This window comes from Bradyrhizobium sp. Kon58, assembly GCF_055807455.1.
This window is the reverse complement of the sequence record NZ_JBVVOT010000038.1, coordinates 1-56,593: the sequence shown is the minus strand read 5'-3', so window position 1 is coordinate 56,593 and position 56,593 is coordinate 1. Positions and strand designations below refer to the sequence as shown.

Below are 56,593 nucleotides of genomic sequence, written 5' to 3'. Positions count from 1 at the left end.
TAGGCGCGCGCAAGGCGCCGCGCATGCTCGTGGCTGAGGAAGGGATAGCCGCGCTGAAGCTCGGCGATCAGGCCGTCGACATCGGACACGCCCATGTCGCCGCCGGGCAGCGGCCATTTGCCGGTCCAGCCTTCGCGCGCTTTCGCACTGCGAAGATAGGGCGCGAGCCGCTCCAGCGCCTCCTCGGCGAGACGACGGTAGGTCGTAATCTTGCCGCCATAGATCGACAGCAGCGGCACGCCGCCGGGCGTGTCGAGCTCGAACACATAATCGCGCGTCGCGGCCTTGGCTTCGCTGGCGCCGTCGTCGTAGAGCGGACGCACGCCGGAATAGGTCCAGACCACGTCATCGGGCGTGACAGGCTTGGCCAGATATTCGCTTGCCGCCGTGCAGAGATACTGGATCTCCTCGGCCGTCGCCTTCACCTTGGCGGGATCGCCGTCATAGTCGCGGTCGGTGGTGCCGATCAGCGTAAAATCGTCCTGATAGGGAATGACGAAGATGATGCGACCATCGGCATTCTGGAACATGTAGGCGCGGTCGTGGTCGTAGAGCTTCTTGACCACGATGTGCGAGCCTTGCACCAGGCGCACTTTGGCTTTGGCGTTGACGCCAGCGCCGCGGCCGAGCACATCCTCGACCCAGGGACCGCCGGCATTGACCAGCGCACGGGCCTGGATCGACGAACGCGCGCCGGTCAGCGTGTCGATCATGCTGACGGTCCAGATGCCGTCCGACTGCTTGATATCCGTTGCGCGCGTGCGGGTGCGGATCTCGGCGCCCTTGTCGGCGGCATCGCGCGCGTTGAGCACGACGAGACGGGCGTCGTCGACGAAGCAGTCGGAATATTCGAACGCGCGGCCGTAGCGGTTCGGGATCAGCGGGCGGCCGACCTCGTCACGCCCAAGGTCGACCGAGCGCGTCGCCGGCAACAGATGACGGCCGCCGATGTGGTCATAGAGGAAGAGGCCGAGGCGCAGCAGCCAGGCCGGCCGCAGGCCCGCATGGTGCGGCAAAACGAAACGCAGGGGGCGAATGATGTGGGGCGCGATGCCCCAGAGAATCTCGCGCTCGATCAGCGCCTCGCGGACCAGCCGAAACTCGTAATATTCGAGATAGCGCAGGCCGCCATGCACCAGCTTGGTCGACCAGGACGACGTCCCGCTCGCCAGATCGTTCATTTCGCACAGGAAAACCGTGTTGCCACGGCCCACCGCGTCGCGCGCGATGCCGCAGCCGTTAACACCGCCTCCGATAATGGCGAGGTCGAAAATACGCTCCAACAGACGCATCCCCCGGCGACCGCCCGTTCAATCGAGCGGTTACTTTCGCTTTTGATTAGATCACACCAGAAAACGAAAGCAAGATGAAAGAGGGGAGGAAGGAAGTGAAAGCGGAACTTTTAAGTGAGCAGCGCGAACGAAAAAACAGCACCGCCTCGGGCAGAGCCGCGGACGAGCGACGCTCCAAAAGGCTTGAATGTAGTTACGTGCCTACATATGATCCATCAGGGAATGCGGCTGATCGGGAGGCGCAAACAATGGTGACCAGTCTCACCAGCCGAGAGTTCAATCACGATACCAGCGGCGCAAAAAAAGCAGCTTCGCGGGGACCGGTCTTTATTACTGACCGTGGTCGGCCCGCCCATGTCCTGCTGACGATCGAAGACTATTTGCGTCTGACTGGCGGGCACATGAGCCTTGCTGAAGCATTGGGGCAGGCAGAGACGGACTTCGATTTCGATCCGCCCCGCGTTGCCGGCCGAATTTTCAAGCCCGCTGATCTCGACTGATGTTTCTGCTGGACACCAATGTAATTTCCGAACTGAGGCGGCCAGATAAAGCTCATCGCAATGTCGCAGCATGGGCCAATGCAAGTCCGGCGGCGGACTTCTTCATTTCCGCCATCTCGATATTAGAAATCGAACTCGGAGCACGCCTGATCGAGCGCAAAGACGCCGCGCGAGGTGCAGTCCTGCGAGCTTGGATCGACAATCACATTCTGGCTCGCTTTGAAAATCGAATCCTGGCCGTTGATACGGCCGTCGCGCTGCGCTGCGCGCAACTTCACGTTCCCAACCCACGGGCCGAACGCGACGCTCTCATTGCAGCAACCGCCCTTGTTCACGGCTTGACGATCGTTACGCGCAATGTGGGCGACTTCGAACCGACCGGCGTGCCGCTGATAAACCCGTGGGAACAGGCAGCCAGCTAAGAACCCGCCGTTATCGCAGGCGCACGACGGGTGCCGCTTCCTGCGGCGGGTCCGCTGCCGCATCATCCATGTCCGCTCCCTTCGGCATCGCCGCCATCACCTCGATGCCCTTGCCGTGGCAGATGGTGGCGAGGCGCTCGGGCAATTCCTGGTCGGTGACGAAGGTCTGGATCTGGCTGATATGGGCGATGCGCACCGGCGCGCTGCGGCGGAGCTTGGTCGAGTCCGCGACCAGCATGACGCTGCGGGCGTTGGCGATGATGGCCTGCGCCACCTGCACCTCGCGATAGTCGAAGTCGAGCAGCGCGCCCTCCTCGTCGATCGCGGAAGCCCCGATGATGGCGTAGTCGACCTTGAACTGGCCGATCAGCTGCGTCGCGGTCGAGCCGACCACCGCACCGTCGGCGCGTCGTACCGTGCCGCCGGCGACCACCACCTCGATGCGGGGATGGCGGTAGAGCAGCATGGCGACGTTCAGATTGTTGGTGATGACGAGGAGGTCCTCGTGCGAGGTCAGCGCGCTCGCGACCTCCTCGGTCGTGGTGCCGATGTTGATGAAGAGCGAGCAGCCGTTCGGGATCAGGGAGGCGGCCGCAGCTCCAATCGCCTTCTTCTCGTCGGCGGCGACGAAGCGCCGTGCCTCATAGGCGAGGTTTTCGACGCCGGAGGCGATGATGGCGCCGCCATGGATGCGGGTCAGTGAGCGGCGCTCGCAGAGATCGTTGAGATCCTTGCGGATGGTCTGCGCCGAAACCTCGAACCGGCGCGCCAGCTCCTCGACCATGACGCGGCCCGAGGCGCGCGCGATGTTGAGAATTTCGGCTTGGCGATGGGTCAGTCCGGTCACGGCGATGGCCTCAAGTCAGGAAGCTGCATGGTGCGGCGGTTCGCGCGTTCGGTCAATGCGCGCGCCGATCACGGTTAACGGACGAAGGTCCTCACCACGCCATGGCGGCGGCGAGGCGCGCCAGCAGATCGGGATCGTCGAAGGCGCTGGCGGAGGCGATAGCCCCGGCGGCGACGAGATCAGCATGGCTGAGGCTGGTCCGGATGCCGATGGTCGGAATGCCGGCCGCTACGGCCGACTGCACGCCGGTGCGGGAGTCCTCGAACGCGATCGAGGCCATCGCGCTGGCGCCGGCAAAGCGCAACCCTTCCTGATAAGGCAGCGGATGCGGCTTGCCGTGCAACAGCTCGGCGCCGATCACGAGCGCCTTGAAGCGGTCCGTGATGCCGAGGCCGGACAGCAGCAGCTCCGCATTGAGCCGCGGGGCGTTGGTCACGGCAACCATGGGAATACCGGCCGCATCCGCCCTGTCGAGCAGCGCCATCAGGCCCGGCAGCGGCTCGATCTGCCCGGCGACGAGCTCGCGGAAGACCTCCTCCTTCTCATCGAGGATCAAGGCACGCTGCGCCGGCGCCTCGTCGGGTAGAAAGCGCTCGCCGATCGAAACATTCGCGAAGCCTTGCAGCTCCCTGGAGAAGCGCGCGTGATCGAAGACATGGCCGCGAGGGCCAAGCACCTGGTTGAAGGCCTTCAGGTGCAGCGGATCGGTGTTGGCGAGCGTACCGTCGATGTCGAACAGCAACGCCCTTCCCGTCTCTCTGCCGATAGCCTCGATCATGTCCGTACATTCCCGAATAGATGACGCATCAATACGAAAGCCGTATCAATACAGCGCCAATCGCGCAATGACGCACGTGCATGACCACTACGCGACACTCGACAAAGTCGCGCGCGGCTGCAACACTCCGTGCAAGATCAAAAAGGAGGAAACAATGACGATCAACCGACGCGATCTGGCTCTCTCGACTCTTGCCGTCCCAGCTCTTGCCGTCTCCACGCTTGCAGTTTCAGCGCTCACGACACCGGTGCTGGCGGCCTCGGCGGACGAGGAAGCCGTGGCGAAGAAGGTCGAGGCGTTCCGTCTCGCCCAGATCGCGGCCGATCCCAAGGCGCTCGGCGCACTCTGCGCCGACGAGGTGAGCTACAGCCATTCCAGCGGCAAGGTCGAGGACAAGGCGACCTTCGTCGCCAACGCCACCGACGGCAAATCCAAATTCCTGTCGATCGAATACAAGGACCCGACCATCAAGGTCGTCGGCCCCGCTGCGATCGTGCGTTTCCACTGGGTGGCGGAACAGGAGATGGCGGCCGATGGGAAGAAAGTGCCGACCAATCTTCATATCCTGATGAACTGGCAGAAGCAGGGCGACGACTGGAAGCTGCTCTCGCGGGCGGCGACGAAGTTGTGAACAACGGCTCTTCCCTCTCCCCTTGCGGGAGAGGGTAACTGCTCGAAGCGAAGTTAGGTGAGGTTTCTCTCCGAGAACGAATCTCTCGCAGTGGAATTTGCGGAGGCGACCCCTCATCCGGCGCTACGCGCCACCTTCTCCCACAAGGGAAGAAGGGAAGGCAGAGCTGGCGGCAAAAGATTCCCACCTCTCGCGCTACGCGCGGCCAGATGCCCAGGACGACTACGCCGCTTCCTTCACATCACCGTTAACCAGCTTGCGCGCGGCGCGCTCGGCTTCGCGGGCGTTGCGGAAGAGCTGGCCTTCGAGACGGTTGAAGCGGTTGGATGAGGCGAAAAAGCAGTAGCCTCCCTGGGAACGAACGACGATACCTGCGGTCTGCGAATCGACTTCGATGATGTAGCTGTCCGGCATGGTCCGTGGATTCCTCAGTGCGGGCAAATAACGGCAGTTCTGCCCAAAGGTTCCTGGGCATTTTGACGCCGTTTCCACCCCGGATCGACACGCGATGGAGTACGCCGGGACCTCATCCGTTTTATGACTGGTTCTTGGCAAAGCCGCGGCGCCGTGACTCAGTCGCGCCGCGTTTGGCGGCGCCGCACCTGAGATGAGGCGCAACGCCGCGCGCGATTACGTCGCGATCGCGGTGTCGGTCGGGCGAACCGGCTGCGGGCGGCCGTGCTCGTCGATCGACACGTAGGTGAAGTTGCCGTCGGTGACGAGGAACGGCTGCTGCTCGCCGCGGCGCAGCGCCCATGCTTCCAGATGCACGGTGACAGACGTGCGCCCGACGCGAACGAGATTGGCGTGAACCGAAACGAGATCGCCGACATAGACGGCCTTGCGGAAATTCATCGCCTCGATGGCGACGGTCACAGTGCGCGACTTCGCGACCTTTGACGCAAACACGCCGCCCCCGACGTCCATCTGGCTGAGCAGCCAGCCGCCGAAGATGTCGCCGTTTGCGTTGGTGTCGGCAGGCATCGCCAGCGTGCGAATGCAGAGATCGCCGCCCGGCCCGGCATTGGCTTGCTCGTTCATGCCACTCTCACTTGAGGATTGCTCACTTGAAGATTGCTTACTTGAAACTGCTCACTTGAAGTTATCCCAGCCCGGATCCGGCGCAAAGCGCTCGCCGAATCTTCCGGCCAACGCGCGCAAGGTGGATACGACATGATCCACACCACGCGTGCGCGCATAGTTCAACGGGCCGCCGCGGAACGGTGCATAACCGGTGCCGAAGATCATGGCGGCATCGATCATGTCGGCATCGTCGACGATACCCTCGCGAAGCGCCGCGACGCAGACGTTGGACATCGGCAGCACCAGGCGGTCGATCATCTGGTCGGTGACGCGCGGCCCGGTCTCGAGCAACGGGGCCTTTTCGGCCTTGCCGTCGCGCCAGACGTAAAAACCCTTGCCGGTCTTGCGGCCGAGTTCGCCCTTGGCGACCTTCTCGCGCAGCCAGGCCGGCGTCGGCGGCAGCAGATCGCCGAACTTGCTGCGCAGCATGTCGCCGACGTCGAGACAAATGTCGAGCCCGACCTGGTCGGCCAGTTCGATCGGCCCCATCGGCATGCCGAACTGCTCCGCGGCGGCGTCGATCAGGCGCTGATCGATCTTCTCGTCCAGCATCACCATCGCTTCCAGCATGTAAGGCGTCAGCGCGCGGTTGACGAGGAAGCCCGGCGAGCTCTTCACCGGCAACGGCAGCCGATCGATCGCGCCGACGAAAGCGAGGGCCTCCTTCAGCACCTGCGTATCGTTACCGTCGTGGCTGACGACTTCCACCAGTTGCAACCGCGACACCGGATTGAAGAAGTGGAGGCCGACCAACCGCTCCGGCCGCGCCAGCGTGGTGCGCAAATCCTGCAGCGGAATGCTCGACGTGTTGGTCGCGAGAATCGCGCCCGGCTTCATCCGCGGCTCGAGGCCGGCATAGACCTTCTGCTTGAGCTCGAGCTTCTCCGGGACCGCCTCGATGATGAGATCCGCGTTGCGAACACCCTCCCCGTCCATGTCGGGGATCAGGCGATCGAGCGCGTCGCGCACCTCGGTCGGTTTGCGGACGATCTTGCCGTAGAGCTCGGCGGCGCGCTTGACCGCGCCCGCAATCGGCTCTGCCTTCATGTCGGCGAGCGAGACGCGCAGCCCCTGCCCCGCGCACCAGGCCGCGATGTCGCCGCCCATGGCGCCGGCGCCGATCACGTGGACATGCTTGATCGTGTTGCCGGAGCCTGCCGCTTTCTTCATCTGCTCGCGCAGGAAAAACACGCGGATCAAATTCTGCGCGGTCGGCGTCACCATCAGCTTGGCGAACGAGGCCTGCTCTGCCCTGAGCATCGCGGCCTTGCTGCTGCCATGGGTCTCCCAGAGATCGATCAGCGCGTAAGGTGCAGGATAATGTTCGCGGGACGCGGCCTTCGCCGCCTCCGATCGCATCCGCCTGGCCAGCAGCCCGCGCACCGGACCGAAATTCGCCGCACGCGTCAGAAAACTCGGCCGCGCCTGCTTGAGCCGGCCGAACAGCGCATCCTTGACGGCATTGCGAACGTGGCGCTCCTGCGTCACGGTGTCGACGAGGCCGAGCGATTTGGCGCGGCGGGCATCGATGGTGCGGCCGGTCAGCATCAGGGCCATCGACTGGGTCGGATTGACCAGCGCGGTGAAACGCGCGGTGCCGCCGAGACCGGGATGCAGGCCCAGCATCACCTCAGGGAAGCCGAAGCGCGCGCCGTCGATTGCGATGCGCGATTGGCAGGCGAGCGCGACTTCGAGCCCGCCGCCGAGGCAGAAGCCGTGGATCACCGCGACCGTCGGCAGCTTCAGCGCTTCCAGATGATCGACCACCGCATGGGCGGCGCGGATCCGCGTCTCCACCATCCCGGCATCGCTGGCGCCACGGAATTCGTTGACATCGGCGCCCGCGATGAAGCCCGACGGTTTTGCGGAGCGGATCACGAGGCCGGCCGGACGCTCGGTCTCGATCGCCGCCAGAACCGAGTCGAACTCCTCCATCACGTCCGAGGACAGCGTGTTGGCGCTGGCGTCAGTGCGATCGAACAGCAGCCAGGCGACGCCGTCGGCGTCGCGCGTCAGCTTGAAGTGCTTGTAGGGACCATCGGCAGCGGGCTTGGGCCCGAGCTCCAGCACGCGGTCGACGAGCGCGGTCATGATCCTGGAATCCATGATCACACCGCCTCGATCAGCATGGCGCCGCCGAGCCCACCGCCGATGCATTCGGTGGCAACGCCGCGCCGCGTGCCGAGCCGCTTCATCGTGTTGACGAGATGCAGCACGATGCGATTGCCGGAGGTGCCGACGGGATGCCCGAGCGAGATAGCGCCGCCATCGACATTGAGTTTTTCGCGGTCGATCTCGCCGGCAGCGCCATCGAGCCCCAAGATCTCGCGGCAGAATTTGTCGTCATTCCAGGCGGCGAGGCAGCCGAGCACCTGGGTGGCAAAGGCTTCGTTGAGCTCCCAGGTCTGGACGTCCTGGATGGTGAGATCGTTGCGCTTCAGCAGCGGCGTCGCCGACATCACGGGACCGAGACCCATGATGCTTGGGTCAAGTGCGGCCCAGTCGCTGTCGACGATGACGGCCTTCGGCGTCAGCTTGTGCCTGGCGACCGCTTCGTCGGAGGCCAGGATCACCCAGGACGCGCCGTCGGTGATCTGCGAGGAATTGCCGGCCGTGACCTGGCCCCAGGGACGCTCGAACACCGGCCGGAGCTTAGCGAGCGTCTCGGCCGTCGAGTCCGGACGCACGCCATCATCATGGTCGAAGAATTTTCCGTCGCGGGAGAACGCGGTTTCGACTTCGCCCTTGAGAAAACCTTCCGCCTGCGCATGCGCGAGCCGGCGATGGCTCTCGGCGGCATAGGCATCGGACTGCGCGCGGGTGATGCCGAAGAGATGGCCGACGACTTCGGCCGTCTGGCCCATGTTCAAGTCGGTAATGGGATCGGTCAGCCCGCGTTCCAGGCCGATGATCGGTTTGAGATCGCGCGGCCGCAGCTTGAAGGCTGCGGCAAGCTTCGCGGCAACGCCCTTGGCGGTGGCAAGGCCTGCGAACCAGCGCACGCCGGAATTGGGCCAGACCAACGGCGCGTGGCTCAAGGCCTCGGTGCCGCCGGCGAGGATCATGTCAGCATGGCCCTCGCGGATGTAGCGGTAGGCGGTGTCGATCGACTGCATGCCGGAGCCGCAATTGATCTGCACGGTGAAGGCGACCATGTCCTCGCCCATGCCGAGCCGGAGCGCAGCGACGCGGGCCGGGTTCATCTCGTCGGCGATCACGTTGACGCAGCCGAGAATGACCTGGTCGAATGCATCAGGCGCAAACGGCTGGCGCGCCAGCAGCGGCCGACCGCATTGCACGGCGAGATCGACCGGCGTGAACGGACCGGGCCCCGAACGCGCCTTCAAAAACGGCGTCCGGCTGCCGTCGACGATGAAAACCGGTCGTGCCATCAGCTCGCCGCCCTCTGTTCACCGAGTTCCTGGAAGAACTGATGCACGTCGCCGGATTTCTTGTAAATCGGCGACAGCGCCTCCGGCGCAAAATCGTCGACCTCGATTACTTTTGTAACGGCTTCACGGGCCGCGGCCAGCTGCTCGCCCTCGGCTTGGCTGATCACGCCCTTGGCCACCGCATCCTTCCAGTCGCTCATGTGCGCCGCGCGCATGCGCCTGGCGATGGCGTCCGTGCCTGCGACCAGGTTAAAAGCGCGCTCCAGCCGGGCGAAGCCGCCATCGTCATCGACATAAGCCAGATCAGGCGTGAGGCGGTCGCGCGCAGCCGACGGCTCCAGCACGAGGCTTGCGCATTGATGCACGACCCGGTCGGATGGACCCAGCACGCGGGCGCCGAAGGGCTGGACCACGAATTTGAGGATGCCTGCGACGAAGCGGTTCGGCAGATTGGCGAGAATCTCCGCAAGCCGGTTCTCGATGGTTCGAAAGCCTGTCGCCATGCACCATTCGAGCGCGGCAAAGTCTTCCTTCTGCCGGCCTTCGTCCTGCCAGCGCTTGAGCGCGGCCGAGAGCAGATACAGCTCGGACAGGATGTCGCCGAAGCGCGCCGACAGCATCTCCTTGCGCTTGAGCGCGCCGCCGAGCGTGAGCAGCGCCATATCGGCGCAGAGGGCGAACGCCGCGGAGTAGCGCGAGAGCTGACGATAGAATGGCCTGGCGTCACCCGCATCGGGTGCAAGCGCGAAGACACCAAAGCTCCAGCTCCGGCCGAACGCGCGCAAGAGTGTCTCGAAGCTGTGGCCGACATGCTTCCAGAACGTCTTGTCGAAGGCGGTGAGCCCGCGCTCACGATCGGCATCGGCAAGCGCATTCATCTCGTCGAGTAAATACGGATGGGCGCGGATGGCGCCCTGTCCGAACACGATGAGATTGCGGGTGAGGATATTCGCGCCCTCGACAGTGATGCCGACAGGAACGGCACGGTGGAGATTGCCGAGATAGTTTTGCGGACCGTCGATCACGGCCTTGCCGCCATGGATGTCCATGGCGTCGTCGACCGCGGTGCGCATCCGCTCGGTCGCGTGCAGCTTCATGATGCCGGAGATGACGGCGGGATGGATCCCCGCATTGAGCGCCGCGCAGGTCAGCCGTCGCGCCGCGTCGAGCTGATAGGCGGTCGCGACGATGCGCGCGAGCGGCTCCTCGACGCCTTCGAATTTGGAGATGGAGATGCCGAACTGCTCGCGGATGCGGGCATAGGCGCCGGTGGTGCGGGCGGCATAGGCGGCGCCGGCGGCGGAGAGCGACGGCAACGAGATGCCGCGGCCGGCGGCGAGCGCCGTCATCAGCATCTTCCAGCCCTGCCCCAGCCGCGCCTGGCCGCCGATGACGTAGTCGAGCGGAATGAAGACGTCGCGGCCCCAATTCGGACCGTTCTGGAACACCTGCATCGACGGCAGATGGCGTTTGCCGATTTCGACGCCGGGAAGGTTGGTCGGGATCAGCGCCACGCTGATGCCGAGCTCTTCCTGGTCGCCGACGAGATGATCGGGGTCATAGGCCTTGAAGGCGAGGCCAAGCAGCGTCGCGACGGGACCGAGCGTGATGTAGCGCTTGTGCCAGTTGAGCTTCAGACCCAGCACCTCCCGGCCCTCGAAGCTGCCCTTGCAGATGATGCCGGTGTCGACCATCGAGGCGGCATCAGAGCCGGCCTCGGGGCTCGTGAGGCCGAAGCAGGGAATGTCGCGGCCGTCGGCAAGACGCGGCAGCCAGCGCTGCTGCTGCTCCTTGGTGCCGAAGTGCATCAGGAGCTCACCGGGACCCAGCGAGTTCGGCACCATCACCGTCACCGCGGCGGCGATCGAGCGGGTCGAGATCTTGCGCACCACTTCCGAATGCGCATAGGGCGAGAAGCCGAGGCCGCCGAACTCCTTCGGAATGATCATGCCGAAGAATTTTTCGCGCTTGATGAAGTGCCAGACATCGGGCGGCAGGTCGCGCCATTCCCAAAAGATTTTCCACTCGTCGAGCATGGCGCAGAGCTCGTCGACGGGGCCGTTGAGGAAGGCCTGCTCCTCGTCGGTCAGCGTTGCCTGCGGGACCTTCAGCAGCTTCGACCAATCAGGGTTGCCGGTGAAGAGATCGGCGTCCCACCAGACGTCGCCGGCCTCCAGCGCCTCGCGCTCGGTGTCCGACATCGCCGGCAGCACGCCGCGCGCCCAGGAGAAAATCGGCTTTGTCAGGGTGTCGCGGCGGAAGCTCATGGCGGACCTCATGCATCGGCGCGGTGATCGGGCATTTTAGCGGAAAGTGGCCGGCGGCGGTGAACACTTCGCCTGCGAAAAGACGCGAATTGACGCGGCCGGGCAGCCGCACAGAGCCATAACGGCCGAGGCGTGGTGGCAGTTCCGGGGGAGGAGCGCGGTGAAAAGCGGGAGCCGAGAGCGACCAGATCAGTCCGGCCGGACCATCTCGAACATGTTTTCCGGCTTGATCTCGAAATAATCCCCGCTGCGGCCGGCCCGAACGATCGGGCGGGCGGCGGCGGTCTGGTAGACGCCGTCCTTGATCATGGCCTTGTCGATGTGAACGGCAACGACCTCGCCGAGCGTCAACCAGGCATTGGCTTCCTTGCCGTCGGCGCCCTTGAGGCGGACGATATCGGACACCTTGCATTCGAACGCGACGGGACTCTCGCCGACGCGCGGCACGTTGACGAGCCTGCCGGGCACGGCGGTGAGGCCGGCAACCTCGAACTCGTCGACCTCAGGGCCAACGTGCGCCGCGGTCGCGTTCATGTGCCTGGCCAGGTCCATGGTGGCGAGATTCCAGACGAACTCGCCGGTCTGCTGGATGTTCTTCACCGTATCCTTCCAGTTTGTGGAGGAGAAGCCGATGATCGGGGGGACATAGCAGAACGCGTTGAAGAAGCTGTAGGGCGCGAGGTTGACATGGCCTTTGGTGTCGCGCGACGAGATCCAGCCGATCGGCCGCGGCGCGACGATGGCGTTGAAGGGATCGTGCTTGAGGCCGTGGCCCTTGGCGGGTTCGTAGAAGTGCAGGTCTTTGTCGGTCACGCGCTTTTCCTTTTCGTCATTGCGAGCGCAGCGAAGCAATCCAGAATCCCTCCGCAGAGACAGTCTGGATTGCTTCGCTGCGCTCGCAATGACGGAGTGTGTTGATCCGTCCTGGCCCGTCCCGGCCGATAAATCCGAGGGCAGCCTGCTTATAGGAGGAAATTCGCCGCCCCGTCAGTGCCGCGGGGACAATCCCGCGATGACGAAATCGATCATCTGGTCGATGGTCGGGCCCGGCTTGGTGGCACACTGGGCGATCATCTGGGGGTGGAAAAAGCGCATCATCGCGGTGCAGGCGCAGAGCGCGGCCAGTTGCAGGTCCGGCGCCTCGAACTCGCCGGAGGCCGCGCCTTGCGCGATCATCTGGCCGATGACCCCGGCAATGCACTCCATATGGTTGACGCAGACGTCCCAGTCCTCCTGCATCGCGATCTCGACCATCTCGTGCAGCTTATTGTCGCCGACATAGCGCTCGGTGTTCATACGATTGATGGTGGTGAGCAGTTCGCGGAAGCGCGGCAGTACCGGACCGGGCCTCGCCACGATCCGCTGCGCTTCCAGCTCGACCTCGCCCATCAGCGAACGGGCTACCGCCTGATGAATCGCCTTCTTCGATTCGAAGAAGCGATAGACGTTGGCGGGGCTCATCTTGAGCTCCTTGGCGATGTCCCCGACCGTGGTCTTGAGATAACCGATCTGGCGGAACAGCCGCTCGGCCACCTCAAGAATACGATCCCGGGTGTCCCCTTCGATATGTTCCGAAACCAGTGTCATCTGTCAGGACTCGTCAATCAGCAGTTCATCTTCACTTATTCAGCCGCCTCAGCAAGCGGAATTGCGTTCTGGTCATCGCTCCCATGCTGCGGCGCGGCAGGCTGCTCGGGCGTACCTGCCTCATCCAGGCTCTTGCGGAACCAGAGGGCATAGAGGCCCGGCAGGTACAGCAGCGTCAGGAAGGTCGCGACGAACAATCCGCCCATGATGGTGATCGCCATCGGTCCCCAGAACGCCGAGCGCGACAGCGGGATCATGGCGAGGATGGCGGCAAGCGCCGTCAGCACCACCGGACGGGCGCGGCGGACGGTGGCCTCGACGATCGCTTCGCGGCGGGTCAGGCCATGCGAAACGTCGGTCTCGATCTGATCCACGAGGATGACGGCGTTGCGCATGATCATGCCGGCGAGCGCGATCAGGCCGAGCAGCGCCACGAAGCCGAACGGGGCGTTGGCGATGTTGAGCCCGAAGGAGGCGCCGACGATGCCGAGCGGCGCGGTCAGGAACACCAGGATCAGGCGCGAGAAGCTCTGCAGCTGGAACATCAGCAGCGTCAGCATCACCATGACCATCAGCGGGAAGAGAATGAAGATCGAGGCGTTACCCTTGGCCGATTCCTCGAACGCGCCGCCCGCTTCGATGCGGTAGGCCGGCTCGAGATTGTCCTTGATCGCCTTCAGCTTCGGCGCGATCTGGCCGGTGACGTCGGGCGCCTGCACGCCGTCGACGACGTCGGAGCGCACGGTGATTGCCATGTCGCGGTTACGCCGCCACATGATCGGCTCCTCGTGGGCATACTCGATCTTGGCGATCTGCTGCAGCGGCACGGCCACGCCGTTGCGCGAGGTGATGGTGAGATCGCCGACTGCGCCGAGGTCGAGCCGTTCGGACGAGACGGCGCGCGCGACCACGCCGACCTTTTCGATGCCGTCGCGCACGGTCGTCACCTGCGAGCCCGAGATCAGCATCGACAGCGCCTGCGACACGTCCTGCGGGGTCAGGCCCATGGCGCGGGCGCGATCCTGGTCGACGACGAGCTTGAGGTAAGGCGACTGCTCGTTCCAGTCGAGCTGGACGTCCTTGACGCTCTTGTTCTGCCGCATGACGTCGCGGACCTGATAGGCGATCTCGCGCACCTTGTTGGCGTCGGGTCCGATGACGCGAAACTGCACGGGAAAACCAACGGGGGGACCGAAATTGAAGCGGTCGACGCGCACGCGGGCTTCGTTAAGCGCGCCGTCGGCAACGGCGTTTTCAAGCTTGGCCTTGATGCGCTCGCGCGCCTCGACGCCCTTTGCGACGATGACGATTTCGGCAAAAGCCTCGTTCGGAAGCTGCGGATTGAGGCCGAGCCAGAAGCGCGGCGAGCCCTGCCCGACATAGGCCGTGTAAGTCTCGATGTCCTTGTCGTCCTTGAGCATGGTCTCGGCCTTCTTCACCGCCTTTTCCGTGACGTTGAAGGCGGTGCCCTCGGGCAGGCGAAGCTGCAGGAACAGCTCGGGGCGCTCGGACAGCGGGAAGAACTGCTGCTGGACGTGGCCGAAGCCGACGATCGAGGCGATGAAGACGCCGACGGTCGCGGCCACCACCGTGATGCGGTGATTGACGCACCACTGCACGATGGCGCGCAGGCCACGATACATGCGGGTCTCGTAGACTGCGTGAGGATCGTGATTGTGGTGCACCTTGATGTTGGGCAGCAGCATGACGCCGATATAGGGCGTGAAGATCACCGCCACGAACCAGGACGCGACCAGCGCGATCGCCACGATCCAGAAGATGCTGCCGGCATATTCGCCGACCGCGGAATTGGCAAAGCCGATGGGGAGGAAGCCAGCGGCCGTGACCAGCGTTCCCGTGAGCATCGGAAACGCAGTGGATTCCCAGGCAAAGGACGCCGCACGCATGCGGTCCCAGCCCTGCTCCATCTTCACCACCATCATCTCGACAGCGATGATGGCGTCATCCACCAGCAGGCCGAGCGCGATGATCAGCGCACCCAGCGTGATGCGGTGCAGATCGAGCGACATGGTGTTCATGACGACGAAGACGATGCCGAGCACCAGCGGCACCGACAGCGCGACCACGATGCCGGTGCGCCAGCCGAGTGCCAGGAACGACACGAACAGCACGATGACGAGGGCTTCCATGAAGGAGTGCACGAATTCGCTGACGGCGTGCTCGACCACTTTGGGCTGGTCGGCGATCAGCTTGATGTCGACGCCCTGCGGCACCGCCTTCATGAATTCAGCCGTCGCCTTCTCAACCTCCTTGCCGAGATCGAGGATGTTGGCGCCCTTGGCGGTGACGACGCCGATGCCGATCGCGGCCTTGCCTTCCTGGCGCACGATGAAGCTCGGCGGGTCGACGTAGCCATGGGTGACGGTGGCGATGTCGCCGAGGCGGAACACGCGGCCATTGCTCTCGACCGGGGTTTCGGCGACGGCCTTGGCGCCGTCGAGCGCACCGGTGACGCGCAGCGGCACGCGCTGCGACGAGGTCTCGACCGTGCCGGCCGGCGTCACGTTGTTCTGCTTGGCCAGCGAATCGAACAGCGCCTGCGGCGTGATGCCGAGAGTGGCGAGCTTGGCATGGCTGAACTCGACGAAGATGCGCTCATCCTGGTTGCCGTAGACGTCGACCTTGGTCACGCCCGGCACCTTCAGGAGGCGCTGACGAAAACCCTCCGAGACCTTCTTGAGCTGGGCGTAGTCGGCGCCGTCGCCGGTCATCATGTAGAGGATGGAATCGACGTCGGAGAATTCGTCGTTGACGACGGGCCCGAGAATCCCTGCGGGCAGCTGGCCCTGCACGTCGGCCAGCTTCTTGCGCAGCAGATAAAAGAGATACGGCACGTCCTTCGGCGGCGTGGAATCGCGGAAGGTGACCTGGAGCGCAGTGAAGCCGGGCTTGGAATAAGTCTGCACCTTCTCGAAGTAGGGCAGTTCCTGGATCTTCTTCTCGATGGGATCGGCGACCTGGGCCTGCATCTCCTGCGCGGTCGCGCCCGGCCAGAGCACGGAGACGTTGACCACCTTGACCGTGAAGAACGGATCCTCGGCGCGGCCGAGCTTCTGATAGGAGAAGAACCCGGCCACGCCGAGAATGAGCATCAGGAACAGGATCAGCGTCGGATGGCTGACGGCCCAGGCCGAAAGATTGAAGCGCTTCATCGCACTCTCCAAAGATGATCCGGTTGCAAAAAACGACAGCCACCTTGTTCAACGCGTCGTCGCGAGGCAGCGAAGCAATCCAGGGGGCTGGGCAGGTTCTGGATCGCTTCGCCGCTTCAGCCAAAGCATTTGCGCTCGGGCCGAAACTCACCTCACACGACGTAACTCGTAAGCGAGACTTAAAAGGACAGTGACGACACGATCCGCACCCTCTGGGCCGGATCGAGCTTCTGCACACCGAGGGCGACGATCTTGGCGCCCTCTTCGACACCGCCGGTGACGACGACGTCGTTGCTCTCGTAGGACTTCACCGTCACCGGCTTCAGCGTGACCCCGCCGTTGTCGTCAACGACGTAGAAAGACGGTTTGCCGCCTTCGTTGAACAGTGCCGACAGCGGCAGCCGCGCGACGCGCTCGGTCGCAGCGTCGGACAGCGTCAGCGTTGCGGTCATGCCGAGCGAAACCTTGTCGTCGGCCTCGGGCAGCGAAAATTTGGCGAGATAGGTGCGCGTGGCAGGATCCGCAGTGGGCGCGATCTCGCGCAGCTTGGCCGTATATTTCTTGCCCGGCTCAGACCAAAGTGTGACGCTGGCGGCGCCCGATTTGGCACGTCCGACCAGCGTCTCAGGGATCGCGACGACCGCTTCCTTTTCGGCAAAGCGGGCGACACGGATCGAGGTCTGGCCTGCGGCAACCACCTGGCCAGGCTCGATCAGCGTTGCAGTGACGACGCCACGGGCGTCGGCGTTGAGCGTCGCGTAGGAAAGGGAATTGTTGGTCAGCTCGACCGAGCGCTCGGCCCGGTTCAGGCGGGCGCGGGCCTCATCGGCGGCGGCGCGGCTCGAATCCAGCTGCGCGTCGGTAGTCCAGCCCTTGGCCTTCAAATCCTTGGCGCGCTGCTCGGCGGCGGCGGCCTGGGCCAGCACGCCGGTCGCAGCGGTCTGCTCGGCGACGGCTTGCTCGGCCTGGAGCTTCAGATCGACCTCATCGAGGACCGCGAGCGGCTGGCCGATTTCGACGGTCTGGCCGACTTCAACCAGACGCTTGGCGACCTTCCCGGCGACCCGAAAGCCCAGATCGCTCTCGATCCGCGGCCTGATGGTGCCGACGAAGCTGCGCTCGGGCTTTTCGGCATCGTAGTGCGCGGTGGCGACGAGAACCGGCCGCGGCGGCTCGGCCTTTTCAGCGACGGTGTCATTGCACCCCGCGAGGGCGGCAGCCATCAGCGCCAGCGAAACACCAGCCAAGAGCCTCGAATAGCTGGATAAAACGGATCGGACGAACATCGGAGGACACTCCCTCGGCTGCAATGAGAGGAATGTCGACTAATCACTGATGAAAGTCAACATTCGTCAGTCATCAGGAAAGCGTGATCGTTAAGAGGTGGTAACCTCCGCGGCTGCCCTTGGCGGAAGTCTGGGCTGTTAGAAGAAAGCGTCGCGCCGCGGGCCCTCCGGAGGGCCAGGCGGAAATGGGCCCTGGCTTTCGCCAGGGCGATTTTCGAGGCTATCGCCCCTGTTCGGCGAACTCGTGCTTGCTGTCGTGGCCGCCGATGAAGACCAGGATGCCGGCGATCAGCGGCAGCACCGCGAGCACGAACAGTCCGCTCGAGGTCTGGCCGGTGGCTTCCTTGACCCAGCCGATCAGATAGGGCCCGCCGAAGCCGGCGAGATTGCCGATCGAGTTGATCAGGGCGATGGCGCCGGCCGCCGCCGTGCCGGAGAGCCAGGCGGTCGGCAGGGTCCAGAACACGCCGAAGCAGCAGAACACGCCGATCGCGGCGACCGTCAGCACGATCATCGTCAGGGTGGGGTCGGTGAGATAGGAGGAGACGCCGAGCGCGATGGCGGTGAGCAGCAACGGCGCGCCGACATGCATCACGCGCTCGCGCGTGGCATCGGAATGCCGCGCCCACAGGATCATCGCGATGGTGCCGAACAAATAGGGGATCGCGGTGACGAAGCCGGTCTGGGCGTTGGTGAGGCCGAACGCCTTGACGATCTGCGGCAGCCAGAACTGCATGCCATAGAGCGCGCCGACGAAGCCGAAATAGACCAGGGCGAGCATGATCACCTTCGGTGAGGTCAGCGCCTCACTGAGCGACAAATGCTTCACCGCCTGCTTGGCCGCGATCTCGGCATCGAGCTTGGTCTTGAGCCAGGCCTTCTGCTCGGCCGAGAGCCAATCCGCCTTCTCCGGCCTGTCGGTGAGATAAAACCAGGTGACGATGCCGAGCAGCACCGAGGGAATGCCTTCGATGATGAACAGCCACTGCCAGCCCTTCAGGCCCATCGCGCCGTCGAGGCCGAGCAGCAGGCCCGAGACCGGGGCGCCGATCACGGTGGAGACCGGCACGGCGATGGCGAAGGCTGCGAGGAAGCGGGCGCGATATTCGGCCGGATACCAATAAGTGAGATAGAGGATGATGCCGGGGAAGAAGCCGGCTTCGGCGACGCCGAGCAGGAAGCGCAGCACGTAGAAGCTCGTGACGCCGCTCGTGAGCGCCATCAGCGCCGAGATGATGCCCCAGGTCACCATGATGCGGGCGATCCAGCGGCTGGCGCCGAACTTCTCCAGCGCCAGATTGCTCGGAACTTCGAAGATGAAATAGCCGATGAAGAAGATGCCGGCACCCCAGGAGAAGATTAGCGGCGTGAATTTCAGCTCGGCATTCATGGTCAACGCGGCGAAGCCGAGATTGACGCGATCGAGATAGGAGAAGAAGTAGGCCAGCACCAGGAAAGGGATCAGGCGCCAGGAGATGGCGCGGATCGTCGAGGTCTCGATTTCCGACTTGGCTGCGCCGGTCGAACCGGCATAGGTCGTGGTCTGGCTCATAGCTTCCCCCGGGGTTGTTGCTTTTATGGGCTGATCCGGGGTTTTGAGCATCACCGCAAAAGAGTCAATGGAGCAAGCAATGCATCAGGCGCAACCGGTCAAACCCATTGCGCCGTTACGGACATCGCTGATCCGCGCCGGTCTGGCGCTGGTGGTTATTGCCTGCGGACTCTCGCTGCGCTGGTACGGCTTTCCGCTCGGCCTGCCGGCCTTCGTGGTGAAATACGGCGGCTCGCTGCTGTGGGCAACGATGGTGCTTCTGCTGGTCGGGGTCTTGCTGCCGCGGCTGTCACGGACACAGATCGCAGCCATCGCAATGGCGATCGCGGTCGTGGTCGAATTCTCCCGACTGGTGCACATGCCTTGGCTCGACGCGTTCCGGCTGACCACGGCCGGGGCGCTGCTGCTCGGGCGCATCTTCTCGCTGTGGAATTTGCTGGCTTACGCGGTGGGATTGCGTTCGGCGTTTGGATCGATCGGCTCGCCAGGGTGCGTAGGGTGGGTTAGCGCAGCGTAACCCACCACCGTTTGTCTCCGCGGAAGTGAAAGAGGTGGATTACGCTTCGCTAATCCACCCTACAGACCGACGAGGCGCATTTCACTCCGCCAGTTGAAACTTCTCAAAACGATCGAGCTCCTCCTCGATCTTCCCTTTCAGCTCCTTGCGCCCCGCGGTCTTCTTCCCCTCGCCGACCCAGGTCCATTTCTGCATCAGCAGCTTCTTCGCCTGCCGATCGGTCTTCAGATCGAGCGCGGCGACGATCTCGTCGCCGACCAGCACGGGCAGCGCGAAATAGCCGAGCTTGCGTTTGGCCTTCGGCACATAGGCCTCGAACAAATGGTTGTAGCCGAAGATGAGATTGGTGCGCTTGCGCTGGATGATCAGCGGATCGAACGGCGAGAGGATATGGACGAGATCCGGCGGCGCGCGCTCGTCCGGCTTGAGCGCAGAAGGCAGTGCCCAGTGCTCCTGCTTGCCGGCACCGTCGATGGCCACAGGCACGAGCTCGCCACGGCGGACGCGCGAGGCGATCAGGGCAGCCACCGCCGTCTTGCGCGGCGCGTCGAGATGGCAGACCGAATCAAGGCTCACGACACCTTGCGATCGCAGCGCACGATCGAGCAGATAGGCCGTGATGTCCTTTGCCGACGCCGGCTTCGGCAGCTTGTCCCAGCCGAAATGGCGGGTCATCAGCTCATAGGTCTTGAGCATGCCCTGGCGTTCGCTGACGGTCACGGCCCCCGTATAGAAGGCGAGCTGCAATGCCCGCTTCGAGGGCTTTCGGCTTTGCCAGAGATGCTCCTTCTCGGTGAGCACGTCGTCCTCGATGTCGCGGATCGTCAGCGGACCGGCGCGCACCAGCCGCATCACCTTGCGCATGTCGGCAGGCTTCACCGAGGCGAACCATTTGTGCCCCTCACGACGGTGCTCGCGCATCGCCGGCAGGAAGAAGCGGAAGTCGCCGGCCGGCACGTAGGACAGCGCATGCGTCCAATATTCAAAGACGCTCTTGTCGACGCTCTGGGCGTGGCGCAGGTCGGCGCGGCGGTAGGACGGGATCCGGCTGAACAGGATGTGGTGATGGCAGCGCTCGATCACGTTGATGGTGTCGATCTGCACATAGCCGAGATGGGCGACCGCGTCGGAGACGGCTTGCGCGCCGTCACCGAACGGCGCGCGCTCGTCCAGCCGCTGAGCATGAAGCCAGATTTGCCGGGCCTGTGTCGTAGTGAGTGGGATCGGTTTGGGCGCGCGGGACATTGCAGGAGGGAATGTAGCGGAATTCGCGCCGGGAGAAAGAAGCGGACCGGATTCAGCAAAAGAAAAGCCGCGCTGCCATCTGCTGACAGCGCGGCCGCTTGGCTTGGCCGAGGCCCTATTTCATCATCATGGCTTTCTGCGCCTTCATGTAATGCATGCAGCCGCCCTTCATCTTGCCATTGCTCATATCGGTATTGGCCATGGCCATTTCCTTGTTGGCCGCGACCTTGGCCGGGGTATCGGCCGTGCCCATCATCATGGCTGTCGATTTCATCATGTTATCGCCGGTGCACGCCATCATGGCGGCGGATGCCGGTGAAAGGGAAAGCGTGAACGCGACAAAAGCGGCGGCTGTGAGCAAGATTTTCATCGAAAAGTCTCCTCCGTAAAACGAAGCCGGCGTCATACCGGCCTTCGCAATACGTATTCTCCGGCGAAGACGTTTCGGGGAGAAGACAATTTTCTTGCTGCGCTGCGAAGGCGGAGGGCTCAGCGGCCAGCTTTCGGGGCTTTGGACCGGTCGCCAACGCTGCCTGTTGCGACATCGGGTTCGCACGATGCCTTGCCGCGCTCCTCCGCCTGGCAGCGATAGACACTGCCGGTGAGACGATCGACCAGCCACATGTTCTCGTCGGTCGGCGCTTGAAACCCGACATAGCGGGAGGTCAGCCCCGTGATCAGTGTCGACAGCAGGATCGCCACCGCGATCATCGCCGCGCCGATGTATATGGGCATGGAGCTCAGGGACACGGTCCGATCCGGCGGGCCACTGCGATAGAACTGGTAATCACTTGGCCTCGGCACTGGATGGAACTCGGCTCCCTTCGTTGCGCTTGTCGGAGGCTCCGCCCTAGGCGTCCATCTGGCCGAAAAATTGTCCGCAGACAGGCCATCACGCGACGGCTTTGCGACAATCGGTCAGCACAGGTTTCCCTGAGTGAACCGGGCCCCGGCACCCGAGCGGCACCTGGGCGCGCGGTCCTCAGTGATGCGGATCACGACCGGGCTGCGACGGCTCGAACGCTCGGCGGGCAGCATGCGACCACTCTCTTCACGCGTCAGCATTCGTCCTTGGAGCGGACCGTGGGTCGGCCCTCCATGAACCCGAAACCGCTTGAAATTCGCTGCATGGCCCCGGAGGGCCCCGTTTCCACCGTGACCAAGATCACACCAGGGGTTTTGAACCTGCCCTATGCTTGCAGCATCAAATAGCCATCAGGCGTCACAGCGAGGATACGACAATGACCCGTTTCAATAAGTCTTTTGCACTGAAGGCGATGACCCTCTCGGCAATTCTGTCGATGACAGCCGGCTTGGCTATGGCTGGCGACGGCAATGTCTCTACCAACCAGATTCTGGATGCATTGAAGCCGAAGCCGGCGACCCGCGGTCTGTCCGCAGGTCCGCAGGCCGATCCGGCGGTGCAGGCCAAGGAATCGACGTTCCTGAACACCGTGCGCAACCGCTCGACGCGGTCGCTGTCGACGGGCGAGCGCGAGCAGATTGCCGAGCTCGCCGCGACCAAGCCGAAGATCGATCTGGAGATCCAGTTCGACTACAACTCGGCCGACATCGCCAAGACGTCAGTGCCGTCGGTGCAGGCGCTCGGCAAGGCGCTGTCCGACCCCTCGCTGAAGGGCTCGACCTTCGTGGTCGCCGGCCACACCGATGCGGTCGGCACCGAGGGATACAATCAGGGGCTCTCCGAGCGGCGGGCTGACACCATCAAGAAATATTTGGTGCAGAATTACGGCCTCACCGGCACCGATCTCGTCACCGTCGGCTACGGCAAGACCAAGCTGAAGGACACCGCCAACGGCGCCGACCCGATCAACCGCCGCGTTCAGGTCGTGAACATGGACACCAAGACCGCGTCGAAGTAATTCACAGGTCATCGCCCATAAAGGCGCCGCCTGCCGTTCCCCCGGCAGGCGGCGATGTCATATCCAGCTTTGGAAGAGCATCAGCCGGTTGAAGGTCTGCATCGACGTGCCGACGAAGGCCGCCGAGATCGGCAGCATGGCGGCAAAGCCTGCTGCCGCGACCGCGACATAGGCCCACAACAGCCAGCGTGGCAGACCGTCCCGGCGCAGCACGTACACCAGCGCGAGCGACGCCACGGTCGCGGCCGGCAGATAGTAATAGATGAAGGCGAGCGTGCGCGGCAGCAACGCCCAGGCTAGCCAGGATCCGAAATAGAAGACTGCGATCAGGAACGCATCCCGGCGACGCGCGACGACGAAGTCGCGCAGCACGACGGCGAGCGCGAGCAGCGCCGGCCACAGCACCAGGGGATTACCGAGGAAGACGATCGCGGAGACATTGTCGTCCGCGCCCTTGTCGAACAGGAACCACACCGGGCGCGCGAGCAGCGGCCATGACGGCCACGCGCTCATATAGGTGTGGCCGGCGATGGCAGTGGTGGTGTTGTCGGCGAAGATCCGGCGCTGCGCCTCGACCAGATCCGGCAGCGACACGCCGTAGAGCGGGACGAAGGCCGCAAGATATGTCGCCGCGGGCAGGACGATGAAGCAGAGCACGACGTGATGTAGTCTGAAGTCGGGCCAGAGATCGGGCCGGTACCAATCCCCCGGCTTCGCGTCGGCAAACATAGTGTGCCAGCCCTGCATCAGGCGGATCACCGCGACGATGACGATGCAGATTCCGAGCGGAAAGAGGCCGCTCCATTTGCAGGCCGCAGCGCAGCCGAACAGGCTGCCGGCAGCCGCGAACAACGCATGAGGACGATCCTTTCGAAAACCGTGCATGAAGGCGGCAATTGCGAGCAGGCCGAAGCCGAGCGCAAAAATGTCGAGCATCGCGACGCGCGCCTGCACGTACAGCATCTGGTTGCAGCCGGCGATCAGCGCAGCGGCGATCGCAGGCCCTTGCGGGGCGAACAGTGCGAGGCCGCACAGATAGATCGCGACGATCGCGAGGGCGCCAAACAACGCCGCGGGATAGCGCCAGCCCAGCGCGGTGTCGCCGAAGACCGCGATCGATAGCGCGATCAGCTCTTTCGCCAATGGCGGATGCATCGGATTGAGCATCGGCTGCGACATCGATGGTGCCAGCATCTGCCGCGCCGCCGGCACGTAGTGCACCTCGTCGAAGACGAACTTCTCCGGCGTCGAGAGGCCGATCAGCAATGCGAGATGCGCGACCAGGAAAATCGCGACAGCAATCACTGCGCTCCGCGACACCTTCGGAACCGCCGGCAAGTCGAATCGCATTTGTGGGGATGTTTTGCGTGGCAAATTTGCGTCACCGCGGAGAATAATAGACATCGCAGTTTTCATTGAACGCATTCTGCCGCAACTGTCACTAAGCATAACGCAGGTCTCGCGCTGCTTGTGATAATTCCGCCACATCGCAAGCGCGCCTGATCCGGTACGATCAGGGACACATCGATCGGTTGCGAAATGAATTTGCGTTTCTGGCTTTTCTCCACGCTCTTCTCGACCGCCTTTTGCGTGGCCCCTTGCGCGCAGGCGCAGACGCGCGTCGGTGAAGCCGTCGTGATTCAGAATGAAGTCGTTCGCGTCGCCACGACAACGACGCCGATCAGCGTCGGCGACAGCATGCTGCGGGACGAGACCGTGCGCACCGGCGCCGGCAGCGCGGCGCGCTTCGTGATGGCCGACAGCACCAATCTGTCGCTCGGTCCGAGCGCGACGCTCAAACTCGACCGCACCGTCTTCAACGACGAGCACAGCTATCGCGACGTCGCAATCCGCATGACGACCGGCGCATTCCGTTTCGTCACGGGACATTCCGAGAAGACCGCCTACAAGATCACGACCCCGCTCGCGACCATCGGCGTGCGCGGAACCACGCTCGATATCCTGTCCCAGCGCGGCCGCTCGGTCGTCGTGCTGCAGGACGGCGCCGCCAGTGTCTGCACGACGAGCCAACAATGCGTGCAGCTCACCCAGCCCGGCGACACCGCAATCATCACCTCGACCGGCGGCAAGGTCTCTATCAGTAAAACCAATACGCCGCCCTGGACCTTTGCCGCGACCTGTGCCGCGAGCGCGGGACTGTGCGCGGTCAACCAATATGCGGACGCGTCGCCGACCATCACGCCCGCCGTCCATGACGACGGCATGCTGTGCGGACGCTGACGATGGCGGTATTCAACGTCAGGCGCTTCATTGTCGCGAGCGTGCTGACCGCCGCGGCTACGTTTGCGTTTGCCGCGTTCGATGGCCGTGCGGCAGCCGCCGCCACGATTTGCGAGTCCGAGTGCGGAGAGCCGACGCCCTCCCCTTCGCCGACATATTCACCGACGCCGACCTACAGCCCCTCGCCCTCGCCCAGCCCCTACCCGTCATCGTCGCCGAGCCCTTTTCCGTCCTCCTCGCCGAGCCCGACGCCGACGCCAACCGGCGCGGATTCCAGCGGCGGCTCGATCGGCGGCCTTGCCAATCAGCGCTTCAACCAGATGATCACCAACCGGGTGCTCGGCACGGTGCTGCTCGGCGTGAACGAGCAGGTCAATTGCAGCAACTGCGTCAGCGCGTTCGGCTCCGCCGGCTCGTTCTCGGCCGGCATCCACGGCCGCAAGGAGCTGACCAACAATCTGTCGCTGCTCGCCGGCATCGCCTACACGCAATACAGCGAAGGCGGCTACAACATCACCAGCGCGCCGATCGGCGCATTCGCGCTGCGCTATGACTTCACCGACTGGGGCTCGTCGCGTCCGTTCTTCGACGTCGGCACGATCCTGACGCCGTGGGAGAAGGCGCGCTACACCCGCAGCTACAACACCAGCCTCGGCCCGGTGAGCGTCACGAGTTCGACCAACGCCGCGAACTACGCCGTCTACGGCCGCGCCGGCTGGATAAGTCGCGTGTCGCCCCGCGACGAGGTCGCCGCCTCGATCGAGGTCTGGCAGCTCTGGCAGCGCGTCTCAGGCTACACCGACAGCGCAGTGGCGTTCAATCCGTTCGACGCCAGCATCGCGACCGGCAACGACCGCACCAGCCTGGTCAAGATCGGGGGCCAGTGGACGCATCTCTACGGCAGCAATATCGAGGCCAACATCAATGGCGGCTGGGTGCAGTCGTTCGCTGCCCACAGCGGCATCGTTGCCACCGTGACCGGCGACGGCGTGGTAGTGCCGACCATGGGCAACCAGGGCTGGTTCGAATATGGCGGGCGGCTCGGCTTCCGCGTGCAGAAGGGCTGGATCGTGGACCTGTTCGCCAACGGCACGCTCGGCCCGCAGCCGGTCGGCAACACCATCCATGGCGGCGTGGGGCTGCGGATCAATTATTAGCGGCGGAGCCTTCGCCTCAAATTCCGCTGTCGTGCCCCGGCTCGACCGGGGCATCCAGGACGCCGCGGCCTATCGATTGACCAACGACCGTCTCGGCGTACCGGATCGCCCGGTCAAGCCGGGCGATGACAGTGAGTATGCGGCAAGGGCACGCCCTTCACGCCGCCGACTTGCCCTCGAACGCGCGGCGCAAGGTTTCCACGTCCAGCTTGACCATCTTCATCATGGCCTGCATCGCGCGTGCGGCAGCCGCCTTGTCGGGGCTCGAAAGGAATTCGAACATCACCTTCGGCACGACCTGCCAGGCCACGCCCCAGCGATCCCTGAGCCAGCCGCACTGCTCTTCCTTGCCGCCATGGGCTAGGAACGCATTCCAGACGCTGTCGACCTGGGCCTGATCGTCGCAATTGATCATCAGCGAGATCGCGTGGGTGTATTCCATCTTCATGCCGCCGTTGAGCGCGACCAAAGGCTGTCCCGCCACCGAGAATTCGACGACGAGCACGGAGCCTTCCTTGCCGGACGGGCCATCTGAAACGTTGCGCTGAACGTGCGTAATCTCCGAATTCGGAACGAGCGAGACGTAGAATTTCGCGGCTTCCTCGGCATCGCCGTTGAACCACATGCAGGGAACGAGCTTGGACATCGTGAATGCTCCTCTTCGGTTTCTTGCTGTTGTGGGGCTTGGATCAGGCGTTCGCCATCTCGGACTGCGCCGCGAAGGCTGCCATGTCCATCCAGTTCACGCCCCACATGTGGCCGTCCGGATCCTCGAAGCTGCGGCCGTACATGAAACTGTATTCGTCTTTCGGGCTGGGATCGGCGACCCCGCCTGCAGCCTCGGCCCTGCTGACGATATCGTCGACCTCGGTCCGGCTATCGGCAGACAGGCAGAACAGCGCCTGGTTTGAGGTCTTTGCATCCGAGATCGGCTTCGGCGTGAACTGACGGAATTTCTCGTGGGTCGTCAGCATCGCGTAGATGGTCTCGGAAAAGACCATGCAGCTCGCTGTTTCGTCGCTGAATTGCGGGTTCCTGGTCGCACCGACCGCCTCGTAAAAGGCAGTGGCGCGCTTGAGGTCGGTCACGGGCAGATTGAGGAAAATCATCCTGGGCATCGGAGCTCCTTGGGCGGGGTTCTGCCCAAGGACGGACGGCCAGGCGGCGATCCGACACGGCTTCCGGATCTTTTTTTGGACCCTTGCCTGCGAGGTTCTGTCGCACAGAACCCGCCGGCTTTCAGGCGCTTCTCACTTCTTTTCGTTCGGATCGCGGTGAATGGGATCGACCCACAGCACGGTCTCGGGCTTCTCGATCGGCTCGATGTCGAGGTTGACCGCGACCGCCTCGCCGTCGCTGCGCACCAGGACGCATTCCAGCACCTCGTCCGCGCTGGCGTTGATCTCCTGATGCGGCACATAGGGCGGGACGAAAATGAAGTCGCCGGGGCCGGCTTCCGCGGTGAATTGCAGGCTCTCGCCCCAGCGCATCCGCGCCTTGCCCTTCACCACGTAGATGACGCTTTCGAGATGGCCGTGGTGGTGCGCACCGGTCTTGGCGTCGGGCTTGATGCTGACCGTACCCGCCCACAATTTCTGCGCACCGACGCGCGCGAAATTGATCGCGGCCGCGCGGTCCATGCCCGCCGTCGACGGAACGTTGGTATCGAGCTGGTTGCCGGGAATGACGCGCACGCCGTCATGTTTCCAGCGATCGTCGTGATCGTGGTCATGGTGGGAATGCGAATGGTCATGGCCGGTCATGAGACTTGCTTTCTGTTGGTTCCGTGTGCGGCAAACTAACCCAAAGCCGCGACATCGAGCCATAACAAAATCGGAACCCTCATAGCCGTCGAACGTTGTCCTAGCGAGCAAAACGCGAGGAGAGTTTCATGGGTAGCACGACCGACAAGATCAAGGGCACCGCAAACGAGGCAATGGGCAAGGCCAAGCAGGGCGTCGGTGAAGCCACCGGGTCCGAGCGCCTGAAGGGTGAAGGTGCAGTCCAGGAAGTGAAGGGCAAGGGCCAGCAGGCCATGGGCGACGCCAAGGACGCCGCGAAGGATGCGGTCGATCGCGCAGCCGCTGCGGCCAAGCGCGCGACGGAATAAGACGAGATGACACCGTCGCACTGAAAGCGAAAAGACCGGCCGAGAGGCCGGTCTTTTTGTTTGCGGGCTTACTTCACCCCGAGCAATTCCACGTCAAACATCAGCGTCGCGTTTGGCGGGATTACGCCGCCTGCGCCGCGGGCGCCATAGCCGAGCTGCGGCGGAATGATCAGCGTACGCTTGCCGCCGACCTTCATGGAGGCAACACCCTCGTCCCAGCCGGCGATGACGCGCCCCTTGCCGATCGGGAATTCGAACGGCTCGTTGCGGTCAACCGACGAGTCGAATTTCTTGCCCTTCTGGCCATTCTCGTAGAGCCAGCCGGTGTAGTGCATCACGCAGATCTGGCCGGGCTTGGGCGAAGCGCCGGTGCCAGCGACGCTGTCGGTGATCTGCAAACCTGAAGCTGTGGTCATGGTCTTCCCTGCGGTCTGGGCCGAGGCCGTGGTGGAAACGAAATCGGACACGCCGGCGATCACGGTGATCGCGAGTGCCGACATGATGGCGAGGAGCACGCGCTGTAAACGCTGCATAAGAGACCTTCCGTTTGAGGCGCAAGGTGTCTAGCGCAACGCCGACGCCGTTTCCACCCCTCACACCTCGATATTTTCGAGTCGCACGGGCAGCTTGCGAATACGCTGGCCCGTGGCGTGATAGATCGCATTGCAGATCGCCGCATTGGTGCCGACATTGGCGAGCTCGCCGAGGCCCTTCACGCCTGCCGGGTTGATGTGATCGTCCTGCTCGGAAAGCAGCAACACCTCGACACCGGGCACGTCGGCATTCACGGGCACCAGATAGTCGGCAAGATTGTCGTTGACGTAGCGCGCATTGCGCTCGTCGATCTCGGTGGCCTCCAGCAGCGCCGAGGACATGCCCCAGATCAGGCCGCCCATGAGCTGGCTGCGCGCCGTGCGCGGATTCATGATGCGGCCCGCCGCGAACGCACCCACCAGCCGGGGGCAGCGAATTTCATGGGTAAAGCGGTTGACGCGGACCTCGACGAACTCGGCACCGAAGGCATAGGCGACCTTGTCCTTCATCTGATGGCCACCGACGAGCCGCGCGTGCCCGCTGTGCATCGCCGTGAAGGAATCCAGCGGCGCGCCTTCGGGCTTCCACTCGCCATATTCCTCGACGATGCCGACGCCGAGCGCGTCGAAGGCCTTCTCGAGATCGAGTGGACGATCGCTCTGCGCCGCCTGCGTGCTCGGCGCCTGGCTGATACCGACAGTCTCCTTGGCCTTGTCGGCGAGACTGTCGCCCGGCATCACGGCCTTGAACAGCCTTTGACGAATCCGGTCGCACACCATCATCACCGCCGAGCAGGTGCTCGCAGTCGAGTTCGAACCGCCGGCAACAGGCGCCGGCGGCAGATCGCTGTCACCCAGGAAGACCGCGACCTTCTCCAGGGGCACGCCGAGCCGCTCGGCCGCGGTCTGGGCGATGACGGTATAGGCACCGGTGCCGATCTCGTGACCGGCGATCTCGACCCGGGTACGGCCGTCGCGCTGGAGGCGAACGCGTGCGGCAGAGGGCGCCATCTGCGTCGGATAGCAGGTGGCGGCACAGCCATAGCCGACCAGCCAGTCGCCGTCCGACATCGATTTCGGCTGCGGCGAGCGCTGCGACCAGCCGAACGCCTTCGCGGCCTCGTCGAAGCACGCCATCAATGACCGCGACGTGTAGGGCTTGCCGCCGATCGGCTCGACATTGGTGTCGTTGATGCGGCGGAGCTCGACGGGATCCATGTTCAGCTTCACCGCGAGCTCGTCCATCGCGCTCTCCAGCGCGAAGAGATACGGCACCTCCGGCGGGGAGCGCATGAAGCCGGGCGTGTTGCGGTCGGCGCGCACGATCGACACCAGACTTGCGACGTTCGGGCAGGCATAGAGCCGCGTCGTCGTCTTGGTGCCGCCGACACAATAGGCATCCGGACGCGACGAAACCTCCGCGCCGTCATGCCTCAAAGCCACCAGCTTGCCGTCCCGACCCGCACCGAGCCTGATCTCATGGCGCGTCTCGGCGCGATAGGTCGCGATGGTGAAACCCTGGTCACGGGTCGGCACCAGCTTGATCGGCCGGTTCAGGCGTTTGGCAATGCCGGCGATGATGGCGGTGCGGGGCGTCATCGAGCCGCGCGACCCAAAGCCGCCGCCGACATAGGGATTGACGACGCGGACCTTGTCGGCGTCGATGCCGAGCTGCTCGGCGACGCCGTTCTTCAGGCCGTAGACATACTGGCTGCCCTCATAGATGACGAGCTCGTCGCCCATCCAGGCGCAGCTCGTCGTAAACAGCTCCATCGGATTGTGGTGCTGGGTCGGCGTTTCATAGGAGGCGGTGAGCTTGACCTCGGCCGCGTCGAACGCCTTGGCGAAATCGCCGACCTCCGGGTCTTCCTTGAACTGTGCGTTCTGTCCCTTTGCCGCTGCCGTGGTGGTCCCCGGCGACTCGAAGCTCGCACTCGGCGCCACGGCCGTGTAGCTGACCTTGACGCGATTGGCGGCTTCGCGCGCCGCCTCGTAACTCTCGGCGATGACGACGGCGATGATCTGGCCGTCATGGGCGATGTCCGCCGATTTCAGCGGCTGGATCGTGGTGCCGGCATAGCCGCCATTGCTGAACAGTTTTGATTCCTTCAGCTTCGGAGCGTTCTCGTGCGTAACGATGTCGATCACGCCGCGGACCCGCTTGGCATCATCGAGATCGAAACCGTCGATGCGGCCCTTGGCGATGGCGCTGGTGACCAGGACTGCGTAGGCTGGATTGTCGAGCGGCATGTCGGACGCATAAGTCGCCCGGCCCGTGACCTTTGCGGCCGCGTCATAGCGCGGCACGGCACGGCCCATGTTTGCTTTCGGCTCGGGAGCTGCAGCGGTCATGATCAGATCTCCATCGTTACGGCCTGCTGGAGCGCGCGCGCCACCACGCGCTTGCCGAGCGCGATCTTGAAGCCGTTGTGCCGGCGGCCCTTGGCGTCGGCAAAGGCGGCATCGGCCACACGCTGCGCCAGACCGTCGTCGAATGTCTGTCCCTTCAGCAGCGCCTCCGCCTCGCGCGCCCGCCACGGCACGGTGGCGACGCCGCCGAGCGCGACACGCGCGTCCCTGATCGTGCCATCCTGCACGTCGAGCGCGACCGCAGCCGACGACAGCGCGAACTCGTAGGACTGCCGGTCGCGCGCCTTGAGATACACCGAGCGCGGCCAGCGGCCGTGAACGGAGAACGCAGAGATCAGCTCACCGGGCTGAAGCGTGGTCTCGATGTCGGGCGTCCTGCCGGGCGCCTTGTGCAAGTCCGCGAACGGCAGGTTGCGCGTGCCGGACCTGCCGGTGATCTCGACCTTCGCATCGAGCGCGATCAGCGCCTGGGCAAAATCACCGGGATAGGTCGCGATGCACTGATCGGACGTGCCGAGCACCGCATGCATGCGGTTGACGCCATCCATGGCGGCACAGCCCGAGCCAGGATTGCGCTTGTTGCAATTCTCATAGGAGACATCACGGAAATAGCTGCAACGCGTTCGCTGCATCACGTTGCCGCCGAGCGTCGCCATGTTGCGCAGCTGGGCGCTGGCAGCGAGCTTCAAGGAATGCGCGATCACCGGATAGTTGCGTTGGATCTCGGCATGCGCGGCCACGTCGGACATCTTCGCCAGCGCGCCGAGCCGCAAGCCGTCACTGCCGAGCTCGATCGCCGACCAGCTGCGCGCAAGCGGATTGATATCGACGATCGCGGCGGGCCGCATCACGTCGAGCTTCATCAGGTCGATCAGCGTGGTGCCGCCCGCGAGCGGCTGCGCAGTAGCCTTGGTCAGCGGATTGTTCGCGGCCGCGGCAGCGCTGAGCGCCTGCACGGCCATGTCGGGGTCTGTTGCCCTTTGATACGAAAACGGTCGCATGCGCCTAGCCTTTCATGATCTCGGGCGCGGCCTGCTTCACGGCGGCGACGATGTTGGGATAGGCGGCGCAGCGGCAGATGTTGCCGCTCATGTATTCGCGGATGTCGGCCTCGCTGCCCGCATGCCCTTCCTTGACGCAGGCCACGGCGGACATGATCTGGCCCGGCGTACAATAGCCGCATTGAAATGCGTCGTTGTCGACGAAGGCCTGCTGCATCGGATGCAGATGATCGTCGGTGGCAAGGCCTTCGATCGTCGTGATCTCCTGCCCCTCGGCCGCGAGCGCGAGCGTCAGGCACGAGACCACGCGTCGATCGTCGATCAGCACCGTACAGGCACCACATTGGCCGTGGTCGCAGCCCTTTTTGCTGCCGGTGAGCTTGAGATGCTCCCGCAGCGCGTCGAGGACCGTCGTGCGCGCGTCGATGCGCAGGCGCTTGTCCTTGCCATTGACCCGCAGCGTGACGTCGACGGGAAGCGCCGGATCCTGGGCGGCCGACGCGCTCGCATCCTGTGCGACCGCACGCGCCGTCATCGGGACCAGCGCACTGCCGGCAGCGCCCGCCATGAAGGCGCGCCGATCGAATCCGGATGGTCCGGAACCTGGTTTTTCGGACATGGGAGGGCCTCCGCCGCTTCGGGCAAGCAGCGCACGCCTGCACCGCTCATCGGCCCTTAACCTGAAGCAATGAGCTCCGTTCCGAACGAGAAAGGGCGACGCAGCAAATGCCGCGTCGCCCCTTCGTCAACTTTTCCTGATCTTGCGCCGGGAACCGGTGCGCGGTGGTCAGTAGCCGAGCGCGCAACCGTCTTTGCGCGGATCGGAACCGCCGGTGAGCGTGCCCTTGTCCCAGTCGATCCAGATCGCCTGCGCGCCGCCGAGCGGACCGACGACGCTGGCGGTCTTGTGGCCGAGTTTCTTCAGGCCTTCGACGATATCGGCCGGCACGCTGTCCTCGAGCTGGTACTGGCCCTCGTAATGCAGGCCGCGCGGCATATCGATCGCCTCCTGCACGTCGCAGCCATAATCGAGAATGTTGGTCAGGACATGGGTCTGGCCAACCGGCTGATACTGTCCGCCCATCACCGCGAACGGCATCACGGAACGGCCGCCCTTGGTGAGCAGGCTCGGCATGATCGTGTGCAGCGGACGCTTGCCGCCGGCGATGCAATTCGGGTGGCCGGGCTGGATGCGGAAGCCGCCGGCGCGGTTCTGGAGCAGGATGCCGGTCTTGTTCGAGACGATCGCCGAGCCGAAGGAATGCGCGACCGAGTTGATGAACGAGCAGACGTTGCGGTCCTTGTCCACGACGGTGATGTAGATGGTCGAGGGATTCATCGGCGGCGCGACGTTCGGCAGGTCGAGCATGCCGTCCATGCGGATCTTGTCGATGTGCTCGTTGCAGTATTCCTTGGCGAGGATCTTGGCGACCTCGACCTGCATATGCTCGGGATCGGCGACATGCAGCTCGCGGTGCATGTAGGCGATGCGCGCGGCCTCGGCTTCGAGGTGGAAGCGCTCGACGCTGAGAGGCGCGTATTTGGTCAGGTCGAACCGCGACAGGATGTTCAGCATCAGCAGCATGGTGAGGCCGGGTCCGTTCGGCGGGCACTGCCAGACGTCGTAGCCCTTGTACATGGTACCGATCGGCGTCGTCGTTTCGGTGGTATGCGCGGCGAAATCGTCGAGCGTGTGCAGGCCACCGATTCCGCGCAGGGTCTCCACCATGTCTTCCGCGATCGGGCCCTTGTAGAAGGCGTCGCGGCCGTCCTTGGCGATCGCCCGCAGCGTCTTGCCGAGCTCCGCCTGGCGGATGATGTCGCCGGCCACCGGCGGCCTACCGTGCGGCAACAGATAGCGCTCGGTGTTGGTGCCAGCCTTCAGCTTCTCGAACTGGTTCTTCCAGTCGAAGGCGATGCGAGGGGCGACGACGTAGCCTTCCTCGGCGGCCTTGATCGCGGGCTGTAACAGCCGGTCGAAGCCGAACTTGCCGTGATCGCGCAAAACGGTCGCAAAGGCGTCGATCACGCCGGGGATCGAGACTGCATGCGCCGAGGTCAGCGGCACGGAATTGATCTTGCGCTCGAGATACCAATCGGCGTTCGCCGCCTTCGGCGCGCGGCCGGAGCCGTTATAGGCGATGATCTTGCCCTCGCCGCGCGGCTGGATCAGCGCAAAGCAGTCGCCGCCTATGCCGGTCGATTGCGGCTCGATCACCCCGAGAATGGCCGAGCCCGCGACGGCCGCGTCCACCGCCGTGCCGCCCTCGCGCAGCACCTCGATCGCGGCGAGCGACGCCTGCGGATGCGAGGTCGCCACCATCGCGTTGGTGGCGTGGACCGTGGACCTGCCGGGGAAATGGAAGTTTCTCATCGAATTCTTGCTCTCGTTGGCGTCTGGCGCGGATGGCGTGTCGTTTCGGAAAAGTCGGGCCTACATGACACATTCCGGCCGGCCGGGGCAATGCTGGCATGCCAGGGAAATGGCTGCCATCCGTTGGGAATAGAGCTGCTCGTTGCGGGTTTTCCGGGCACGCTGCGCCTGCTAAACGGGCGCCATGATTTACAAGGTCGCCGCCTTCTACCAATTCGCCGCCCTGCCCGATTACCGCGAGCTGCGCGAGCCGCTGCGCGCGTTCTGCGCCGGCCTGGCGGTGAAGGGCAGCGTGCTGCTCGCGCAGGAGGGCATCAACGGCACGGTCGCGGGCCCGGGCGAGGCGATCGACGCCCTCGCCCAAGAGCTCGCGCACGGCGACATGTTCAGCGGCAGGTTGAACAATCTCGAACTGAAGTTCTCGACCGCCGAGACGATGCCGTTCGGCCGGCTCAAGGTTCGGCTGAAGAAGGAGATCGTCACGCTCGGTGACGAAGCCGCCGATCCGACGCGGCAGGTCGGCACCTATGTCGATGCGAGCGAATGGAACGCGCTCATCGCGGCGCCCGATACGCTGGTGCTCGACACCAGGAACGCCTTCGAGGTGGCGATGGGGACGTTCGACGGCGCGCTCGACCCCGGCATCAGGAGTTTTGGCCAGTTCAAGGATTTTGCGGCCGAGCAGCTCGATCCCGCCAAACACCGCAAGATCGCGATGTTCTGCACGGGCGGCATCCGCTGCGAGAAGGCGAGCGCGCACCTGCTCGCGCGCGGCTTTGCCGAGGTCTATCACCTCAAGGGCGGCATTCTCAAATATCTGGAAGAGGTGCCGGAGGCGGAGAGCCGCTGGCGCGGCGAATGCTTCGTGTTCGACGAGCGCGTCGCGCTCGGCCATGGTTTGCAGCAACTTGGCTCGCCCGAACGAAATAAGGACGCGGCACGTGACGAATGAGATCAAGACGCTCGGCGAGCGCATCGACACGCTGGAGACCCGCCTCGCCTATCAGGACGACGCGATCGAGACGCTGAACCAGACCATCACCGCGCAATGGAAGCAGATCGACGCGCTGACGCGGAGGATCGCGGAGCTCGGCGAGCGGCTGCAGGAGGCCGAGGCGAATGCGCCGGGAGCGGCCAATGAGCGTCCGCCGCATTATTGAGCGGGGTTACTGACCGGACGCCTTGAGCAGGAGGTTGCTCACCTCGCCCGACATCATCAGCCGGTTGCGCCCGGCCTCCTTGGCGGCATAGAGCGCCTGGTCGGCGGCCTCGATCAGCGAGACCACGCCGGCCGTGCGCTCCAGCGCCGGCCGGCACGCAGCACCGCCGAGCGAAGCGGTGACGCAGCCAGCCACATGATTGCTGGTGTGGACCAGGCCCGCATCACGGATCGCCCGTCGAATCCGGTCGCCGATCAGGGCGCAGCCCGCTGCGTCGGTGTTCGGCAGCAGCATGGCGAACTCCTCGCCGCCGTAGCGCGCCGCAAGATCGCCGGAACGCTGCGCCTCAGCAGCGATGATCTGGGCCACCTGCCGGAGGCAGGCATCGCCCGCGGGATGGCCGTAGTCGTCGTTGTAAGACTTGAAGTGGTCGACGTCGATCATCAGCAAAGAGAGGCTGGAGCGCTCGCGATAGGCACGCGCCCACTCCTCCTTCAATCGTTCATCGAAGCGGCGGCGATTTGCAAGCCCGGTGAGGCTGTCCTCGATCGCGAGCGTTTCCAGCCGGGTCTCGAGCTTCTTCTGCTCGGTGATGTCGCGCGAGATCGCAACCACGCCGTCGACGCGGCCATTCTCCTTGCGGGTCACCCGCATGGTCGATTCGAGCCAGACTTCAGCATTCTGCCGGTGCGCGTTGCGATAGGTGACGCGCACCTCCTCCTTCTCGCCGCGTTTCATGGCGTCGACGAGAGCCTGCACCTGCGGCCGGTCGTCCGCGTGAACGCCGGCGAGCGCAAGGGTACCGATCAGCTGATTGGCGCGCCAGCCGACGACGCCAATCGACGATGGCGAGACATAGCGCAGCCGCTCGTCGAGCCCGATGCGGGTGACCATGTCACTGGAGCCTTCGGCAAGCAGTCGGAAATGCGCTTCCTTCTCGACCAGCGCGGCCGCCATGCTCTGGCCGCGTTGCAACTGCCGCACCAGCACCGCACCGATGATCGCGATCAGCATGACCAGCGCGAGCACGTAGACCATGCGGGAGATCGCCGCAGCACGCCAGGGCGCCAGCAGTTCGGCCTTATCGACGGTGGCGAGCAGGACCAGCGGATAGCGGCCGGAGCGCTTGAAGAAGCTGACGCGTTCGGCGCCGTCGAGCGGCGACTTGAAATGATAGGCGCCGCCCGGCCGCTGCAGGCCGGCGTCGCGAAACAGCGGCGTATCGGCAACGCTGCGACCGACGAACCTGTCGTTGCTCGGGTTGCGCGCGATGATCAGGCCGTCGCCGTGCGTCAACGCCACCGAGCTGTTGCGGCCGATCTCGAACTGTTCGTAGAAATGCGAGAGATAGTTGGAGCTGATGGTCGCGAGCACCACGCCGCCGAAGCTGCCGTCGGGCTTGTTGAAACGGCGCGACAGGGTGACGACCCATTCGCCGTCGAGCAGGCTCTTCACGGGACGGCCGACATGGGGCTCCCGTTTCGGCGAGAGCTGGTGATAACGGAAGAACGCGTCGTCGTTGAGGGTCGAGCCGATCGTGCCGGGCGAGGTCAACCAGTTGCCGTGTTCGTCGATGATGGCGAGGCTGTGGACACGCTCCATCGCCTTCTTGCGCGCCTCCAGCAGGGTTCTGAGCTTGGCGATCGTGGCCGGCTCGGCGCCGTCCATCTCCAGCCGGCTGACGACGCCGACGACGCCTGAGTCCAGCAGATCGAGGCTGTCCTCGGCATGCTGCGTCAGCGAGCGAGCAACATTCGCCATCTCGGTCTCGGCACCCTTGAGCACAGCGTCCCGCGCCGCCCATTCGCGCCAGCCGCTGACGCCGAGGATGGCCACGCAGGTCAGCGCGACGAACGCAGCCGCCCGCAGGGGCAGGCGGCTCCATCCGGCTCTTTGGCTCACAGCGCTCATGCAGCAGAAATCTCCGATCTCCGGAACTTCTGCTGCTTCTGTTATTGAACTCTGAAACGCCGGGATAAATATGCAGTGATGTTGCCGGTTTCCCGTAGTCGTACGTACGCCGGAATCGGCGCATCGCTAACAAGGCATTAGCAAACCTATCGGAATCCGGCGCACCCCGCCTTAGCTGAAGATGGCCTTAACCTTGTCCCAGAGCGAGGGATTGTCGGCCTCCGCATCGGCCTTCGAGGGCGTCGGCTGGGCAGCACTCACGGGATCGGACGCGGGGAAGGTATCTTTCAGCCCGGCGTCGAGCTTGGCGTGGCGGTCGGCGGCGAGCGCTTCGTGCAGATCGTCGGCGTGCTTGTCATGCGGCGCGGGGTTGAATGTCTCAGCCATGGTCTCGTCCTCCGTTGGCTGGTCAACGCGGTCCAATTGCGCTTGGTTCCCCTGTTCCGCTGAGCGCCGCGGCGGTGTATCAGGAGCCCTAACCATCTTCAGGACCGTTCGTGCCCCAGTCTGCGACAAAACCCTTTATCGACGTCCTCTCCGGCCAGCGGCAGGTCATTCCGCCGGTCTGGATGATGCGGCAGGCCGGCCGTTACCTGCCGGAATATCGCGAGGTGCGCGCCAAGGCCGGCGGCTTCCTCGACCTCTGCTTCAACCCGGAGCTTGCCGCCGAGGTGACGCTGCAACCGATCCGGAGGTTCGGCTTCGACGCGGCGATCATCTTCTCCGACATCCTGGTGATCCCCTATGCGCTCGGACGTTCCGTGCGCTTCGAGGTCGGCGAGGGTCCGCGGCTCGAACCGCTGGATGATCCCGCCAAGGTCGCGACACTGGCGAAGCAAGCCGATTTCGGCAAGCTCGCACCGGTGTTCGAGGCCCTCAAGATCGTGCGCGGGGCGCTCGATCCCAGGATCGCACTGATCGGCTTCTGCGGCGCGCCATGGACGGTGGCAACCTACATGGTCGCCGGCCAGGGCACGCCCGACCAGGCGCCGGCGCGGATGATGGCCTACCGGCATCCGGAGGCGTTCGCAGCTATCATGGACGTGCTGGTCGAGAACTCGATCGAATATCTGCTGGCGCAGCTTGCGGCCGGCGCCAATGCCTTGCAGATCTTCGACACCTGGGCCGGCGTGCTGCCACCCGCCGAGTTCGTGCGCTGGTCGATTGAGCCGACGCGGCGCATCGTCGAAGGCGTGCGCGCCAAGGTGCCGGATGCGAAGATCATCGGCTTTCCGCGCGGTGCCGGTGCGCAACTGCCCGGGTTCGTCGAAGCGACCGGTGTCAACGCGGTCAGCATCGACTGGACCGCGGAGCCGGCCTTCATCCGCGAGCGCGTGCAGAGCAAGGTTGCGGTTCAGGGCAATCTCGATCCGCTGGTGCTGATCACAGGCGGCGCCGCGCTCGACCGCGCGGTCGACAACACGCTGGCGAATTTCGCGCAGGGGCGGTTCATCTTCAATCTCGGCCACGGTATCCAGCCTGAAACGCCGATCGCCCATGTCGAGCAGATGCTGAAGCGGGTGCGGGGCTGATTTATTTTGCGCCTGGGGAGCGGGAAAACAAAAAAGCGCGAAAACAACCCCATGCACAGTAGAGAGGCCACGCCCGATCAATGACTTAGGGCGGACGGAAATCAGATGCGCCGTCATCACATCAGGTCGCGCCAACATTTGATCCGTCGGGCAAAACAGGCGCATGATGCCATCATCGCACCTATGCCCGCCTCGCGGCCGACTTAGCTCGGCCGGCTCCGCTCGATGATCTCGGCGGCGCCCCTGGCCAGCAGATCCAGTCCCACCGCACGGCCGAGTTCGCGGGGGCGATCGGCAGGACCCGAACGCAAGGCTTCAATGATGGTGTTGCCGGAGAGATCGAGCACGGACGCGGTGAGCGACATCTGATCGCCCGCAATGGTCGAAAAGCCCGCCACCGGCGAATTGCAATGGCCGTTCAGCACCCACAGCACTTCGCGCTCGGCATCGGCGCAGGCGTGAGCAGCGGGATCGTCGATCGATGCGAGGATGCGACGCGTCTGCCAGTCCTGTGCCGCGCATTCGACGGCGACGATGCCCTGCCCCGCTGCCGGCAGCATTTCCGCTGCGGAGAATTCGTAGCCGATGCGATGGGAAAGGCCGACGCGGTCGAGGCCGGACCGCGCCATGATGAGCGCATCCGCAGGCCCCACCGCGCCGCCATCCGGCAGGCGTTGCTTCTCGCCATTGTCCAGTTTTCGCACGCGCGTGTCGGCCGCGCCGCGGAAATGGATGATCTCGACGTCGGGAAACAATCGCCGCGCATAGGCGGCGCGGCGGACGGCGTTGGTGCCGATCTTGAAACCCTTGCCACGAGATTGGCGCAATGCCTCCAGCGTCACGCCGTTGCGCAGCACCAGCGCGTCGTTGGGAGGGTCGCGCGAGAGCGTGGCACCGATCACGAGACCGGGCGTGTCTTCGTTGCCGGGCATGTCCTTCAGCGAATGCATCGCCGCCTGGAGCTCGCCCGACAGCACGGCGGCGCGGATCTGCGCCACGAAAGCACCGCCCTTGCCGCCATGGGGCAGCAGCTTGCTGGTCTGGTCGAGATCGCCCGTGGTGTCGAATTTGACGATCTCGACGTCGAGATCGGGCATGGCGGCGGTCAGGCGGCGCGCGATCTCTTCCGTCTGTGCCAGCGCCATCGCGCTCTTGCGTGTGCCGATCTTGAATCGCGTAGCCAAGCCCAAATCCTCTCGAGACGCGAGTTTACCGCGCATCCTCCAATATCATGTCGGAGGCCTTTTCGGCGATCATGATGATCGGCGCATTGGTGTTCCCCGATACGAGATCGGGCATGATCGAGCCGTCGACGATTCGAAGGCCCTCGAGGCCCCTCACCTTCAGCCGCTGATCGACCACCGCGAGCGCATCATTGCCCATACGACAGGTCGAGGTCGGATGGTAGATGGTGCTGCCCCGCTCACGGCAATAATCCAGCAGCTCGGCATCCGTGGACACCTTCGCTCCGGGATCGTATTCGTCGACCACGAACGGCTTCAGCGCCGGTGCATGCAATATCTTGCGCAGGATCTTCAGGCCTTCCACGTTGGTGGTGCGGTCGGTCTCGGTCGACATGTAGTTGATGCGGATCTCCGGCGGCACCGTCGGGTCGGCGCTTTTGATGCGCAAGGACCCGCGGCTTTCGGGACGGAGTTGGCATACCGACGCGGTGAAGCCGGAGAAACCATGAAGTTTCTCGCCCATCTTGTCGGTCGAGAACGGCAGGAAATGGACCTGGATGTCCGGCGAGGCCAGCCGCGGACTGGTCTTGAAGAAGGCGCCCGCCGTGCCTGCCGCGATCGTCAGCCAACCTTTGCGGAACAGCGCATAGCGCGCACCGGCCATGGTGCGGCGGAGCGGATGATTGACGGTGTCGTTCAGCGTGATCTTCTGCGAGCAGCGCATCACGATGCGGACCTGCATGTGGTCCTGGAGATCGTGCCCGACGCCCGGCGCGTCCAGCACGACATCGATGCCGTGCTTGCGCAGGAGGTCGCCGGGTCCGACCCCGGAGAGCTGAAGCAGCTGCGGCGAGTTGTAGGCGCCGCTCGACAGCACGACCTCCTTGCGCGCGCGGGCGCGGCGCAAATTGGCGCCCTGACGGTATTCAACGCCGACCGCGCGGCGGCCCTCGAACAGCACGCGCTGGCCGAGCGCACCAGTTTCGATCTTGAGATTGCCGCGGCCCTTGGCGGGGCCGAGATAGGCCACCGCCGTCGAGGCGCGGCGGCCGTTGCGGGTCGTGGTCTGGAACAGGCCGACGCCTTCCTGGGTGGCGCCGTTGAAATCAGGATTGTAGGGCAGACCGGTCTCGACCGCGGCGTCCATGAAGGCCTTCGACAGCGGATCGGTCACCACCATGTTGGACACCGGCAGCGGGCCGCCGCTGCCGTGGTATCGGTCGGCGCCGCGCGACTGGTTCTCCGCCTTCTTGAAATAGGGCAGCACGTCGTCATAGCCCCAGCCGGCGTTGCCGCGCTGACGCCATCTGTCGTAATCCTCGTGCTGGCCGCGGACATAGAGCAGGCCGTTGATTGAGCTCGATCCGCCCAGCGTCTTGCCGCGCGGCTGAAACACCTGGCGGCCCTTCAGCTCGGGCTCCGGCTCGGTCTGGTACATCCAGTTGACGGTCTTTTCCTTGAACAGCTTGCCGTAGCCGAGGGGCACGTGGATCCAGATGTTGGAATCCTTCGGGCCTGCCTCGAGCAGCAGCACGCGGTGCTTGCCGTTGGCCGACAGCCGGTTGGCGAGCACGCAGCCGGCAGAGCCGGCACCGACGATGATGTAGTCGAACTCGGGATCGGAGGGCGTCAGGGAGGAAGTTGCGTTCATGCGCTACTGTTCTTTTTGTTGGTGTGGGCGTTTCCAATCATCACTTAGCACGATCATGCAGCGACGCGCAGCGCCTCGATCAGCGACCTGAACGCACGGGCATATTCCGCACCCGCCCTTGCGATATCGGCGCGTCCGGCGCAGGCGACGGCGGCCTCCGTCACCGCGCCGAGCAGCAGCCGGGCCAGCGGCTCGACCGGCTGCCGCGCGATCAGGCCGGCCTCCATCGCCGCCGCAATCGCACGCGGCAGCTTGCCCCCGAAATGTTTGGCGTCGATCTCGCGCCAGCGCTCCCAGCCGAGCACGGCCGGGCCGTCGCGCAGGATGATCTGGCCGGTCGGGCCTTTGGCGGTCGCGGCGAAATAATGCTGGGTGCCGGCGACCATCGCGGCAAGCACGTCCTTCTCGGCGCGGGCCGTGCTGTCGATCTCGGCAACGAGGTCGCGCGAGACCTGGTCGAACACCGCTTCGAACACCGCCTCCTTGGTCTTGAAGTGATGATAGACCGCGCCCTTGGCGACGTGCGCGGCTTCGGCGATCTCGTCCATCGTCGTCGCGACAAAGCCTCGCGTTCCGAACAGGCGGCGCGCCGCCGTCAGGATCGCCTCCGATGTCGCAGCCCGCCGCTCCGCCTGTTTCGCCATGGCTCTGCTGTAGTCGAAATGGATGAGGACAGCCAGTTGACTTTTCGACCGTCGGTCGGTATTTACCGACTATCAGTCGGTTTTACTCTTGAGGTGCGCCATGCCGAGCCGTGATGTCGTCGAAGCTTTTGCCAAACGATTGGAGGACGGGGATTTCGTCGGGGCGATCCTCGACTATTACACGCCGGACGCCGCCACCTATGAAAACCAGGCCGAGCCCCTGGTTGGACGCGACAAGCTCGCGGCCAAGGAGCGCGGCGTGCTGGCAGCCTCTAGGGAGGTCAAGGCGGTGCGCATCGGGCCGAGCCTGATCGAAGGCGATCATGTCGCTACGCGCTGGAGATTCAGCTTCACCAATGCCGAAGGCATCATCCGAACGTTGGATGAGATCGCATGGCAGACGTGGCGGCGCGATCAGTTGATCGAAGAACGGTTCTATTACGATCCGAAGCAGTTGGAGCGGTGATGCCTAAAGCACAGCTGTCATCGCCCGCGAAGGCGGGCGATCCAGTATTCCAGAGACGGCAGTGATTCCTCGATAGGCTGCGGCGTACTGGCCTTCGCGGGGCATGACAGCGGAGTTGGTAGTGAGCATGCTCCTGCCGCGACGACGATGACGACCGCGCCTCGCATTTGTATCGATTTGTTATCGATACAATATCGCGAACACGCAGAAGTGGTCATAGCAATCGTCGCAAGCTCAGATAATTCATAGTTCGTCAAAGGTTTGCAGCGAATTCTCCGGACCGGGCCGGACAAGCGGCCCATGCTGCTAGGCTCTGGAATGCGGACTCAAACGACCAGCTATTTCGCGCGGCTGTTCGCCGGCGATCTGTCGGCCTTTGGCGGTCCCGTAACCGACGAAGCCGTCGCCGGCCATATCCGCGCCGAACAGATGTCGCTGGTGCTCGGCTATTCCGTCGGCATCATGCTGGCCAATGCCTGCAACGCCGGGGTACTCGTCGTCGCGCTGTGGCATTCGCCGGACTTGAAGCTGGCCTTGATCTGGGCCGCCATCGTGGCGGGCGCCGCGATCGCGTTCGGCCTGCAATCCCATGCCGCGCGCCGCATCACCAAACCGCAATTCGTCTCGCGCCGGGCCATGCATCGGCTGGTGCGCAATGCTTTCATCCTCGGCGCCGCCTGGGGCACCGTTCCGGTCGCATTCTTCGCCAATGCCTCGACGGGCGGGCAGCTCGTCATCACCTGCCTTTGCTCGGGAATGCTGGCCGGCGGCGCGCTGGCCTTCGCCACCATCCCGATCGCGGCGATCGCATTCACGGCCCCGATCTTCGCTGGCATCGCGATCTGCCTCGGCAGGAATGGCGATCCGGCGTTTCTGCTGATCGCCTTCCTGGTGGTGGTCTACGGATCGGTGCTGCTGCGCAGCGTGTTCGTCAATTCGATCTCGTTCGCACGGCGCGTGATGCGGCAGATCGAGGCCGAGCGTACGGTGCGGCAGGATCCGCTGACCCATCTGCCCAATCGCGTCGCGTTCAACGAAACGCTCGATGCAGCCTTGAAGCGGCTCGCTCTGTCCGGCGAGGAATTCGCGGTGCTTCTGCTCGATCTCGATCGCTTCAAGGAGGTCAACGACAAGTTCGGCCATCCCGCCGGCGACGAGTTTCTGGTCCAGATCGCGAGTCGCCTGCAACGCTGCACCCGCGCGGCCGAGCATGTCGCGCGCATCGGCGGCGACGAGTTCGCGCTGGTGATGGCCAACCTGGCGCGCCTCGAGGATGCGCTCGAGATCGCCGAGCGCTTCGTCGCGGCTTTCGACGAACCGTTCCAGATCGAGGGCCGCCAGATCGTCGGCGCGACCAGCGTCGGCATCGTGCTGGCGCCGCGCGACGGCAGCACGCAACTCGACATCATGAAGAACGCCGACACCGCGCTCTACCGCGCCAAAAAGGCCGGACCCGGGACGGTGTGTTTCTTCGAGGAGGCCGACGACCGCTCGTCACGCGACCGCAAGGCGCTGCAATCGGATCTGGAAGGCGCCATCGCCAGGGGCGAGCTGTTCCTGGTCTTTCAACCCTTTCTCGACCTCGGCGGCAACCGCATCACCGGCTTCGAGGCGCTGCTGCGTTGGCAGCATCCCCAGCGCGGGCTGGTGCCGCCGAGCGAATTCATACCGATCGCGGAGGAAACCGGGCTGATCCACGAGATCGGCGAATGGGTCGTCCGCCGCGCCTGCGCGACGGTTGCCGAGTGGCCCGAAGAGATCAGGGTCGCCGTGAATTTCTCGGCCGCGCAGTTTCACAACAACGGCCTCCTCCAGATCATCGTGCAGGCACTTGCGGACGCGACGATCGCCCCGCACCGGCTCGAGATCGAGATCACGGAATCGATGCTGCTGTCGAAATACGCCTCCGCCGCGTCCGTCCTCAACGCGCTGCTGGAGCTCGGTGTCACCGTGGCGCTCGACGATTTCGGCACCGGCTTCTCCTCGCTGACCTATCTGCGCAAGCTCCCGTTCAGCCGCATCAAGATCGACCAGTCCTTTATCCGCGACATGCTGGTGCAGCCTGACTGCGCCGCAATCGTGAAATCTGTGATTGGGCTCGCCCGCGACCTGCGCATCGGCGTGGTCGCGGAAGGCGTCGAGACCTCCGACCAGCTCGAATATCTGCGCCAGATCAGTTGCGACGAAGTTCAGGGGTATCTCATCAGCCGGCCGGTGTCGGCGGATGGCGTTCTGGCGCTGCTCGATCCGAAGAAGTTGCGGGCGACCTACGCGGCGTAAGCGAGCGGGAACGCCGGCATACGGCTAAAGTGATGCGATTGACCCATTTGACGCCGGCCAATCGCAGCCGACGTCCGGTTGGCACGAGGTTTATTTCACAACCAGATGCTTCGTGGGTGCTATGGCGGCAGGCGCGGACGGGGAAATGGTGAACGTCAGCCAAGTATTCCATCCTGACGGACGGTTGGCTGCACCGAATTCGCCGTATCCCCTCAGAGCAAGGAAGCCCTGCATGTCTGCGACCGGGAAGCTGTACCCGATTTGCGGACCGACACCGAAAACGCGTGACCTGAAACCACCGAGGATCGGGTTCTGGCCGGAATCGTCGGTGATTTGCTGGTAGGCGTATCCGACAATGCCGACGAAAAGCTGCTTCGTTAGGTAGTGCGATGCGCCCCAGTCGAAGTGGAAATCGATGCCGCTCCGGTACTGGGTGTCGGGATTCCTGAAATTGTAGGTCAGGCCGGCGACGCCCGAGATTTCGTTTCCTGCCGCCGGGTCGAAATAGGTATAGCCGCCCCCAATGTCGATCGCGCCGTGCCCGAGCCCGATATTGGGAATCCGCGTCGGATCATAGTCGCCGACGGGAACATTGCCCGTGACGTAAGCCATGTAATTGTCGACGCCATGGTTCCATAGCAGTTCCGCGAACGGTGCGAGGTCGCCGTAGGAGGTAAGCGATCCTTCCAGCATTCCGGTACGCGTCACCACAATCGGTCCGGCTATCGCAGTCAGCGTTCCGGCGATACTGGTGGCGGCTCTGCCGTACTGGCCCGATATGCCTACGACCAACTGACCGCCAAGCACCGCCGTCGCGAATGTATACGATGGCGTAAGGGCGACCAGATCGGCCCGCCCGCTCAGACTCAGATTCAAATTAACATTGACGTTCGCGGGAATTTTGCCGGCCAGGATCTCTTTGGCTGCAGCAGCACTCCCAGCGGCGGCGACGCTGGAATGGTAATCGATCACGCTGAGCGCCCAGCCCGGTGTCTGCTGCATGGCGGCGAGACTCGCAAACTGACCCGGAAACCAGAATGAGCTACCGCCCTGGTCGGCATGCGAAACATCAGCGCAAAGCACGAGAGCAGCCCCCGCTGTCGCATAGTTGATGACGCAGCTTCCCGGCTTGTTTGATCTCATTGCAAACCTCTGGGCGGCATTTGCAACCAGTGGCGGGCTACTGCAAAGCGCCCCGCGAACCGCGGAGCCTTAAGTTACGACGGGCATCCAATACTAGGGCACAAGCAGCGTCCAAATCCGTGACAGAATGGTAACAGCGGCGGATATTAGTATTACGGCGACGACGCAGTCTCGGCTCGACCAAGAGTGCCGGCCCCCGAAGACAGGGCGGACAAGGCCTGCCTTCGTGGGGTAAGCGTATGAGGAGACGCCCTACCCCCTCAGACCGCATCCGCTCGCAGCAGTGTGTCAACCGTGATGGTGCCCCGCGCGCGGGAGACGCAGGCGCAGATCTTCTGGTTGCTTTGCTTCTGATGGTCGCTGAAGAAGACGTCGCGATGATCGATCTCGCCATCGACGGCGACCACGTCGATGGCGCACAGGCCGCATTCGCCGCGCTTGCAATCGTACATCACGTCGTGGCCGCTGGCGTTGAGGACATCAAGCATCGAGCGCTCGCGTGGGATCTCCAGCTCGACATCGGAGCCTTTCAGGCGCACGCGAAATGTCTCGGTCGGCAGCGTGCCGCTCGAACCAAAAGTCTCGTAGCGAAGATCGGGAAGCGGATGGCCGGCGCCGATCCAGGCGTGGCGCGCGGCATCCAGCATCCGCATCGGGCCGCAGAATAGCGCCAGCGCATCCTTGGGCACCGAGGCGAACAGGGCGTCGAGATCGATCCGCTTGCCCTCATCGCTGGCGTGAACGACCAGGCGATCACCGAGCATCGCGGCGAGATCGTCGAGATAGGCAGCCTCGGCGCGCGAGCGCACCGCGTAATGCAGCGTGACATCCGCGCCGCGCTTCGCCAGCGCCTGCGCCGCACCGAGGATCGGCGTGATGCCGATGCCGCCGGCGATCAAGCAGTAGTTCTGGCGCGCCCAGTCGACCGCGAGCAGCGAGGCGGGCGTCGTGATGTCGAGCCGCGCGCCCGGCTGCAACGACCACATATAGCGCGAGCCGCCACGCGAATCCTCGGCGCGGCGCACCGCGATCCTTAAACCCTGCGACGAGGCTTCCCCGACCAGCGAATAGGACCGCGTCTCCGGCTGCCCGTCGATGGTGACGCTGATATTGATGTGGCTGCCGACCGGATAGGCGGCGCCATCGAACTGGTCCGGCCGGATCAGGAATTCGCGGATGCCCGGCGCAAGATCGCGCGTCGAGACGAGCGTCGCCGGACTCCAGGTTTCGATGAAGCGCATGACACTCCCCTCAATCGGTTGCGGTCTTGATCAGCGCAAGCGCCGGCAGCAGGTCGAGATGGGTCCGGTTGCGTAGCGCAAGCCGCAGATTGCGCACCGCGAGCCGCGCATGCTCGCGCATGACCGCTTCGGCGCGGGCGCCTTCGCGGTTCTCGATGGCGTCGATCACGACGCGGTGGTGCTCCTGCCCGATGATCAGGATCTGCTGCGCTTCGGGCAGCGCGGACTGCGCCATCACGAAACCGCTTGGGGATGCAAACGGCAGCGACGAGGCGCGGTCGATCTGCCGGATCAGCGGCGGGCTTCGCGACAATTCGGTGAGCAGGGCGTGGAAGCGCGCGTTCAGCGTGACATAGGACGAGAACGCATCGACCGAGATCGGGACCTGGCGCAGCAATTCGTCGATCGCGGCCAGGCACTCCTTCAGCGGCTCGAGCTCGCGCGCGGACACGCCGCGCTCGGCGGCAAAGCGCGCGGCGAGCCCCTCCAGCGTGCCGCGCAGCTCGATAGAATCGGAGATGTCGCGCTCGGAGAACGCCTTCACCATGAAGCCGCCGGAGGGAATCGCCTCCAAGAGGCCCTCCTCCTCCAGCCGCACCAGCGCCATGCGCACCGGGGTGCGCGAGGCGCCGGTGGTCTCCACCGCCTGGAGCTCGGAGATGCGCTCGCCCGGACGCAACGAGCCCGACAGGAGCTGATCGCGCAGCGCGAGCTGCGCCTTCACGGTCTGCGAGACGGAGCGGTCGACCTCACGCTCGGCCATGTCGGCTTACTCCGCGGCCTGGAGGTGCTGCGGCGGGTTTTCCTTCGCCACCATCTTGTCGATCAGCTTGCGCGTCCACATCGCGCCGGCGTCGATGTTGAGATTGTAGAAGATCCGATCGGGGCTCTCGTCCATCGCGCGCTGCTGCGCCTCGAGGATCAGCTCGTCCTCGTGGAAGATGCCGGAGACGCCGTCGCGGATCTCGGTGGTGATGCGCTGCTCGCCGAGCTGATAGTTGCGCACGAAGGCCCAGAAATAGTGGCAGGTCTTCTCGGTCTCCGGCGTGATGGTGTTGAGCACGAAGCCGTTGACGCCCTGCGAGCGGTCGCCTTCGGGCGCGCCGGTGCCGGTCGGTGCCACGCCGACGTCGATGGCAATGGTGCACGGCGCCTCGAAGCGGATGATCTGCCAGCGGTCGACGAGGCCGGATTTGCCGAGTTGTTTCGCCCAGAACGGCGGCGCTTCGATGCCGCGCATCCAGCGCGTCACCGTGACAGTCTTCTCGCCATGGGTGACGTCGAACGGCGCCTCTGCGACCGCCTCGTTGCCGATGGACGAGCCGTGCACGAACGTCTCGTGGGTGAGGTCCATGAGATTGTCGAGCACGAGGCGGTAGTCGCAATTGACGTGAATGGTCTTGCCGTCGCCGGCCCAGGCCGGGTCGTGATTCCAATGCAGGTCGGGCACCAGCGCGGGATCGGCCAGCGCGGGATCGCCCATCCAGAGCCAGATGTAGCGGTGACGCTCGACCACGGGATAGGCGCGCACGCAAGCCGACGGGTTGATGGTCTCCTGCGACGGCATGAAGGTGCAGCGCCCTTGCGCGTTGTATTTCAGGCCGTGATAACCGCAGACGACGGTGTCGCCTTCGAGCCGGCCCTTGGACAGCGGCACCAGGCGGTGCCAGCAGGCATCCTCCAGCGCGGCCACCGAGCCATCGGCCTTGCGGTACATCACGACGTGCTTGCCGCAGATCGTCCGCGGCAGCAGTGCCGGCTTCACATCGGCGTCCCAGGCGGCGGCATACCAGGCGTTCATCGGGAAGGGTTTTGTCACCGGTCTCACTCCCAAGGCTTATCAATACGTTATGTATACAATAGCGGAGGAGCGGAATCGTTCAAGGCGGAATTTACCCTACCATAATACCGTTATTCTTATTCCGGTATACAGACGAGATATTGTCCCAGCGGCGCACCCGCAAACTCGTCATGCCCGGGCTTGTCCCGGGCATCCACGGTCGTGGTGCCGCGCCAAAGACGTGGATGGCCGGGATAAACCCGGCCATGACGGCGCTGCAACGGCTACGCGAATGTACGCGGGTAGGCGCCCGCGACGATTACGCCCCGAACACCTTCGCCAACCCTGCCTGAGCCTCCTGCTGAATCGCCTTCAGGTGCTCGGGGCTGCGAAAACTCTCCGCATAGATCTTGTAGACGTCCTCGGTGCCTGACGGCCTGGCGGCGAACCAGCCGAAATCGGTTTCGACCTTGATGCCGCCGAACGGCTGGCCGTTGCCGGGCGCCTTGCTCAGCGTGGCGCGGACGGGATCGCCGGCGAGATCCTTCAGGCCGAGCTGCTCGGGCGTGACGGACTTCAGGATGTTTTTCTGCGGCGTGGTGGCGGCGACGTCGATGCGCGCGTAATGCGGCACGCCGAACTCGGCGGTGAGGTCGTTGAAGAGCTGGCTCGGATCGCGGCCGGTCTTGGCCATGATCTCGGCCGCGAGCAGGCCGAGGATGATGCCGTCCTTGTCGGTCGTCCACACCGTGCCGTCGCGGCGCAGAAACGAGGCGCCTGCACTCTCCTCGCCGCCGAAGCCGAAGCCGCCCGTGAGGAGACCGTCGACGAACCATTTGAAGCCGACCGGGGTCTCGACCAGCTTGCGGCCGAGTTTCTTCGCGACGCGGTCGATGATCGAGCTCGACACCACGGTCTTGCCGATCGCGGCGTCCTTGCCCCAGTTCGGGCGGTGCGCGAACAAATAGAAGATCGCGGTCGCGAGATAATGGTTCGGATTCATCAGGCCGCCGGTGCGCGTCACGATGCCGTGGCGGTCCGCGTCGGTGTCGTTGGCGAAGGCGACGTCGAAGCGGTCGCGCATCGCGATCAGGCTCGCCATCGCGTAAGGCGAGGAACAGTCCATGCGGATCTTGCCGTCCCAGTCCACCGTCATGAAGCGGAAGGTTGGGTCGATCGCCTCGTTCACGACCGTGGCCTTCAGGCCGTAGCGCTCGATGATGGGATGCCAGTAATGCACGGCGGCGCCACCGAGCGGATCGATGCCGATATTGACGCCGGCGGATTTGACCAGGTCGAGATCGACGACGTTGCCGAGATCGGCGACATAGGGTGTGACGTAGTCATAGGCGTGGACGTTCGCGGCTTTGCGTGCCCTGGCGTAGTCGATGCGGTTCACGCCCTTGAGGCCGTCGGCGAGATAGGCGTTGGCGCGCTTCTCGATCACGGAGGTCGCGTCGGTGTCGGCCGGCCCGCCATGCGGCGGATTGTATTTGTAGCCGCCGTCCTCGGGCGGATTGTGTGACGGCGTGACGACGACGCCGTCGGCAAGGCCCGAGGTGCGGCCCTTGTTGTAGGTCAGGATCGCGTGCGAGATCACCGGCGTCGGCGTGTAGCCGCCGTCCTTGTCGATCATGATGTCGACGCCGTTGGCCGCGAACACCTCGACGGCGCTAACGAGCGCGGGCTCGGCCAGCGCATGGGTGTCGATGCCGATAAAGAGCGGACCGGTCAGCCCCTTTTCACGCCGATAATCACAGATTGCCTGCGTCGTCGCCAGGATATGGCCCTCGTTGAAGCTGGTCTTGAACGAGGTGCCGCGATGGCCGGAGGTGCCGAACGCCACCCGTTGCGCGGGATCGGCGACATCGGGCTTGCCGGCGAAATAGGCCGTCACCAGCCGCGGAACGTTGGTGAGCGCGTCCGGCGAGGCCTGCTTGCCCGCCGCGGGATGAACATCAGCCACTGGATATACCTCGTCCTGTCGTAGAATTGCGCGATACCATAGCATCGGCCAAGGCCCCGCCAAGAGCACAACACCCGCGATGGGGCGGCCGTTCCTGAGATCATGCTATGGTCTTTCGATCGGGGCTTTTCGAGTCGGGGCATGACGCTGTTTCAGAGGCTTCTGGTTGTTCTGATGGCCTGGCTTGCGACGGTTGGCATTGCGCCCGATGCCATGGCCGCGGAGTTCTACACCGAGGATTTGCGTATCCCGATGGCCGAGGCCGGACCGCAGGGGCTGGAGGCGTTCCTGGTCCGGCCGGCCGGGACCAGGCGCTATCCGCTCGCGCTGCTCAGCCACGGCTCGCCGCGCAGCTTCGACGATCGCGCGACGATGTCCGCGCACAAATATTACGGCATCGCCCTCGAATACGCCCGGCGCGGTTTCGCCGCGCTGATCGTGATGCGACGCGGCTACGGCACCTCGCCCGGTGGGCGCGTCGACAGCGTCAGCGGCTGCGCCAATGCCGCTTATCTGCCAGCTGCGGCGGTCGCGGTGGCGGATTTGCGCGCGGCGATCGAGGCGATGGCGCGGAGGGCCGACGTCACCACCTCGGGCATGATCGCAGCCGGCCATTCCGCCGGCGGGTTCGCCACCGTCGCCTTGACCGCGCAGGCGCCAGCGGGTCTCGCCGCCGCGATCAGCTTTGCCGGCGGGCGCGGCTCGCGCGACGATGACGACGTCTGCAACCCGAACGGGCTGGTGCAGGCCTTCGCCACGTTCGGCAAAACCTCGCGCGCGCCGATGCTGTGGGTCTATGCCAGCAACGATTCCTACTTCGGTCCCGACCTCGCGCGCCGCCTCCATGACGGATTTCGCGCCAGCGGCGGCAACGCGAAATTCGTCGCAGCGCCGCCTTACGGTGACGATGGCCACTATCTCTATTCGGTGGTGAGCCGTCCGCAATGGACGCCATATCTCGACGCCTTCCTGCGCGAGCGAGGTCTCGGCCACGATGTCCTGAGCCCGCCCGATCCGCTCCCGCCGCCAGGCCAGCTCAGCGAGGCCGCGCGGGCCGAGTTCGCGCGCTATCTCGCCAGCACGATGCCGCACAAGGCTTTTGCGGTGTCGCCGAACGGCGGTTACGGCTGGCGTTCGGGGCGCGCGACCGCCGACGACGCCCAGCGCGATTCACTTGGCGCCTGCACAAAATGGTCGCCCACCTGCACGCTCTATGCGGTCGACGACAAATTGGCCGGGGCTGCGCCAAGCACATCAACCGACCAGAGCTCGCGGTCGCGATAGCCTCGCTGCTCCGCTGGCCGTTCGCGCCGTCCGAGCCGGGCCGCGCCCCGGGCCGTCAGAAAATCGGTTGTTAACTCGAAAGAGATAATACGTGTCCATGCTGCGGGATCGAACACACATCAATGCCCGCGCGGCGTGGACACACGTTGCGATCGCTGTGCTTTGGTTGGCATCCACCTCCGTGCACGCCCAGAACGCCGTGGAACCGGCGTTGGCGGCGGGCGGTCGCGATGCAGATCTCGGCGCCGGAGAGACGCCGGCATCGCGAGCGGCAATCCGAAAAATTATCGAAAGAGAAACGGCCAAGACCGATCTGCCCGCGGACATCGCGGAGGCCGTCGTCTTCGTTGAAAGCGGTTACAATCCGGCCACCATCGGCGCCGTCGGCGAGATCGGCCTCATGCAGGTTCGGCCCGAGACGGCAGCGATGCTCGGATTTCGGGGAAATAACGCAGAGCTCACAGAGCCCGATATCAACATCCACTACGGCGTTCTCTATCTGAGCCGCGCATGGCGCCTGGCAGGCGGGGAGCTTTGCCGTGCCCTGATGAAATATCGAGCAGGTCATGACGAGGAGTCCATGACTCCGCGCTCGCAGGTCTATTGTCATCGCGCCCGCAACCGTCTTGTCGCCATGAACTCGACGAGTGTGGGAAACCAGGCTGCGGCCGTCCCAGATGTGGCACCGGCACCAACTACGCCCCCCGCCATCTCGAAGTCAGCGCACCATCAGAAGTCCGCGCACAATCAAAAGGGACCGGCACAGCCGAAGGACGTTTACGCGCGGTACCGTCAAGGCACGGCGGTCGCGAGCAGGGCATATTGGGCAGCACAGGAAGCCCGGGTCCGCCTCATCAAGGCTCGCGTCGAAGCCAAGTGGAAACGGGTCGCATCACGCCAATAGAATTGCCTGCCTTGAGACGAGCAGCGGTTGGACCAACGACATTTTTTGAAACCGAACCTGAATAGAGATCATGCACAATAGTTTGAGAGTTTTGTTTGCAATCGTCGCGACCGGCGCCGTGGCCTTGTCGGCCTTTCTCGCGATTCGGTTCCTGGTCGGTTTCAGTGGCTGAACCCGATGGCGCCGCCGGCACCATTTCGTGCTGCGCTTGGGTCTAGAGCCGCTCGCTCAGCGCGAGCTTGTAGCCGACGCCGGTGACGGTGGTGATGACGGGCGTGCCGCTGCCGACGAGCTTGCGCCGCAGTCTCGCCACCAGGGCATCGACAGTGCGGATGTCGACCTCGGCCTGGCGATTGCTGACGACCTCGATCAGATAGTCGCGGCTGAGCGGCCTGCCGTCGGCTCCGACGAGCGCCGCAAGCAGGTCGAATTCAGCGCGCGTCAGCGCCACCGGCTTGCCGTCGCTGCCGAGCAGCTCGCGCCGCGTCAGGTCGATGATCCAGTCGCCAAACGCGATCGAATTGTGGGTGCGCGCCGCCTTGCGGTCGATCGAGCGCCGCCGCAGCACGCTTCGCGCGCGTGCGAGCAGGTCGCGCAAATTGATCGGCTTGGTAACGTAGTGGTCGCCCGCGATCTCGAGGCCGAGGATGCGATCGACATCGGTGTCGCGGCGAGTCACGAAGATGATGCCCGCATTGCTGGTCGCCTGGATCTCCTTGGCGAGATCGAAGCCATCGCCGTCGGGCAGCTGCAGGTCGAGAAACACGAGATCGGTCCGCGTCCGCAGCGCCTGGCGGCATTCGGCGCAGGAGCCGGCGCCGACCACGTCGAAATTGTTCTCGCTGAAATAACCGACCAGCATCGTCCGCGTCACCGGATCATCCTCGACGACGATCAGCCGCTCGCGGCCAGCGACACGCGATTCCTGAACTGCGGAATCAGCCACGATGCTGGATGTCCTGTGTGCTTGCGAACCGGCCTGGATGCTCAGGTCGCCGAGCGCGCCGTCCTGTGAACGTACATTCACGACTTGTTCGAGCCCCCTCGAATTGCCTGCTGCAACACTAGGCGCGTTATCGCGCCCAAACAACATTGGTCACGATCTGGCCGTATTAAGTATGAATTGGCCCACACTTCTCGTCCCGCGCATCATGTTCGGGAGCCCCGCACAGGCGGCAGTCGTGCGGGGCTGAAGCCCCTCCCGCCACCGCTTGCCTCGCCGAGAGCTTCAAATCTACTGTGGCGTCCCGAAAAGTCTGCCCCTGGAGGTGGCGCCATGGAAGTCATCCTGCTCGGCACCGGCGGCCCACGCCCGGACCCGCGCCGCATGGCGACGACCACGCTGATCAGGCTCGGCGGGGAAAATATCCTGATCGATGCAGGCCGCGGCGTCATGGTTCAGCTCAGCAAGGCCGGCGTACCGCTCGGCTCCATCAACACGGTCTTTCTCACCCATCACCATTTCGACCACATCGGCGACCTCTACGACGTGATGCTCAATTCATGGATGCACGGGCGCAAGGACGATCTGCGCATCTATGGACCGCCGGATACCGAACGGCTCGTCAATACGCTGGTCACGCAGGTCTACGACAAGGACATCGCCTGGCGCGATCAGGGCGAGCCGAGCTTCGGCGGCTGGAAACCAGTCGTCGCGACCGACATTATACCGGGCCCCGTTCTCGACACCGGGCCCTGGAAGATCAGCGCCGAACTGGTCTCGCATGGCGACGGCCTCGACATGTCGCCGGCCTTCCTCGCACGCTGGATGTGTCTCGGCTATCGCTTCGAGGCTGAGGGCAAGGTCATTGCAATTTCCGGCGACACGGTGCCCTGCCCCGGTCTCGAACGGTTGGCTGACGGGGCCGACCTGCTGGTCCAGTGCTGCTTCCTCGCCACGCCGGAGATCGACAACGAGCACCTGCGCCGGCTTGCCAAATTCACGATCGCCTGCGGCGATACAGTCGGCAAGGTCGCGGCCAAGGCCGGCGTCAAGAAGCTCGCGCTGACCCATCACCGGCCTCGCACCGACGATTCCATGCTGAATGCGCTGCTTGCGGACGTCAGGCGGGACTATTCGGGTCCTGTCGTGCTCGGCGAGGACCTCACGCGGATCGAGGTCTGAGAACTCGAGATGCGTGAAGGCCGTGCGACCTCACGACGATCCAACCTCAACCCGGAATGACAACTGCTCTTCCGTTCCGGGCGCGATGTGCATCAGGCCTGGCTTGTCGCTGAACTCGCCGTCGAAGCCGGCGGGACTGGCATAGCCGCGCCAGGGCTCGATGCAGAGGAACGGCGCGCCCGACGGTTTCGACCAGACGCCAAGCTCCCGAAAGCCGCGCCATGACATTTCAACCACGGCCCGGTGGAAGCGCCCTGCTCCACGGTATAGCGGACCGAATTGCTCGCGATCCGATCGAAGATGATTGCGTCGTCGACGAACAGGGATTCGGACAAGGGCAACACGGATCCTTTGACCGGGCTCGGCTCGGTTGCCGGGCGCAGCAAGCCGCCATCGAGACGGCGGACGGGCGATGGCTCTGCGTTCGCGAAGCTCAGCGCGTAGCTCTCCTTCGCCAGCCCCGGTTGGAGCGGCCAGTTGAAAGCGGGATGGCCGCCGAGCGAGGCCGGCAAGATCTCCTTGCCGGTGTTCGCGATCACGAGTGAAAGATCGAGACCGGATTCGTCGAGCGCATAGGTTGTCGTCAGGCGGAACGCGAAGGGGTAGAGCGCGCGCGTCGTCTCGCTGTCTTCGAGCACCAGGACACAGCGTCTTTCGCCGCATTCCACCCACGCAAAGCGGCTGTCACGCGCAAAGCCGTGCTGGGTCATCCGGTAGGTCCTGCCCCGGTGCCGCAATTCGTCATTGGCGAGGCGCCCGACGATCGGAAATAGCAGCGGCGCATGGCGCGGCCAAGCCGGCTCCGCCTGCCAGACGAACTCGATGCCGGCATCGCTCGCCAGCGAACACATCTCCGCGCCTTGCGCCTTGATGGTCGCGGTGAGCCCGCCGTGGCGGATCGTGTGCGTGTCGTCCGTCATAACAGCCTGTTCCGATCATCGCAGTTCACAGGACAGTTTCCAGATGTTCGCCGAATGTTGGAGCGACACTCTACTCAAGAGCGCTGGTAGTCGTCTTCAATCCGGATGATGTCGTCTTCCCCGAGATAGCTTCCCGTCTGGACCTCGATCAGCTCCAGCAT

52 protein-coding genes and 2 pseudogenes (1 of these 54 cut by a window edge) are annotated in these 56,593 nt (G+C 64.4%); 16 read left to right on the top strand and 38 right to left on the bottom strand.

From position 1 onward, the window contains the following. Positions 1 to 1,292, bottom strand: partial view of a glycerol-3-phosphate dehydrogenase gene (gene glpD, locus AC0L20_RS35600; protein WP_027568536.1) — the 5' portion only. The gene continues 259 nt to the left of window position 1, outside the view; the window shows 1,292 of its 1,551 coding nt (coding positions 1-1,292); its start codon is at positions 1,290 to 1,292; its stop codon lies off the left edge, out of view. A 248-nt stretch (positions 1,293 to 1,540) separates the two neighbouring features. On the opposite strand from glpD, the gene AC0L20_RS35595 reads away from it, so the two are divergent. Both AC0L20_RS35595 and AC0L20_RS35590 read left to right on the top strand, forming a co-directional pair. Continuing rightward, on the top strand, positions 1,541 to 1,792 hold the full coding sequence (locus tag AC0L20_RS35595) for a type II toxin-antitoxin system prevent-host-death family antitoxin (protein ID WP_456765640.1): 252 nt from the start codon (positions 1,541 to 1,543) through the stop codon (positions 1,790 to 1,792). Continuing rightward, entirely contained in the window at positions 1,792 to 2,214 is a 423-nt protein-coding gene (locus tag AC0L20_RS35590; protein ID WP_473295067.1) for a PIN domain-containing protein, read from the top strand. Before AC0L20_RS35595 ends, AC0L20_RS35590 begins: the two co-directional genes overlap by 1 nt. Positions 2,215 to 2,224: 10 nt before the next feature. On the opposite strand, the gene AC0L20_RS35585 is transcribed toward AC0L20_RS35590, so the two are convergent. Both AC0L20_RS35585 and AC0L20_RS35580 read right to left on the bottom strand, forming a co-directional pair. Beyond that, complete coding sequence (locus AC0L20_RS35585) at positions 2,225 to 3,061, bottom strand: DeoR/GlpR family DNA-binding transcription regulator (RefSeq protein ID WP_456765642.1); 837 nt, start codon at positions 3,059 to 3,061, stop codon at positions 2,225 to 2,227. Positions 3,062 to 3,152: 91 nt separating this feature from the next. Next, positions 3,153 to 3,839 carry an HAD family hydrolase gene (locus AC0L20_RS35580; RefSeq protein WP_473295066.1) on the bottom strand — a complete coding sequence of 229 codons (687 nt, stop codon included), beginning with the start codon at positions 3,837 to 3,839 and terminating at the stop codon, positions 3,153 to 3,155. Positions 3,840 to 3,993: 154 nt separating this feature from the next. Between AC0L20_RS35580 and AC0L20_RS35575 the strand changes: the two genes are divergently transcribed. Further along, positions 3,994 to 4,470 carry a nuclear transport factor 2 family protein gene (locus AC0L20_RS35575; RefSeq protein ID WP_027516360.1) on the top strand — a complete coding sequence of 159 codons (477 nt, stop codon included), beginning with the start codon at positions 3,994 to 3,996 and terminating at the stop codon, positions 4,468 to 4,470. A gap of 222 nt (positions 4,471 to 4,692) precedes the next feature. Here AC0L20_RS35575 and AC0L20_RS35570 read toward each other — a convergent pair whose 3' ends face one another. The 10 genes from AC0L20_RS35570 to AC0L20_RS35525 form a co-directional block, all read right to left on the bottom strand. Continuing rightward, on the bottom strand, positions 4,693 to 4,884 hold the full coding sequence (locus tag AC0L20_RS35570) for a hypothetical protein (protein ID WP_007595173.1): 192 nt from the start codon (positions 4,882 to 4,884) through the stop codon (positions 4,693 to 4,695). A 216-nt stretch (positions 4,885 to 5,100) separates the two neighbouring features. Then, complete coding sequence (locus AC0L20_RS35565; protein ID WP_473295065.1) at positions 5,101 to 5,511, bottom strand: acyl-CoA thioesterase; 411 nt, start codon at positions 5,509 to 5,511, stop codon at positions 5,101 to 5,103. Between the two features lie 51 nt (positions 5,512 to 5,562). Next, positions 5,563 to 7,659 (bottom strand): 3-hydroxyacyl-CoA dehydrogenase NAD-binding domain-containing protein, encoded by a 2,097-nt coding sequence (locus AC0L20_RS35560; protein ID WP_473295064.1) that lies wholly within the window; start codon positions 7,657 to 7,659, stop codon positions 5,563 to 5,565. Between the two features lie 2 nt (positions 7,660 to 7,661). After that, positions 7,662 to 8,945 carry an acetyl-CoA C-acetyltransferase gene (locus AC0L20_RS35555; protein ID WP_473295063.1) on the bottom strand — a complete coding sequence of 428 codons (1,284 nt, stop codon included), beginning with the start codon at positions 8,943 to 8,945 and terminating at the stop codon, positions 7,662 to 7,664. Next, positions 8,945 to 11,212: an acyl-CoA dehydrogenase gene (locus AC0L20_RS35550; protein ID WP_473295062.1), complete on the bottom strand. Its 2,268-nt coding sequence runs from the start codon at positions 11,210 to 11,212 to the stop codon at positions 8,945 to 8,947. Before AC0L20_RS35550 ends, AC0L20_RS35555 begins: the two co-directional genes overlap by 1 nt. 189 nt (positions 11,213 to 11,401) lie before the next feature. Next, positions 11,402 to 12,025, bottom strand: a complete 624-nt coding sequence (locus AC0L20_RS35545; protein WP_473295061.1) for a flavin reductase family protein — start codon at positions 12,023 to 12,025, stop codon at positions 11,402 to 11,404. 174 nt (positions 12,026 to 12,199) lie between these two features. Further along, entirely contained in the window at positions 12,200 to 12,799 is a 600-nt protein-coding gene (locus tag AC0L20_RS35540) for a TetR/AcrR family transcriptional regulator (protein WP_106945200.1), read from the bottom strand. Between the two features lie 35 nt (positions 12,800 to 12,834). Next, positions 12,835 to 15,972: an efflux RND transporter permease subunit gene (locus AC0L20_RS35535; protein WP_473295060.1), complete on the bottom strand. Its 3,138-nt coding sequence runs from the start codon at positions 15,970 to 15,972 to the stop codon at positions 12,835 to 12,837. Positions 15,973 to 16,151: 179 nt separating this feature from the next. Further along, entirely contained in the window at positions 16,152 to 17,258 is a 1,107-nt protein-coding gene (locus tag AC0L20_RS35530; protein WP_456765650.1) for an efflux RND transporter periplasmic adaptor subunit, read from the bottom strand. Between the two features lie 220 nt (positions 17,259 to 17,478). Then, the gene (locus AC0L20_RS35525; protein WP_473295059.1) at positions 17,479 to 18,810 is read right to left on the bottom strand and encodes an MFS transporter; all 1,332 of its coding nucleotides are present in this window, start codon (positions 18,808 to 18,810) and stop codon (positions 17,479 to 17,481) included. Between the two features lie 79 nt (positions 18,811 to 18,889). On the opposite strand from AC0L20_RS35525, the pseudogene AC0L20_RS35520 reads away from it, so the two are divergent. Beyond that, positions 18,890 to 19,317: pseudogene (locus tag AC0L20_RS35520) on the top strand (ribosomal maturation YjgA family protein). Between the two features lie 91 nt (positions 19,318 to 19,408). On the opposite strand, the gene AC0L20_RS35515 reads toward AC0L20_RS35520, so the two are convergent. The 3 genes from AC0L20_RS35515 to AC0L20_RS35505 all read right to left on the bottom strand — a co-directional run bounded on the left by AC0L20_RS35515 (position 19,409) and on the right by AC0L20_RS35505 (position 21,307). Next, the gene (locus AC0L20_RS35515) at positions 19,409 to 20,572 is read right to left on the bottom strand and encodes a winged helix-turn-helix domain-containing protein (protein WP_473295058.1); all 1,164 of its coding nucleotides are present in this window, start codon (positions 20,570 to 20,572) and stop codon (positions 19,409 to 19,411) included. Between the two features lie 115 nt (positions 20,573 to 20,687). Next, positions 20,688 to 20,942: a hypothetical protein gene (locus AC0L20_RS35510; RefSeq protein ID WP_456765653.1), complete on the bottom strand. Its 255-nt coding sequence runs from the start codon at positions 20,940 to 20,942 to the stop codon at positions 20,688 to 20,690. Between the two features lie 119 nt (positions 20,943 to 21,061). Continuing rightward, entirely contained in the window at positions 21,062 to 21,307 is a 246-nt protein-coding gene (locus AC0L20_RS35505; protein ID WP_473262787.1) for a hypothetical protein, read from the bottom strand. Positions 21,308 to 21,813: 506 nt separating this feature from the next. Between AC0L20_RS35505 and AC0L20_RS35500 the strand changes: the two genes are divergently transcribed. Then, positions 21,814 to 22,455 carry an OmpA family protein gene (locus AC0L20_RS35500; RefSeq protein WP_473295057.1) on the top strand — a complete coding sequence of 214 codons (642 nt, stop codon included), beginning with the start codon at positions 21,814 to 21,816 and terminating at the stop codon, positions 22,453 to 22,455. A gap of 57 nt (positions 22,456 to 22,512) precedes the next feature. Here the strand turns inward: AC0L20_RS35500 and AC0L20_RS35495 are convergent, their stop codons facing one another. Continuing rightward, a complete protein-coding gene (locus tag AC0L20_RS35495) occupies positions 22,513 to 23,943 on the bottom strand; it encodes a phospholipid carrier-dependent glycosyltransferase (protein WP_473295056.1) in 1,431 nt (476 codons plus the stop codon). A 51-nt stretch (positions 23,944 to 23,994) separates the two neighbouring features. On the opposite strand from AC0L20_RS35495, the gene AC0L20_RS35490 reads away from it, so the two are divergent. Beyond that, entirely contained in the window at positions 23,995 to 24,696 is a 702-nt protein-coding gene (locus AC0L20_RS35490; RefSeq protein WP_456765656.1) for a FecR family protein, read from the top strand. A gap of 2 nt (positions 24,697 to 24,698) precedes the next feature. Then, positions 24,699 to 25,853 carry a hypothetical protein gene (locus AC0L20_RS35485; protein ID WP_473295055.1) on the top strand — a complete coding sequence of 385 codons (1,155 nt, stop codon included), beginning with the start codon at positions 24,699 to 24,701 and terminating at the stop codon, positions 25,851 to 25,853. A gap of 157 nt (positions 25,854 to 26,010) precedes the next feature. Here AC0L20_RS35485 and AC0L20_RS35480 read toward each other — a convergent pair whose 3' ends face one another. The 3 genes from AC0L20_RS35480 to AC0L20_RS35470 form a co-directional block, all read right to left on the bottom strand. Next, complete coding sequence (locus tag AC0L20_RS35480; protein ID WP_473295054.1) at positions 26,011 to 26,499, bottom strand: VOC family protein; 489 nt, start codon at positions 26,497 to 26,499, stop codon at positions 26,011 to 26,013. 43 nt (positions 26,500 to 26,542) lie between these two features. Next, on the bottom strand, positions 26,543 to 26,971 hold the full coding sequence (locus tag AC0L20_RS35475) for a VOC family protein (RefSeq protein ID WP_473295053.1): 429 nt from the start codon (positions 26,969 to 26,971) through the stop codon (positions 26,543 to 26,545). Between the two features lie 132 nt (positions 26,972 to 27,103). Continuing rightward, a complete protein-coding gene (locus AC0L20_RS35470) occupies positions 27,104 to 27,616 on the bottom strand; it encodes a cupin domain-containing protein (protein WP_473262780.1) in 513 nt (170 codons plus the stop codon). Positions 27,617 to 27,744: 128 nt separating this feature from the next. Here AC0L20_RS35470 and AC0L20_RS35465 point away from each other — a divergent pair, with 128 nt between their 5' ends. Beyond that, the gene (locus AC0L20_RS35465) at positions 27,745 to 27,963 is read left to right on the top strand and encodes a CsbD family protein (protein ID WP_007606928.1); all 219 of its coding nucleotides are present in this window, start codon (positions 27,745 to 27,747) and stop codon (positions 27,961 to 27,963) included. A 68-nt stretch (positions 27,964 to 28,031) separates the two neighbouring features. Here the strand turns inward: AC0L20_RS35465 and AC0L20_RS35460 are convergent, their stop codons facing one another. From AC0L20_RS35460 to ggt, 5 genes are all read right to left on the bottom strand, one after another. Continuing rightward, positions 28,032 to 28,496, bottom strand: a complete 465-nt coding sequence (locus AC0L20_RS35460; RefSeq protein WP_007606926.1) for an FKBP-type peptidyl-prolyl cis-trans isomerase — start codon at positions 28,494 to 28,496, stop codon at positions 28,032 to 28,034. A 60-nt stretch (positions 28,497 to 28,556) separates the two neighbouring features. Further along, a complete protein-coding gene (locus AC0L20_RS35455; RefSeq protein ID WP_473295052.1) occupies positions 28,557 to 30,848 on the bottom strand; it encodes a xanthine dehydrogenase family protein molybdopterin-binding subunit in 2,292 nt (763 codons plus the stop codon). Positions 30,849 to 30,850: 2 nt separating this feature from the next. Further along, positions 30,851 to 31,867 (bottom strand): FAD binding domain-containing protein, encoded by a 1,017-nt coding sequence (locus AC0L20_RS35450; RefSeq protein WP_473295051.1) that lies wholly within the window; start codon positions 31,865 to 31,867, stop codon positions 30,851 to 30,853. 4 nt (positions 31,868 to 31,871) lie between these two features. Continuing rightward, on the bottom strand, positions 31,872 to 32,486 hold the full coding sequence (locus AC0L20_RS35445; protein WP_473295050.1) for a (2Fe-2S)-binding protein: 615 nt from the start codon (positions 32,484 to 32,486) through the stop codon (positions 31,872 to 31,874). 168 nt (positions 32,487 to 32,654) lie between these two features. Continuing rightward, positions 32,655 to 34,241 carry a gamma-glutamyltransferase gene (gene ggt / locus AC0L20_RS35440; RefSeq protein ID WP_473295049.1) on the bottom strand — a complete coding sequence of 529 codons (1,587 nt, stop codon included), beginning with the start codon at positions 34,239 to 34,241 and terminating at the stop codon, positions 32,655 to 32,657. A 184-nt stretch (positions 34,242 to 34,425) separates the two neighbouring features. On the opposite strand from ggt, the gene trhO reads away from it, so the two are divergent. Continuing rightward, a complete protein-coding gene (trhO, locus tag AC0L20_RS35435; RefSeq protein WP_473295047.1) occupies positions 34,426 to 35,193 on the top strand; it encodes an oxygen-dependent tRNA uridine(34) hydroxylase TrhO in 768 nt (255 codons plus the stop codon). Continuing rightward, the gene (locus AC0L20_RS35430) at positions 35,183 to 35,401 is read left to right on the top strand and encodes a SlyX family protein (RefSeq protein WP_007606917.1); all 219 of its coding nucleotides are present in this window, start codon (positions 35,183 to 35,185) and stop codon (positions 35,399 to 35,401) included. The genes trhO and AC0L20_RS35430 overlap by 11 nt, the downstream gene beginning before the upstream one ends. Positions 35,402 to 35,407: 6 nt before the next feature. Here AC0L20_RS35430 and AC0L20_RS35425 read toward each other — a convergent pair whose 3' ends face one another. Beyond that, complete coding sequence (locus AC0L20_RS35425) at positions 35,408 to 37,312, bottom strand: sensor domain-containing diguanylate cyclase (RefSeq protein WP_473295046.1); 1,905 nt, start codon at positions 37,310 to 37,312, stop codon at positions 35,408 to 35,410. Positions 37,313 to 37,483: 171 nt separating this feature from the next. Then, entirely contained in the window at positions 37,484 to 37,699 is a 216-nt protein-coding gene (locus AC0L20_RS35420; RefSeq protein WP_007595236.1) for a hypothetical protein, read from the bottom strand. A 110-nt stretch (positions 37,700 to 37,809) separates the two neighbouring features. On the opposite strand from AC0L20_RS35420, the gene hemE reads away from it, so the two are divergent. Then, complete coding sequence (hemE, locus tag AC0L20_RS35415) at positions 37,810 to 38,844, top strand: uroporphyrinogen decarboxylase (protein WP_473295045.1); 1,035 nt, start codon at positions 37,810 to 37,812, stop codon at positions 38,842 to 38,844. 203 nt (positions 38,845 to 39,047) lie between these two features. On the opposite strand, the gene hemC is transcribed toward hemE, so the two are convergent. Genes hemC through AC0L20_RS35400 form a run of 3 tightly spaced genes read right to left on the bottom strand, consistent with a single transcriptional unit; the run spans position 39,048 to position 42,323 of the window. Then, on the bottom strand, positions 39,048 to 40,028 hold the full coding sequence (gene hemC, locus AC0L20_RS35410; RefSeq protein WP_473295044.1) for a hydroxymethylbilane synthase: 981 nt from the start codon (positions 40,026 to 40,028) through the stop codon (positions 39,048 to 39,050). Between the two features lie 25 nt (positions 40,029 to 40,053). Continuing rightward, complete coding sequence (locus AC0L20_RS35405) at positions 40,054 to 41,679, bottom strand: GMC family oxidoreductase (RefSeq protein ID WP_473295043.1); 1,626 nt, start codon at positions 41,677 to 41,679, stop codon at positions 40,054 to 40,056. A gap of 53 nt (positions 41,680 to 41,732) precedes the next feature. Beyond that, positions 41,733 to 42,323, bottom strand: coding sequence for a TetR/AcrR family transcriptional regulator (locus AC0L20_RS35400; protein WP_473295042.1), 591 nt, complete (start codon positions 42,321 to 42,323; stop codon positions 41,733 to 41,735). A gap of 100 nt (positions 42,324 to 42,423) precedes the next feature. On the opposite strand from AC0L20_RS35400, the gene AC0L20_RS35395 reads away from it, so the two are divergent. Continuing rightward, positions 42,424 to 42,789, top strand: coding sequence for a nuclear transport factor 2 family protein (locus AC0L20_RS35395; RefSeq protein ID WP_473295041.1), 366 nt, complete (start codon positions 42,424 to 42,426; stop codon positions 42,787 to 42,789). A 318-nt stretch (positions 42,790 to 43,107) separates the two neighbouring features. Continuing rightward, positions 43,108 to 45,069, top strand: coding sequence for a putative bifunctional diguanylate cyclase/phosphodiesterase (locus AC0L20_RS35390; protein WP_473295040.1), 1,962 nt, complete (start codon positions 43,108 to 43,110; stop codon positions 45,067 to 45,069). Between the two features lie 90 nt (positions 45,070 to 45,159). Here AC0L20_RS35390 and AC0L20_RS35385 read toward each other — a convergent pair whose 3' ends face one another. The 5 genes from AC0L20_RS35385 to pgm form a co-directional block, all read right to left on the bottom strand. Further along, complete coding sequence (locus tag AC0L20_RS35385) at positions 45,160 to 46,212, bottom strand: SphA family protein (protein ID WP_473295039.1); 1,053 nt, start codon at positions 46,210 to 46,212, stop codon at positions 45,160 to 45,162. A 260-nt stretch (positions 46,213 to 46,472) separates the two neighbouring features. Beyond that, complete coding sequence (locus AC0L20_RS35380) at positions 46,473 to 47,453, bottom strand: PDR/VanB family oxidoreductase (RefSeq protein ID WP_473295038.1); 981 nt, start codon at positions 47,451 to 47,453, stop codon at positions 46,473 to 46,475. Positions 47,454 to 47,463: 10 nt separating this feature from the next. Further along, on the bottom strand, positions 47,464 to 48,216 hold the full coding sequence (locus AC0L20_RS35375; protein WP_473295037.1) for a GntR family transcriptional regulator: 753 nt from the start codon (positions 48,214 to 48,216) through the stop codon (positions 47,464 to 47,466). Positions 48,217 to 48,222: 6 nt separating this feature from the next. Next, on the bottom strand, positions 48,223 to 49,272 hold the full coding sequence (locus AC0L20_RS35370) for an aromatic ring-hydroxylating dioxygenase subunit alpha (protein ID WP_473295036.1): 1,050 nt from the start codon (positions 49,270 to 49,272) through the stop codon (positions 48,223 to 48,225). Between the two features lie 280 nt (positions 49,273 to 49,552). Then, complete coding sequence (pgm, locus tag AC0L20_RS35365; protein WP_473295035.1) at positions 49,553 to 51,199, bottom strand: phosphoglucomutase (alpha-D-glucose-1,6-bisphosphate-dependent); 1,647 nt, start codon at positions 51,197 to 51,199, stop codon at positions 49,553 to 49,555. Between the two features lie 141 nt (positions 51,200 to 51,340). Between pgm and AC0L20_RS35360 the strand changes: the two genes are divergently transcribed. Then, complete coding sequence (locus tag AC0L20_RS35360) at positions 51,341 to 52,483, top strand: alpha/beta hydrolase family protein (RefSeq protein WP_473295034.1); 1,143 nt, start codon at positions 51,341 to 51,343, stop codon at positions 52,481 to 52,483. 97 nt (positions 52,484 to 52,580) lie between these two features. Beyond that, positions 52,581 to 53,387, top strand: a complete 807-nt coding sequence (locus tag AC0L20_RS35355; RefSeq protein WP_473295070.1) for a transglycosylase SLT domain-containing protein — start codon at positions 52,581 to 52,583, stop codon at positions 53,385 to 53,387. Between the two features lie 214 nt (positions 53,388 to 53,601). Here the strand turns inward: AC0L20_RS35355 and AC0L20_RS35350 are convergent, their stop codons facing one another. Next, the gene (locus AC0L20_RS35350) at positions 53,602 to 54,414 is read right to left on the bottom strand and encodes a winged helix-turn-helix domain-containing protein (RefSeq protein ID WP_473295033.1); all 813 of its coding nucleotides are present in this window, start codon (positions 54,412 to 54,414) and stop codon (positions 53,602 to 53,604) included. Between the two features lie 249 nt (positions 54,415 to 54,663). Between AC0L20_RS35350 and AC0L20_RS35345 the strand changes: the two genes are divergently transcribed. Further along, positions 54,664 to 55,512, top strand: coding sequence for an MBL fold metallo-hydrolase (locus AC0L20_RS35345; protein ID WP_473295032.1), 849 nt, complete (start codon positions 54,664 to 54,666; stop codon positions 55,510 to 55,512). Between the two features lie 30 nt (positions 55,513 to 55,542). On the opposite strand, the pseudogene AC0L20_RS35340 reads toward AC0L20_RS35345, so the two are convergent. Both AC0L20_RS35340 and AC0L20_RS35335 read right to left on the bottom strand, forming a co-directional pair. Then, positions 55,543 to 56,432: pseudogene (locus tag AC0L20_RS35340) on the bottom strand (aldose 1-epimerase family protein). 74 nt (positions 56,433 to 56,506) lie between these two features. Continuing rightward, on the bottom strand, positions 56,507 to 56,593 hold an 87-nt coding region (locus AC0L20_RS35335), incomplete at its 5' end, for a hypothetical protein (protein ID WP_473256104.1).

Coding starts and splice junctions, on each gene's coding strand:
- AC0L20_RS35595 (WP_456765640.1), top strand. CDS start 1,541: ATGGTGACCAGTCTCACCAGCCGAGAGTTCAATCACGATACCAGCGGC.
- AC0L20_RS35590 (WP_473295067.1), top strand. CDS start 1,792: ATGTTTCTGCTGGACACCAATGTAATTTCCGAACTGAGGCGGCCAGAT.
- AC0L20_RS35580 (WP_473295066.1), bottom strand. CDS start 3,839: ATGATCGAGGCTATCGGCAGAGAGACGGGAAGGGCGTTGCTGTTCGAC.
- AC0L20_RS35575 (WP_027516360.1), top strand. CDS start 3,994: ATGACGATCAACCGACGCGATCTGGCTCTCTCGACTCTTGCCGTCCCA.
- AC0L20_RS35570 (WP_007595173.1), bottom strand. CDS start 4,884: ATGCCGGACAGCTACATCATCGAAGTCGATTCGCAGACCGCAGGTATC.
- AC0L20_RS35565 (WP_473295065.1), bottom strand. CDS start 5,511: ATGAACGAGCAAGCCAATGCCGGGCCGGGCGGCGATCTCTGCATTCGC.
- AC0L20_RS35560 (WP_473295064.1), bottom strand. CDS start 7,659: ATGGATTCCAGGATCATGACCGCGCTCGTCGACCGCGTGCTGGAGCTC.
- AC0L20_RS35555 (WP_473295063.1), bottom strand. CDS start 8,945: ATGGCACGACCGGTTTTCATCGTCGACGGCAGCCGGACGCCGTTTTTG.
- AC0L20_RS35550 (WP_473295062.1), bottom strand. CDS start 11,212: ATGAGCTTCCGCCGCGACACCCTGACAAAGCCGATTTTCTCCTGGGCG.
- AC0L20_RS35540 (WP_106945200.1), bottom strand. CDS start 12,799: ATGACACTGGTTTCGGAACATATCGAAGGGGACACCCGGGATCGTATT.
- AC0L20_RS35535 (WP_473295060.1), bottom strand. CDS start 15,972: ATGAAGCGCTTCAATCTTTCGGCCTGGGCCGTCAGCCATCCGACGCTG.
- AC0L20_RS35530 (WP_456765650.1), bottom strand. CDS start 17,258: ATGTTCGTCCGATCCGTTTTATCCAGCTATTCGAGGCTCTTGGCTGGT.
- AC0L20_RS35525 (WP_473295059.1), bottom strand. CDS start 18,810: ATGAGCCAGACCACGACCTATGCCGGTTCGACCGGCGCAGCCAAGTCG.
- AC0L20_RS35515 (WP_473295058.1), bottom strand. CDS start 20,572: ATGTCCCGCGCGCCCAAACCGATCCCACTCACTACGACACAGGCCCGG.
- AC0L20_RS35510 (WP_456765653.1), bottom strand. CDS start 20,942: ATGAAAATCTTGCTCACAGCCGCCGCTTTTGTCGCGTTCACGCTTTCC.
- AC0L20_RS35505 (WP_473262787.1), bottom strand. CDS start 21,307: ATGCCCATATACATCGGCGCGGCGATGATCGCGGTGGCGATCCTGCTG.
- AC0L20_RS35500 (WP_473295057.1), top strand. CDS start 21,814: ATGACCCGTTTCAATAAGTCTTTTGCACTGAAGGCGATGACCCTCTCG.
- AC0L20_RS35495 (WP_473295056.1), bottom strand. CDS start 23,943: ATGTGGCGGAATTATCACAAGCAGCGCGAGACCTGCGTTATGCTTAGT.
- AC0L20_RS35490 (WP_456765656.1), top strand. CDS start 23,995: ATGAATTTGCGTTTCTGGCTTTTCTCCACGCTCTTCTCGACCGCCTTT.
- AC0L20_RS35485 (WP_473295055.1), top strand. CDS start 24,699: ATGGCGGTATTCAACGTCAGGCGCTTCATTGTCGCGAGCGTGCTGACC.
- AC0L20_RS35480 (WP_473295054.1), bottom strand. CDS start 26,499: ATGTCCAAGCTCGTTCCCTGCATGTGGTTCAACGGCGATGCCGAGGAA.
- AC0L20_RS35475 (WP_473295053.1), bottom strand. CDS start 26,971: ATGCCCAGGATGATTTTCCTCAATCTGCCCGTGACCGACCTCAAGCGC.
- AC0L20_RS35470 (WP_473262780.1), bottom strand. CDS start 27,616: ATGACCGGCCATGACCATTCGCATTCCCACCATGACCACGATCACGAC.
- AC0L20_RS35465 (WP_007606928.1), top strand. CDS start 27,745: ATGGGTAGCACGACCGACAAGATCAAGGGCACCGCAAACGAGGCAATG.
- AC0L20_RS35460 (WP_007606926.1), bottom strand. CDS start 28,496: ATGCAGCGTTTACAGCGCGTGCTCCTCGCCATCATGTCGGCACTCGCG.
- AC0L20_RS35455 (WP_473295052.1), bottom strand. CDS start 30,848: ATGACCGCTGCAGCTCCCGAGCCGAAAGCAAACATGGGCCGTGCCGTG.
- AC0L20_RS35450 (WP_473295051.1), bottom strand. CDS start 31,867: ATGCGACCGTTTTCGTATCAAAGGGCAACAGACCCCGACATGGCCGTG.
- AC0L20_RS35445 (WP_473295050.1), bottom strand. CDS start 32,486: ATGTCCGAAAAACCAGGTTCCGGACCATCCGGATTCGATCGGCGCGCC.
- ggt (WP_473295049.1), bottom strand. CDS start 34,241: ATGAGAAACTTCCATTTCCCCGGCAGGTCCACGGTCCACGCCACCAAC.
- trhO (WP_473295047.1), top strand. CDS start 34,426: ATGATTTACAAGGTCGCCGCCTTCTACCAATTCGCCGCCCTGCCCGAT.
- AC0L20_RS35425 (WP_473295046.1), bottom strand. CDS start 37,312: ATGAGCGCTGTGAGCCAAAGAGCCGGATGGAGCCGCCTGCCCCTGCGG.
- AC0L20_RS35420 (WP_007595236.1), bottom strand. CDS start 37,699: ATGGCTGAGACATTCAACCCCGCGCCGCATGACAAGCACGCCGACGAT.
- AC0L20_RS35405 (WP_473295043.1), bottom strand. CDS start 41,679: ATGAACGCAACTTCCTCCCTGACGCCCTCCGATCCCGAGTTCGACTAC.
- AC0L20_RS35400 (WP_473295042.1), bottom strand. CDS start 42,323: ATGGCGAAACAGGCGGAGCGGCGGGCTGCGACATCGGAGGCGATCCTG.
- AC0L20_RS35395 (WP_473295041.1), top strand. CDS start 42,424: ATGCCGAGCCGTGATGTCGTCGAAGCTTTTGCCAAACGATTGGAGGAC.
- AC0L20_RS35390 (WP_473295040.1), top strand. CDS start 43,108: ATGCGGACTCAAACGACCAGCTATTTCGCGCGGCTGTTCGCCGGCGAT.
- AC0L20_RS35385 (WP_473295039.1), bottom strand. CDS start 46,212: ATGAGATCAAACAAGCCGGGAAGCTGCGTCATCAACTATGCGACAGCG.
- AC0L20_RS35380 (WP_473295038.1), bottom strand. CDS start 47,453: ATGCGCTTCATCGAAACCTGGAGTCCGGCGACGCTCGTCTCGACGCGC.
- AC0L20_RS35375 (WP_473295037.1), bottom strand. CDS start 48,216: ATGGCCGAGCGTGAGGTCGACCGCTCCGTCTCGCAGACCGTGAAGGCG.
- AC0L20_RS35360 (WP_473295034.1), top strand. CDS start 51,341: ATGACGCTGTTTCAGAGGCTTCTGGTTGTTCTGATGGCCTGGCTTGCG.
- AC0L20_RS35355 (WP_473295070.1), top strand. CDS start 52,581: ATGCTGCGGGATCGAACACACATCAATGCCCGCGCGGCGTGGACACAC.
- AC0L20_RS35345 (WP_473295032.1), top strand. CDS start 54,664: ATGGAAGTCATCCTGCTCGGCACCGGCGGCCCACGCCCGGACCCGCGC.